Source organism: Thalassococcus halodurans (assembly GCF_900108225.1).
Classification (GTDB): Bacteria; Pseudomonadota; Alphaproteobacteria; order Rhodobacterales; family Rhodobacteraceae; genus Thalassococcus; species Thalassococcus halodurans.
Window position 1 is genome coordinate 281,051 of record NZ_FNUZ01000004.1, and the last position, 57,671, is coordinate 338,721.

The window sequence follows — 57,671 nt, forward strand, 5'->3', positions numbered from 1 at the left end:
GGTAAGCATCTGCCAGCCAAACAGCGGGCCTACGGCATCTCGCGCTTGTCAGTGATTGGCTATGCGGGGTTCTTTATGGGGCCGCCCATCATGGGGTTCGTGTCCGAGGCCGCGGGGCTTTCCGCGTCGTTCACCGTCATCGCCGTGTTGATGGTCATCGTGCCGGTGGTTCTGGTGCCTCTGACGGCACGAAACGCGCGCTGAGCGGACCCAGCGCGCGAAGATTGATCAGGCGTCCCAGCCGTCGGAAAAGCCTTTGGGGACGTACAGGATATCGCGGTCGACCTTGGTCACATCGCGGCGGCCACACAGCGCCATGGATGTGTCCAGTTCCTTGTGAATGATCTCAAGTGCTTTGGTCACGCCTTCCTGACCCATCGCGCCCAGACCATAGACATAGGCGCGGCCGATCCATGTGCCTTTCGCGCCCATCGCCAGTGCCTTCAGCACGTCCTGACCCGAACGGATGCCGCTATCGAGATGCACTTCGATCTTATCACCAACGGCGTCCATGATCGGCTCCAGCGCCTTGATCGATGAAATCGCGCCGTCCAACTGGCGGCCACCGTGGTTCGACACAACGATAGCATCCGCGCCCACATTGCAAGCCTCAAGCGCGTCGCGCGGGTCGATGATGCCTTTGATGATCAGCGGGCCGTCCCACATTTTGCGGAACTCGCGTATGCGATCCCAATCCAGCGACTGGTCAAAGGCCTGCGCGGTCCACGACGACAGCGAGGACGGATCGGTCACACCGCTGGCATGGCCCACGATGTTGCCAAAGAAGCGGCGTTTGGTTTGCAACATGCCTAGACCCCAGCGAACCTTGGTCATCATGTTGGCGACGGATTTCGGCGTCAGTTTGGGCGGGGCGGACAGGCCGTTTTTCAGGTCTTTGTGACGCTGGCCCAAAAGCTGAAGGTCGACGGTGATCACCGCCGCCGAACATTTCGCATCCTTTGCGCGGTCGAACAGACGCTGCATGAAGTCGTCGTCTTTCAGCGTGTAGACCTGCATCCAGAACGGGGCTGATGTGTTTTCGGCCACATCCTCGATCGAACAGATCGACATGGTGGACAGGCAGTAGGGCACGCCGAAATCCGCAGCAGCCTGGGCCGCTTTGATTTCGCCGTCAAAGTGCTGCATGCCGGTCAGGCCGACGGGGGCCAAGGCCACGGGCATCGATACATCCTGACCGATCAGCTGGCTTTTGGTCGACCGGTTGTCCATGTCGACGGCCACGCGCTGGCGCAGGTAAATTTCGTCAAAGTCCGATGAGTTTTCGCGGAAGGTCTGTTCGGTCCAACTGCCGCTTTCGGCGTAGTCGTAAAACATCTTGGGAACGCGCGCCTGATACATGCGGCGCAGGTCTTCGATATTGGTGATTACGGCCATCGGTCTCTCCCATCCCTTCGACGGGTTAGGCGTAGCCGCAGGACCGGCGCAGTGCAATAACCAGTAGTTGGTATACCGAACAGGTTTCAGTGCAATTTCAGGCGCGGTTTGAAGGCGCGGCTGAAGAAGGACGTGATGATCTGGACCGTGCCACGGAAAGGCCCGTGTACCTGCAGGATATGCATCCGGTAGAGCGATTGGTACGCCAGCCGCGCGACGCGCCCCTCAATCGCCAGTCTGCCGCCGACCAGATTGCCCATCAGGCTGCCGACCGTGGCAAAGTGCGATAGCGATACAAGCGACCCGTGGTCTTTGTATTCGAACTGCGGGGCGGGTTTGCCTGACTCAAGCGCTGTGATCGCGCGGGCGACGTGATCGGCCATCTGATGCGCTGATTGTGCGCGTGGCGGAACGGGCCGCTGTTCACCGGGCAGGACGCAATGGGCGCAGTCGCCGATGGCAAAGATTTTCGGGTCGGTTACGGATTGTAGCGTGGGTTCGGTCACGAACTTATCCAGATTGGATAGCTCAAGATCGGACAGGGAAGGCACATCCGGTTCACCCCTGACACCAGCGGCCCAAAGCACCATGCTGGCGGGGATGAACCCGTCATCGGCAGTATCCACACCATCCTTGAGCACTTCAGTAACGCGCGTTCCAGTATGAAGTTGCACGCCCAGATCGGTCAGTTCGTCGCTGACCTTTTGCACCAGCTTTTCGTCCAGTGCAGGCAGCAGGCGGGGTCCAGCCTCGATCAGATGCAGGCGCAGGGCGTCGGCGTCAAAGTTGGTCAGGCCGTAAGACCGCAGGGCGCGGGCGGATTGTTCCAGTTCCGCCGACAGCTCAACCCCCGTCGCGCCGCCGCCTACGATGGCGATGTCGACAGTCGCATCCGTTTCGCCGCGCTGGCGGCGGTCATTGACGCGCAAACATTCGTTCAGCAGCTTTTTGCGGAACTCGTCGGCCTGCGCACGGTGTTCAAGGAAAAGCGCATGTTCACGGACGCCGGGCGTGCCGAAATCGTTGGACACGCCGCCGAACGCCAGCACGAGGTAATCGTAGTCCAGCGTCTGGGCGTCCAGAATGACCTCGCCCTCGTCATCCAGCAGGGGGCGTGTTGTGATGGTTTGTGCGGTGCGGTCGATCCGGTCCAATTCGCCTTGGTAAAAGCGATATCCCCAGCGCGCGGCGTGGCCGCCGTAGCCGACTTCTTCAAGGTTGGGATCAAGCGCGCCTGCGGCGACTTCGTGTAACAGCGGTTTCCAGAAATGTGTCCGGTTGCGATCGACCAATGTGACAATATGGTCTTTGTTGCGGGCAAGTTTGCGGGCCAATCCAAGACCTGCGGCGCCACCGCCGATAATCACGATACGTGTTTTGCTGTTGGGCATAATAGGCCCTCCGACTGAGCGATCACTGTCTAGCTGAGTCGTGGGTCATGGTCACGCGCAAAGCGTGTGGCTGCCCCTGTGCGGGGCAGCCGATAGGCTTATTCGTTCCAGGCTTTGTCTTCGCCGCCAATACCACCAACCTGAACGCGGGTCGGCAGGCCGATGCGGTCGAGGATGGTGAAGAACGGCTTCGGGTCCAGCTCTTCGACGTTTTTCATTGTCTTGGCATCCCATTCACCGGTCGCGACCAGCATGGCTGCGGCCACGGGCGGCACTCCAGCGGTGTAGGAAATGCCCTGCGAGCCGACCTCGTTATAGGCGTCTTTGTGGTCCGCCACGTTGTAGAGGAAGACCTCGGTTTCCTTGCCGTCTTTGATGCCTTTGACCAGATCGCCGATGCAGGTTTTGCCGGTGTAGTTCGGCGCAAGGCTGGCGGGGTCGGGCAGTACGGCCTTAACCACTTTCAGCGGCACGACCTCAAGGCCCTCGGCTGTGGTCACGGGCTGTTCAGACAGCAGGCCCAGCGACTTCAGAACGGTGAAGACGTTGATGTAGTGATCGCCGAAACCCATCCAGAACCGCACATCCGCGTGGGGATAGTTCGTTGCCAGCGAATGCACTTCGTCATGGCCGGACATGTAGGATTGCGACGGGCCGACAACGGGCAGATCCCAAACCTGACCGACCTCGAACATCTTGTTTTCTTTCCACTCGCCTTCCTGCCACGAATAGACCGTGCCAGTGAATTCACGGAAGTTGATCTCGGGGTCGAAGTTGGTGGCAAAATATTTGCCGTGGTTGCCCGCGTTGATGTCGATGATGTCGATGGATTTGACCTCGTCCATATACTCATCAATCGCGAAACGCGCGAAGGCGTTTACCACGCCCGGGTCAAAGCCCGCACCAAGGATCGCTGTTACGCCTTTTTCAGCGCACAGATCGCGTTTCTTCCATTCGTAGTTGGCATACCACGGCGGTGTTTCGCAGATTTTGTCGGGTTCTTCGTGAATGGCTGTGTCGATATAGGCGGCACCGGTTTCGATGCAGGCATCCATGACGGACATGTTCACAAAAGCAGTGCCCACGTTGATCACGATCTGGACGCCGGTCTTGTTGATCAGAGCGACCAAGGCCGGAACGTCCAGCGCGTTGACCTCATGCGCTTCAAGAACGCCCTCTTGCTTCATCGCGCCTTTTTCGCGGACGGACTCAAGGATCGCTTCACATTTATCAAGCGTCCGGCTGGCGATATGGATATCCCCAAGCACATCGTTGTTTTGCGCACATTTATGCGCCACGACCTGAGCGACGCCACCTGCGCCGATGATGAGAACGTTCTGTTTCAACTCTCAAGACCCCCTTTGGTGTCAGGTTTCCCAATTGCGCCCAGTGCGGGACGCGCGCATTCACGACAGGGCTGCCGAGAAATCCTCATACCCGAAATCACGGACCAGACGTTCGGTGCCGTCCAGTTCACGGATCGCGATAGCGGGCATCTTAACGCCGTTAAACCAGTTCTTTTTGACCATTGTGTAACCAGCAGCGTCTTGCATCGACAAACGGTCACCGGCCTTGATTGGTTCCGGAAAACGGAATTCGCCAAAGATATCACCGGCCAGACAGGACTTGCCGCAGATCATCCATTCTTCCGGTCCTTCGTTGGGGGCCATCTTGGCGCTTTCGCGGTAAATCAGCAAATCCAGCATATGCGCTTCGATGGAACTGTCGACGATTGCCAGGTTTTTGCCGTTGTGCAGCGTGTCCAGAACCGTGACTTCCAGCGTGGTCGAGTTGGTGATCGCCGCCTCGCCGGGTTCCAGATAGACCTGCACCTCGTTTTCGCCCGCAAAGCGTTTCAGGCGTTCGGCCAGCTTGTCGATTGGGTATCCTTCGCCCGTGAAATGGATGCCGCCACCAAGGCTGATCCATTTCATCTGTCGGATCAGATGACCAAAGCGCTGCTCGATTGAGCCCAGCATCGCGTCGAACCGGTCGAAATCATCGTTCTCACAGTTGTTGTGGAACATAAAGCCGCTGACCAGATCGAGTACGGGTTCAATATCTTCGGGCGCATGTTCGCCAAGACGCGAAAACGGGCGGGCAGGGTCGGCCAGATCAAATTCTGACGTGGACACACCGGGATTTACACGCAGACCACGGGTGTGGCTGCGCGACACTTCTTCGAAACGGCGCAACTGGTTGGCCGTGTTGAAGATGATCTTGTCCGAGTTCGCCAGTGTTTCTTCGATCTCGTGATCGGCCCACGCGACAGAATAAGCGTGCGTTTCACCGGGGAACTTTTCGCGGCCCAATTTGACCTCGAACAGCGACGACGACGTGGTGCCGTCCATATATTCGCTCATCATGTCGAAGACCGACCATGTGGCGAAACATTTCAAAGCCAAAAGCGCCTTGGCGCCCGACTGCTCACGTAGCCATGCGATCTTTTCCATGTTGGGAAGCAGCCGCGACTTGTCGATAAGGTAATACGGCGTCTGGATCATTCCGGTGCCCTGCCTATGAGAATCCGAAAGGTTGAACGCGCCAAGTAGGGCGATTCACCCTTTGGGGCAAGAAAAAGCATGGATCAGGTCGGTCGCGGCCCTTAGGCGCGGTGCGCACCATCCGCCAGCGTTTTGACGTAAGCCGCTATATCTTCGACGGACTGGCCTTCTGCGATTTTGTTCACGATGGCAGAGCCGACAACCGTGCCATCCGCGATGGCGGCGATCTCTTCGGCCTTTTCAGGGGTTTTTACGCCAAAGCCTACGATGATCGGCAGATCTGTCTGGGATTTGATACGTGCCACTTCCGGTGCCACATCAGCGCCCGATGCCTCGGCCGCGCCCGTGATGCCGGTGATCGACACGTAGTAGACAAAACCGGAGGTGTTCTGCAGAACCTTCGGCAGACGTTCGTCATCTGTGGTCGGTGTCGCCAAACGGATAAAGTTCAGACCGGCCTTCTGCGCCGGAATGCACAGTTCTTCGTCTTCTTCGGGCGGCAGGTCGACGATGATCAGACCGTCGATGCCAGCCTCTTTCGCCTGCACCAGAAACTTGTCCACGCCACGGCTGTAAATCGGGTTGTAGTAGCCCATCAGAACGATCGGGGTCGTTTCATCTTCTTCACGGAAGGCACGTGCAATGCCCAGTGTCTTGTCCAGCGTCATGTGCTGATCCAGCGCGCGCTGACCGGCCAGCTGGATGGTCGGGCCGTCAGCCATGGGATCGGTAAAGGGCAGACCCAGTTCGATGATGTCCACGCCAGCGCCCGGAAGCGCCTTAACGATTTCCAGCGATTTCGCCTCGTCCGGATCGCCCGCCATCACGTAGGCCACAAAAGCCTTGCGGTTCTCAGCCTTCAGCGCGGCGAATTTTGCGTCGATGCGAGTCATGGGCGTCCCTTCCTGTGTTCAGCTTCCTCAACTGCCTGACGGGGGCAGGAAAATCAATGCCACTCTTTTCATTCCTGTGCGCTATGTGTTTGTGTCGCGGAATATGAACCACGGAGGATGACATGCGTATTTTGTTCACAGGCGGTAGCGGCAAAGCGGGACGGCACGTTCTGCCCTATCTGGTCGCGCAGGGCCATCACGTGGTCAACGCCGATCTGGTCCCGCTTGAGGCCGAGGGCGTCGATAACCTGATCGTCGATCTGACGGACAGCGGACAGGTGTTCAACGCCCTGACCAGCTATGCCAATTTCGACGAACTGGAGCCGGGCACCGGTGTGCCCAAATTCGATGCGGTCGTGCATTTCGCCGCTGTGCCGCGCATCCTGATCAAGCCGGATAATGAGACATACCGCACCAACGTCATGTCGACGTACAACGTGATCGAAGCAGCGGTGAAGCTGGGCATCAAGAAGATCATCTATGCCTCGTCCGAGACGACCTATGGCATCTGCTTCTATGATGGTGAGCTGAAGCCCGACTACATCCCCGTGGACGAAGATCATCCGACGATCCCGCAGGACAGCTATGCCATGTCCAAAGTCGTGAACGAGGCCACAGGCCGCAGCTTTCAGGCGCGCAGCGGCTATGACATCTACGGGCTGCGCATCAACAACGTGATCGAACCGCACGAGTACGCCGAAAACTTCCCCGCCTTTGTTCAGGACCCCGACCTGCGCCGTCGCAACATCTTTGCTTACATCGACGCGCGCGATCTGGGGCATATGGTGGATTGCTGCCTGAAAACCGATGGACTGGGGCACGAGGTGTTCAACGTCGCTAACCCCGATATGTCCGTTTCGATCCCGATCGACGAGGTCCGCGCACGCTATTACGAAGGCGTCGAACTGCGTCGCCCCATGGCGCAGGACGAAACGGTCTATTCTATCGAGAAAGCCCAACGCCTGCTCGGTTTCGCGCCGAAACACACATGGCGTGAGGAATTGGGATTGCCTGCGGCTGTTTTAGGATAGGGGCGGGCAACAGGCCTCTGCCTTCTTCGGGGGGCAGGGGATATTCTTGGTCTTATCCCCGTTTATCCGCCCCAGTTTATGTCGGTCTGGTAGGCGCGGATTTTTCCGATCGGGTATTGATAGATCACAGTGTCCTACGGTCTGTTTTGCACCTAACCAAATCCTTGATTGCTCCACACAAGTTTTGAAGAAACATTGATATAAAGCGGCCAGAGCGATGGGTGGATGGCAACATTGAATGTACAGAATTACTATTTGATCAGACAAACCGACGCTGGGTCTGCATCCGACGGAAGGCATGTGTTCGACTTGCCCCCCGTGCAACTTTTGGATGGCGATCACCGATCACCGTTTGTGCGGGATCTTTCACAATCGCGATACAGCGGACAACCCGTTTTCATCAAATATGTAAAGGCCCCGAACCCGGAGCCGCAGGACGTCGATCTTTGCCGTGGGGTTGGGCTTGTCGAACATATTTGCGATCCGGAAGACCATTTTATGGCGTTGTCCAAAAAGCATTACACTCGGTTTGAGGAAGAACTGGATGGCTCTTTCGAAGAATTGCACCCAGTAAACTTATATCGTTACCCCGGTAAACGTTCCGGTAAAATCAAACCGAGTGACTATAGGATCGGAACAATTAAATGGCGCGACACCATTGTTGATTGGTGCGATTTTGCCAATTCAATTTTCGATTTGGTGGACTATACGGATTTCCACCGGCACGGTACCAGAGCTATGAGAGGTGAAGCTGAGTACGGTACGCTTTATCCATTGGTGAAGACTGACTGTCGCTTTGAGAATCTGAACGATTTCAAGGATAAGTCACGAACGGCAGTTGGCAATTTTCGATGCTATGTGCTAAGAAGGTTGTCATTGAAACCTGCGGAACTTCCAGCTCTTTTTCAGTTCGATTTTGGTCAGACCCTTGTTCGTGAAGACATTGCTGAAGAGCTTCGAAAATACAGAAAGCCCGGGTCACTTTGCCCCTATCCGCCTATCCCGATCATTCGGGCAGCCGCCTAAACCGCGTATAACCCAGAGCCCCTATGGCAAATGCCAAAGCACGTGCGCTTTTGGATGTTCAGACAGCCATGAACGCTTTTGCCTAGAGAGAATACTTCACGATAGTTCCGGACCAAAGGCTTGAATAAGAGTGCGGTCTTGGTCACTTTCTTACGATGACATTGTTTTTACGTTTTATTGGAATTTCCGGCGTCATTCTTTTCGGCGCATTGTTGGCATTCATTGTCACGAAGCCAGGCAGCTTTGAGCATACTTCGCTTTCGTTTATCAAAGGCGAGGTGATCAGTGAGGTATTGCAGAGGTATCCCGATCTCGCGGAGGGTCCGTTGGATAGTGTTCTGCAAGAAGGGCTCGGGCGTTTATCTGACCGTATTGGCATCAAACAAAATGATTTGAGCGCGCTGGCAGCATCGGAGTTTTCCGATTTGCTGGGTCACATTATTGAAAGCTTCTGCACCTGTGGGCCGGTAGACGCTGAAGATGCGAAAACTCGTTCTTTGATGTTCCGAGAAGGGCTAGAGGTCCGCGCAGCCGAGCTTGGGTTGAATCAGGTTAAACTCATTGACTTCATGAAGGGGCAGTATGCGCAAACCCTGAATGCGTTGAGGGGCGACCTGATTGTTTTCCTGTCGGTAGACACGCTCTCATTCGCTTTGGTGGTAGCGGCGACTTTTGTTCGGCGCAGCCGGAGGCATGCGGTGGTTGTGCCTGCTATGTTGCTGATCTTTGCAACACTGGTGAGCGCGGCAATTTATGTCATGGGGACCGATTGGTTCTATGCGATTATTTTTCAGGATTATGCGGGCGTTTGGTACGCTATCGGCTTGTCGGTCATTTACGCGTTTCTTGCCGATATCGTGCTTAACCGTGCGAAGCTAACCTTGAGACTTTTAAGTCAACTTCCGGCAGCGATCCCTGTACCCGTTTGCTAGGAACAAGGGCTCGGGCGCTGCGTTTTAGGTGCTGGTGTCATTCCATCGATATCCTGATGGTGAAGGCTATGTGACACACTGCTCATTGACGAAGCGGCGGGCAATTGCTCAAGCTTTTTGGATTGCTTGTCGAACAGTCTTGTTCTTCGTAAAGGGAATATATGATCAGAACCGCCGCCTTCCTGCTTGCCCTTCCGACGCTCGGTTTCGCGCATCCGCATATTTTTGTGGATACGGATATGATTTTGCGCGTCGACGAAGAGGGTGCGCTGTATGAGGTTGAACTGGCCTTTGCCTATGACGAATTCTTTTCGCTTCTGATCATCGAGGATATGGGCGTTGATCCGGATGGTGACGGGATCCTGACCGAGGCGGAAAAGGCCAAGCTGTTCGGCTTTGATGTGGCTAATTGGCCGGACGGGTTCGAAGGCGATTTCTATGTTGGTGTGAACGGCGAAAACGTCAGCATGCAGCGTTCGATGGCTATCGGGTTGGATGTGGTTGACGGCAAGCTGGTCGCAACCCAGACCCGACCGATCCCGTTTGTCGACGCGTCTTTGGCCGTGATCCGCCAGTATGATCCGACGTTCTATGTCCACTACACATTGCAAAATGTTTCGGTCGAGGGGCCATGTGAAAGCAATGTCGATGCACATGATCCGTCGGCAGGGGATCGCGCGGTTGAAGAGGCGTTGAAAACCGTTTCCGATGACGTGATCGATACGCTGGAACTGGGCATCTATTATGCCGATACAATCCGACTGACATGCAGCGCTGGGTCCTAAGCCTTTCCATCATTGCGGCATTGGTCATTGCGGCGCTGGCTGCGTGGCTTTGGCTGGGCAATGGGTCTGATCAGCTTGCGCGCTGGGCGGCGGATGGACAACGCGAGGCGCAGACGGCTTTGGCCCGCGGGCTGCGGGCGCTTAGGGCAGGGGAGCCGGGCGCATTGATAGCCTTGCTGTCCATGTGCTTCGCCTATGGCTTTTTCCACGCGGTGGGGCCGGGGCACGGCAAAATCCTGATTGGCGGCTACGGCGTTGCGCGGCAGGTCAGCATGGTGCGGCTTTCGGTTTTGGCGCTGGTGTCCTCGCTCGCGCAGGCAGCGACGGCTGTGATCCTCGTGTATTCCGGTGTCTTGTTGTTCAACTGGTCCCGCGAACGGATGGAGGGGCTGGCCGATACGCTGCTTGCCGCGCTTAGTTATGGCGCCATCGCTTTGATCGGGGCTTGGTTGGCCTTTCGTGGGTTGCGCACCTTGTGGCGCAGTTTCCGTCCCACGCACGATCACCATCATACGCATGATCACGACCATATTGGTCATGGCCATGTCTGCGATACATGCGGTCACAGCCATGGTCCGAGCATCGAAGAAGTTGCCAAGGTGTCGTCCTTGCGGGACGCTTTGGTGCTGATCGGGGCCATTGCGATCCGGCCATGTACGGGGGCTTTGTTCCTGCTGATCCTGACGTGGCGCATGGATATTCAGGTGGCAGGTATCCTTGGCGCCTTCGCTATGGGGTTGGGCACAGCGAGTGTGACCGTGGTGGTGGCTTTGATGGCTGTCGTGTTCCGCTCAGGCGCGCTTGAGGCGCTGTCCGAAGGGCAGACGGCGCGGCGGGCTTTGGGGACAGTCGAACTGATTGCTGGTGTCGTAATTGCAATGCTGGCCTTGCAACTGCTGATGCGGGCACTTTGACGCTTGTCGAAACGACAAACGGCACCTATCCCTCATCCATGAACACCACGCAGATGACATACCCCCAGCACATCCGCGCAATCCTTGTACTGGGATTGCCGCTTGTCGGTGGGCATCTGGCGCAGTTCCTGATCGGTCTGACCGATACGATCATGGTGGGGCGTTATGGCGCCGAATATTTGGCCGCTTTGACGCTGTCGCACACGGTTTTCTTTACATTCTTCCTGTTGGGGTCGGGGTTTGCGTGGGCGGTGATGCCCATGGTCGCAAATGCCGTGGCCGCCGAAGATACGACGCGCATTCGTCGCGTGACGCGAATGGGACTGTGGTTGTCGATCTTGTTCGTGCTGCTGATCCTGCCATTTCTGTTCTTTTCCAAACCCTTGTTACTGCTATTGGGGCAGGAGCCGATTGTGGCAGACTACGCCCAGACTTACCTGCGCATCGCAGGTATCGGTATGTTGCCCGCACTTTTGGTGATGGTTCTGAAAAGCTATCTGGCGGCGATGGAGCATACCCGCGCAGTGTTTCTGGTGACGGCTTTTGCGGCGGCGTTGAACGTGCCGTTCAATTACGCGCTGATCTTTGGCAACTGGGGATTTCCCGAACTCGGCATCGCAGGTGCTGCCATCGCATCGCTGCTGACGAACTTTGTCGCCTTGGGCGGATCCATGGCCTATGCGGTTTGGAAAACCCCGGAGCATCACCTGTTCCAAAGGTTCTGGAAGCCGGACTGGCCTATGTTTTCCGAGGTCTTCAAGCTGGGTTTGCCGATCGGCCTGACCAGCCTGTCCGAAGTCGGTTTGTTTGCGGCTACATCGGTCTTTATGGGCTGGCTCGGGACGATCCCGCTGGCGGCCCATGGTATCGTGCTGCAAATCGCGACGGCTGCCTTCATGGTGCAGGTTGGCCTGTCAAACGCCGCAACTGTACGCGCCGGGAACGCCATGGGGCGCAAGGATCTGGCGCATCTGAAACGCGGGGCCAAGGCCGTGCAGGGGATGTCATTGCTTATTGCCAGTCTGGCGATGATCCCGATGCTGGTGATACCCGCGCCGCTGATCGACCTGTTCTTGTCTGCAAACGAACCCGATCGTCTGGAAATCATCCGCATCGGCAGTCTGCTGTTAATCTGCACCGCGCTGTTCCAACTTGTTGACGCCACGCAGGTCGTCGTTCTTGGCCTGCTACGTGGGCTTCAGGATACGCGTATCCCGATGTTTCTGGCCGCCATCGCCTATTGGCTTCTGGGCCTTCCGGCCGCTTACCTTTTAGGCTTTGTCGCCGATTGGAAGGGCACTGGCGTCTGGCTGGGATTGGTCGCAGGGCTGGCCATTGCGGCCGTGTTGTTGCTGATCCGCTTCTGGGGCTACGTGCGCCATCTTGAACAGGATGTGGCGCAAGAGGTTGCGCAGACCCCTGCCAACCCCTAGAAGCGCCCAGACACCTGATATTATGAGGCACCAATGGGCTTTCGGATGGGAATCGTGGGTCTGCCCAATGTGGGCAAATCGACCCTGTTTAACGCGCTGACAAAAACGGCTGCTGCTCAGGCGGCGAACTTTCCGTTCTGTACAATCGAGCCGAACGTCGGCGACGTGGCTGTACCGGATGCGCGTCTGGACAAGCTGGCGGAAATCGCCAAATCCAAACAGATCATCCCGACACGCATGACATTCGTCGACATCGCCGGTCTGGTCAAAGGCGCGTCCAAGGGCGAAGGTCTGGGCAACCAGTTTCTTGCCAACATCCGCGAAGTCGATGCCATCGCTCATGTGCTGCGCTGTTTCGAGGACGGCGACGTGACTCACGTCGAAGGCCGCGTTGATCCCGTTGCGGATGCGGAAACCATCGACACCGAACTGATGATCGCCGACATCGAATCCATCGAAAAGCGTCTGCAAAACATTGTCCGCAAGGTACGCGGTGGCGACAAAGAAGCCGTTCAGCAGGAACGCCTGATGAAGGCCGCTCTGGAAGCGCTGGAAGCCGGTCAGCCCGCCCGCACCGTCGAGGTCGCCGAGGAAGACGCCAAGCAGTGGCGCATGCTGCAATTGCTGACCACCAAGCCGATCCTGTACGTCTGCAACGTGTCCGAAGAAGAGGCCGCCACCGGCAACGCTCACTCTGAGGCGGTTGCGAAGATGGCAGCAGAACAGGGCAACAGCCACGTCGTTATCTCGGCCAAGATCGAAGAAGAGATCAGCCAGTTGGAAGAAGACGAAGCCGAGATGTTCCTTGGCGAGTTGGGTCTGGACGAAGCGGGTCTCGACCGCCTGATCCGTGCTGGCTATGACCTGCTGCATCTGGAAACCTACTTCACCGTCGGCCCGAAAGAGGCCCGCGCATGGACGATCAAGTCCGGCACAGCCGCTCCGCAAGCTGCGGGCGTCATCCACGGTGATTTCGAAAAGGGCTTCATCCGCGCCGAAACCATCGCGTTTGACGACTACGTCGCACTGAACGGCGAACAGGGCGCCAAAGACGCCGGTAAGATGCGCGCCGAAGGCAAGGCCTACATCGTTAAAGATGGTGACGTGCTGCACTTCCTGCACAGCAACTGAACTAGAGGGCAGGGCCCTATAAACTCGGATTTACAGATGGCCGTCGGCGCAGGTGCTGGCGGCCATTTTTCGTTGGCATTGAGTGTCTGGAATTAAAAATCTTCATCCCGAAAATTTTTGACAAAACAGCCTTGTTCCCGCCCGCAGCAATCATTACACGGGTCGACGGAGACGTGGCCGAGTGGTCGAAGGCGCTCCCCTGCTAAGGGAGTAGGCGGGAAACCGTCTCGAGGGTTCGAATCCCTTCGTCTCCGCCATCATTTATTGTTTTTATTGGATGAAATCGAACGTTGGCCAATCCGCCCACGAACTATCCACAGCCTGAAAGGGCCTAGGAATGGCCGAAAACTTCGATTTAGACGACTTCGACAACCCGCCCCCGCCGCCGCAGTATTTGTACAAATACCTCTCTGCGGAGCGTGTCGGCAACGTCTTGGAGGGTGGAATGGTGCGCTTCACGCCTCTTATGAACACCAACGATCCCTTTGAGGTACGTTCGACGTTCGAAAAGTTGGTAGGCCCTAAGTTCATTGCGATGCTATCGGAGCAGATGGACACTGTAGTATCCGAGGAAAACGTGCGCGAGATGATCGCGTCGGAACTAAAGAACTATGGGCTTGGTTTCCTGCCCATAGATGTTGAGCAACAGACGGGGCAGAATCTTCTTACGGCGCTGCGCTCTCGGATGCAGTCTGCCGTTGATACTATGCTTGTCCCAACCTTCAACGACCCCAAGAACATTGAACGTCTACTCGAAACGTTGGGCCGTGAGTTGCTTTGTTTTTCGCTGTCTGAGCGTATGGACGTGGCCCCGATGTGGGCAAACTACGCGGACAACAATGGTGGTTTCGTGGTCGCTTTTGACACCGAACATGAATGGTTCCAGAACCTAAATGACGGAAAGAAGACGCGTCTTCAAAAGGTGACGTACTTCGATGGAAAAGTTGAGGAACCGTTGGCCAACGTTCAGGCTGCGTTGATTTCTAAGACTACGGATTGGGAACATGAGCGCGAGTGGCGGCTCTATGTGAAGGAAGATCGGGTAGATAAAATCGTCGGTCATCCCGCTGACCCAATTCATCTGCTGGACTTTCCGCCCGACGCCGTTAATCGCGTGATTTTGGGGCCGAAAACGCGCCCTGAAATCGCGAACCGTATTCGTGACGCTGTAGCTGACCGGTATCCACATGCACCCGTAATGCGTGCCGTGCCAAATCGGCGATCGCATACCTACGACGAAGTGTCAGAATGAAAAGAAACCCCACTTGCGACAGTGAGGACAAACTGGTGTCAGTTTCCCTTAGCACTTAGAAAAGCTTTGTCAGGCGGCGACGGTTTAGGACGTGCGGCAAACCTCTTGCGCACGGAAGCGGCCCTGGGGCGTGAGCGAATAGAGGGCCGGACAAGACGTTCGTGTAGGCCAGGTTCAGCAATGAGCCTCCGGCGGCAAAGGTTTTCGTCACGCGTTGCGACCGCGGCGTGATGCCCACAGCAAAGGCAAAGAAAACAAACAAAGTTCTGTTGGTGGTGGTAATGAGCCGATCAGCGTATTGGCGATTTCGACCTGATATGCGGGTCGTGTCATTTTTCAACCGTTCCGCGGCGCTGTGCCGGATGCCTCGTGGCTTAGCTTGCCGCCGTTTGCCAACCACTCTTTGGCGATTTAGTCCGTGGTGTTCAGCCAGCCGATATAGCCGACGATGGCGTCGTTGCGCGATGCAATCAAATGCGTGCCATTGTTGATTTGATGCAGTAGGGTGCTGATTGATGGCCCGAATTCGAAAGTGTCAAAGGGCGGATGTTTCGACAGGTAGTGCGCCAGCAGGCCCAACGAATAGGGGTTCTTGGGAAGCTGCGACATTTCGGTCATATTCTGGTCTTTCAAATCGGTCTTTTCAAACAAACCACGTGGGGTCGCAATAGATTGAACATTCCGCTACGTATCTGTCCAGCGGAATGCAAGAAGACTATTTTGAACGGCAACCGGCGTTGCAAATTCGTGGCGGGATGCCTGCCGTTTGCGCAAGGAAACGCAGATTTCTTGAGGTTGAGATACATATTTGGCTTTCTTGAAAAGCGAGGCTGCACAAGCCTGAATATTTGTGTCAATGAAGCTTCGGTGCGCAGATATCTCTGTAGCAAGCTGGTTTTGGATAAGGTGTTTGGAGGGCGCTGTCTTTGAACGATCGGCCAGAAATGATTGTTTTCCTGGATCGCCTCGGCTTGGGGCATCTTGTGGATGTCTTTTTGGCTGAAGACGTCGATGACGACGTGTTCTGGACACTGGGTGAAGCTGAATTTCAGGAACTAGGGCTGAGCCTTGGTCACCGCAAGAAACTGATCGGCGCGATGGAGCAGGTGGGGCTGGTCACCGAACGCTTTGTCCAGGAAGAGCCACGCGACGGGTTCGAGCTTCGCAGGCTCAGCGTGATGTTCATCGACATGGTCGGATCGACGCAATTGGCCGAGCGGCTGTCTGCCGATGATATGCATGATCTGCTGCAATCTTTCTTTGTGACCTGCAGCGACGTGGCGCGGCGGTTTGGCGGATATGTCGCGTCGCTTCACGGGGATGGAGCGCTGGTTCTGTTCGGCTACCCGCGCACGCGCGTTGGTGATGCAGAGCGGGCCGTGAATGCAGCCATGACCATGCAGACCGACCTGAACGCGCGGAACTACCGTGTGCCCTCGGGTGAAAAGGTCGAGGTCGGGTTCAGGATTGGTGTGGCCACAGGTCCTGCCATCATCGGCAAATCCGATCAGATCAAAGTCGGTGACGGCCTGCGTATGGTGGGCAACGTGATGAACCGTGCGGCGCGGCTTCAGAATGCAAGCCCGCCTGGTGGGGTCATGGTCGATGTGGAAACCCAAGGCGACCTGAACAGCCTGTTCGACTTTGACTTCAAGCCAGACGTTGAAATGAAAGGCATTGAACGCGCGGGGGCCTACCTTCTTGTCGGTCGTCGCCAGAATGCCCGTGCTGCGGGGGCCGATCCCCGTTTGGGCGGCGATGTTCTGGGCCGCGAGGATGAAACCGAAGCGGTTCAGACGTTCTGGCATGGTGCGGTTTCCGGCAAGCCTGTCCAACTTCTTGTCAGCGGCGATCCGGGCTTGGGTAAATCCACCTTCCTCGGGCCGCTTGTGACGATGTTTGCGGCGAATAGTGCGCGTATTCATTGGCTGGGTGCCAAACCCGGAGCCGAGAACGCGGCTTTTGGCCCGGTAAAGGATTATCTGAACGGTCTGATTTCGGCTGAGACAACCCTGTCGGGCAAACCCGAAGCCGCGTTAAAGGCTCTTTTCCCGAAATTCGGTGAACAAGACCTTGCGCTGGTGACGGGGTTGGTTGGTGTTTCGGACGGAGCTACCGTGCCGCCACAAACCGCCGCGCAGAACCGTGCGAAATTGATTTCGCTTCTTGCTGACTGGTTTGTCGCGGGCGACGCGCCTGTCGTGATCGTTCTGGAAGACGCCCATTGGTGCGATCCCACAACCCGTGACTTGTTGGCGCTATGCGCAGAGCGTGCCCAGCAGCGGCGCGTTATGATGATTGCCACGTCGCGGAATGCACACGACGATATCTGGGCGGACTGCCATAATCCGGCATCCTTGCCACTCAAACCCCTTGATCGCGAAGCAAGCGAAGCGCTGCTGCTTCGGTCGACAGGCGGTCGTGTGTTGCCCGACACCGTGCGCGAAAAGCTGATTGAACAATGTGGCGGCAACCCTTTGATGCTGGAAAGCCTTGCGCGTCCCTTGGCTGAATCCGATCTGGACGGGTTGCATGACGATGTGATCGTACCGCAGACGATCTATGCCAGTGTGGCCGAGCGCTTGGATCGGCTTGAGGATGGTCGCAAATTTGCCTCGGCTTTGGCGGTCATCGGAATGAATTGCGATTGCGAAGCAATTGCTGCGATGCTCGATTGGCCGCTGGCCAAGACCGACGCGGCCTTGGACGAACTTCTGCGCGCAGGGCTGGTTTCCTGCAGTGACAGCAGGGACGATATCGGGTTCTACCATCAGATTTACCGCGAGGTCGTCTATGAAAGGGTGGTCGGGACCGAACGCAAAAACCTGCACCAAAAGGCGCTTTCGCTGATCGAGGATTTCCACCCGGACATTGCCGAAAAGCAGCCGCACGTTTTGGCGGACCATGCCATTGCGGCAGGTGATCCTGTCGTTGCGGTTCCGCTGACCATCGAAGCCGGAGAAAAGTTTCTGGCTGGCTCATCGCTTTTGGAAGCGGATTACTATCTGGAAAAGGCAATCGCGGGGCTGGACGATCTGCCATCGACCAGCGCGAATAAAATCACACGACTTAAGGCTTTGGCGGCGATTGCGTCTGTCAAACGCAGCCGTCTGGGAATTTCCGCGAAAGAAGTGGGTGTCTTGGGCAGGGAGATGCTGTCGCTTGCAAAAGACGTGGGCGACATGCAGGCAGTGCTTTTGGCATTGAACGGTCTTTATGCGCATTCGCTTGTCGCGGCGGACTACCGTAGTGCGGCTGACTGGGGCGCGGAATTGTCCGAGGTGTCGCAGCAAACACAGGACCGCCGGTTTTCGATGGTCGGTCGGCGTGCGGTGGGGGTGGTTGCCCTGCACACCGCGCGGTTTGATGAGGCCGAGGCAGAGCTGCGCGCAGCTTTGGACGCCTACGATGCCAGCAAGGACCTGCATCTGGCGATCGCGCATGGCTATGACCATGCTGAAATCTGTGGCGTCTTCCTGTCCTTTACGCTGTGGATGCGCGGCGATTTGCAGGGTGCGCGGGAGTTAAGCCGGTTCTCGGTGGATCATTCGCGCCAGATCGATCATGCGCATTCGCTGGCGCAGGCGCTGTCGTTCAGGGCCATGCTTGCCGCTATTGCCGCAGAGGGCGGCGAGATGGCCGAAGCCGGCACCGAGGCCATTGATCTTGGTACGCGGTTTGACCTGAAGGTCATGCGCGAAGCTGGCTGGTACTTCCGTGAATCCGCGTGGTTCCTTGCGCGGGGCGAGGCGCTGACGCCGGAACAGATGGCAGGTTTACGCGAAGCCGAGGCCGCATTTCTGAAGGTCAATCCGGACAACTATGGCCCTGTGGCCAAATCGTTCATGGCGCGCATCCTGATCAGTTCTGGCAAATATGACGAGGCTGCCAGTGAGCTGGACAAGGCCGTCGAGAAAGAGGCACAGACCGGCGAAATCTGGATCACACCAGAGCTGACGCGGATCCGAGCGCTGGTGGCGCAGGCCAAAGGTGACAGTGCCGGCGCACGCGAACTGCGGCAAACCGCGTTTGATCGTGCGATCGAAACAGGGGCCAAAACATTTGCCCTAAGGATCGCCTGCGACATGGTCGAGGCGGACCCCTCGGACGAAACCCGCAACATCCTTTTCGATGCTGCAAACAATATGGTGTCGCTGGATGAAGGCTGGGATGTGCGGCGTTACGAACGGCTTCGTCTGGCGTCTTGAACGACGGGCTGCGCTGGGGCCAATGCGCCGATCGAAATCAGATGGTTGATCACGCCTGGCGCTAAATGCGCGGGGCCGAATTGTGTCAGGCGATGCGCCAAGGTATCCACGTCAGCCGGTTCTGACAGAGCGTGACGTAAGGCATTGGCGTTGAACGGGCCGCAGTGGCCAAATCGTGTTTCGGTGTTCCTGACCCTTAATCCGTTGGCCCAAAAGATTTTCTGTGCTGTCAGATGAGGCACCTGCTCGGCGATGCAATCCAGTTGAAGGGGCGTGCCTTTTTCGATCATCGGCGGTGTCGGTGCGTCCGGCACAACATCCGATTTCCAGAACGGAGTCTGATGCCTGCTTTGATCTGCATAGGCCTTGGCGGTTGCATTGATCGCGGCCTCACGGTCCATTTCATGGCGCTGCATCAGATAGCATCGTGCGGCAGCTGCGTCGTCCACGGATGATAGAAAGCTTGATGCAGCAGCGACCGCCTGAGCGGCGCTTCTGAATGCGTAGACCAGCCCATGGGACGATATCGGATCACGCGCCAATGCGGCGTCACCGATGCAGATCGTGCGCGGTTGCGGCTGTATCTGGTCAATAGCGCTTAGTTCAGCGGGCTGGGGCGGGGCCACACTGTCGATGTTCGAGGTGGCAAGTCGGGACATCGCCAGCAGGTCGTGCAAAAGGGTCAGGCGAGATTGGTCGTTCAGTCCGCCCAAATCCTGTGGTGGCATGAAAACCGCGCCTTGGATCTGGCCTTGGGCGTTCGACGCTGCCCAAACCCATGCGCTTGGCAGTGCTTCGATCAACATCGTCGCTGGGGGCAGAGTTCGGTTCATTGCCTTGAATGGCAACGCAATGCGGGGTTCGGAAAGGCGGGTTCTGGGTTGGGCAGCGCGGCCTCTTGCATCAAGAATGACCGAGGCTTGGACAGACGTCTGACCACGATCGGACCGGATGCCAAGGCACCCATCGCCGAGGTCTGTTACTCGTCCTGTCCGGATCGACACGCCAGAGGCCAGTGCATGGGTTTTCAGGCTGGCACGCAGTCGCGCACGATCCAGCAGGATCGGTGCTGTCGCGCCGAAATCCCGACGCTCATCTTCGGCGCGCCAGATCATTCCCACCGCTTGTGCAGGGGTGATGAAGGCGGGCTGCAACGCTGGCAGTAGACCCAGATCGGCCAAGAGCGTCTGGCCGTTTTCCGGAAGGCTTTCGATACGGCCTGCGATGGGCAGAAACGGATCGATCAGAACAACGCTATACCCGCGTCGTGCCAGAAGCGTGGCAGCCACACAGCCCGAAGGCCCCGCGCCAGCAATGGCTATGTCGTAGTGGTCAGGCATCGAACCAATCGGGCTTTTCCGCCATCATGCGGGCATAGGCCCCCAGCGCGAAATGCAGCCAACCGCGCACGAAATCGCAGGCGGGACGGCCCGCGTGAAGCACCTCGTGGTGGCATCCGCCGCCGCACAGCTTGCGCGCCCAGCAAGTTTGGCAGCTATCCTGCGCTGTGACCGTCCGCTGTCGCAGAAAGGTATCGCGTGCTTTGTGATCAATGCCGCTGTCCAGATCGCCCATTTCGCCTAGCGGGTCGTTCACGAACCGATGGCAGGCCGAATAGGCGCCTTGGGCGTCCACGGCCAGATAGTCGCGCACCGCCCCGCAGGAATGATCGCGCGCCTTTCCACGGTGGATTTCCTGTAAGGCAGTGGCAAGGTTTGCAAAGGCGTTTGGTCGCCCCGCCAAAGTATCGGCCAGCCAGTTCTCGCCCGCATCAATCATTGCCCGCAATAACAGCGGCAGATCATCGGCCTGAAGAGCGCCCTTTCCGGTGGGGGACGTCAGCATGGGCGACACGCCGACCGAGGAGAACCCGAGTTCCGACAGGGCCGCCACTGTTCGTGGGATGTCCAGATTGTTGGGCGTCGCCGTGACGCGGGTAGACAGGGATAGGCGGTCTTTCAGATCGAACAGGGGGGCAAGCCGTTTTGCGATCCGGTCAAAGCTGCCTTGGCCTCCGTTCATCGGGCGCAACCGGTCGTTGGTTTCGCGGTCACCGTCCAAGCTGACGGTCACGGCAAAGCGCTGTTCCGCCAGAAAGGCCGCATCCTCTGGCCGCAGCAACGTGCCGTTGGTTGTCATGGAAAAACCAATCGATATCGCACGCGCGGCGGCCCGTTCGCGGGCGTGTCGGACCGAACCCATGATCAGGTCACGCGCCAGCATCGGCTCGCCGCCCATAAAGGCGATCTTAACCGCACCGCCGGGGGGCGTGCTGTCGATCAGTTGGTCGATCGCCCGTTGGGCGACCTCGGGCGTCATGCGCGTGTCAGGACCACCAAAGGAACCGCCCGCCGCATAGCAATAGCCGCAGGCCATATTGCAGGACTGCGACACGGTCAGCGCCAAGGCGCGGACCGGTTGCAGCGTGGTGTCTGGCATAGGCGCAGGCACGCTATCCAAGCCCAGTCGTGCCAGTTCCGCCTGCGTCGCGCCGTCACCCTTGGCCAAGGCGCGTGACATGCGCAGGGCGTCCTCCGGTGACAGGCCAAAGACCGCCGCCTGATCCGCCAACAATAACAGGTCACCCGCCAAATGCGCATGGGCGCTGCGGGGGCGGGACGGGGCAATCAGGTCAGGGATCGCACCATCAGCCATGACGATCTTTCCAGAGCGGCGTTTTGTATTTGTCCGCATTGGCAAAGAACGGCACGCCCAGCCCGTGATCCCGCGCCAGTGCCTCGGCCATGTCATGCAGCGCGTGCATGTCGTCGCGGGCCTGAATGATATCGTCCCGCGCGGTTTCGGCGGCATCCAGATCGTTCAGGCTGGCGGCTTCGGCCAGATAGCCTTCGCGCAGGGCGTCGATGATCCGGTCAAGGCACTCCAACGCAGGCTTTACCAGCGGATCATCTGCTGCGGCCTCTTTCACAGGGCGCAGATAGAGGTCTGGGTTCTGTGCATAAGGCGTCAGCATGCGTTTGGTGTCGCGGAACTTCTGGAAGTGGCTCAGGCCATCGGTATCGATCCGGACCGCCAGTTCATCGAGGCCCACGGGGTAGAAATCAGGCCGTTCACGCAGATGGGCGACTAGCGCGGCGTATTCGGTATCGACCGCGCCGCCGGGGCGCTCGACCTCGACGAATTCCTGAATGACATCTTGTGTGGCTGGCCGCAGGGAAGGGGGACGGGTGATTTCTTCGTCCGGATTGTCGGGGTCGGGCGCAGGCACGTCACCTATAACCGAAACGACCGGTTTGTAGGGGCCAGTGTGATCGGTAAAGGCATCACAAAGGATCCACAGCGTCTGGTTGACCCAGCGCAGGTGGGTCATTTCGCTGATCGCTACGCCAAGGATCAACTGCCGCGCGGCGCGCAGGTCGTTGGCCAGACCGGGCCAATTGCGGGCCTGTTCCTCGGTCACCTCGTCCGGTGCGCGGAGCGAGAAATAGGCGTAGAGATATTCAAACGCCAAGGTCAGTTCCAAACGCGCCAGCGTGTTCGCCAGATCGTCGATCATCTGATCCAGATCTTCGTAGGGTTCATTCACCTGACGGTGGCCAAAGCGCGGCTCGGGCGTGGATTTGGTTTCCTGCCCGTGCAGGACAAAGTCCAGCTCTTCCCAATGCAGGTTGATTTCATAGGGATCATAGCGCGACGGGCGGGCCAGTTCGATTGTCGGCTGGGCCGAGATATCGCGGCTGGGTGATTTGCGGCGGCGCATCCAATCAAGAAAGTTCAGCGCCTGTGCGGGATCGTCGTCAGATGTGCCGTCGGGAATGGCGTGGTTCGGATCGTCGACCTCGCCCAAGGCCACATCGGGATGGTTGGATGCCCAGTACTGGCAGGCGCAATCGCGGAAGTCGTGGGTCCAAGGGCTGCACATCGATGACGTCAGTTCGCCGGGGCGATAGACGTCGGGGATCATGCCTTCGTCATCCAGATAGGCGCGGCGTTTGCCTTTCAGCACAACAGGGTTGCCCATCGGCTGACCGTCTTCGTCGCGCTGGGTCAGGGCGATGGTCAGGTCGGCCACACTTTGATCGGGGTCCAGTTCGATCAGTCGGATGATCCACCAAGCGGTTTCGCCCTCATAAGGGACACGGAAGACGCCATTCTGCCAGACGGTGAAGTCATAAAGCTCAATCCGTTTGCCGTATTGTTCGACCCAATGCAGATACCACTGCCCACTGCCAAGGGCCGCGCCCTCGGGGCCGTTCAGTTGGGTCTTCAGGTCCGCCAACCACTGGTGTTTTTCATTGAAGATCGGATCGGCTTCGGTATCGGCGATCACCAGTTGTGCGCCCTGGGTGCCGTCAGGGCCAGCAGGCGTGATGCCGGGAAAGGCAAAAACCAGACCGGGGAAGAACCGGACATCCAACTGGCGCAGGTCAAATTCCAATCCCGGAAAACAGTTGCCGACGCCGCTTTCCATCAGGGTGGCGGCAGAGTTCCCGAGGATCGGTTCGGGATAACTTGGGTTGCCCTGACGCGCGGCCTTGGCGGATTGGTTCATCGGGCGGATGCGGTAGTTCGGAGCGTCAGTCATGCGTGATCTCCTGTCGGTTCGGGCATGACGGGTTTGCGCCACTCCGGATCTGTTTCAAGCTTGTCTAGATAGGCCAGCAGCAGCGTATACTGCCGCCGTGTGATGGTCAGTGGAACCCCCATGGAATGGCGCATGTAGGGCGGCATCCGCATGTCATAGGTCTGGTCCATCACCTCGCGCGGGTCGCGATAGCGCAGGGGGGGCTTGTCTGATGGCTCATCCGGCATCACGCCGGTCACGCGCCATTTGCCGACGGGAACTTCTGCAGGTTTCTGAATGCCCACGCGCTTTGGCAGATCGGACAGCTTGGCAAAGGGCGGGCGCACCAGTTCGCGCACGCGATCCGGCCTGCGGGTCAGGAAGGCGCGAAGAACAGGGCTGTCGGCCATGCGGGCGTGCACCTGTTGAACGACCTGCGTGTATGGCAGGCGGTCATCATCGCCGGATACAGGCACACGGGTTTCGCCCTGACCGGGCGTGTAGTCCGGCACCAGATCGGCATAGGGTTTGTCCCGTCTGCGCATACTGGCAGGCCCGAGTTTTGGCGAAATGCCATCATCCCAGTGCGGATTATCAGGGCTTTCCGAACTGATCAGGGATGCATTGCCCCCCGTCGCCCACGCGCGGCGTTGGTCAAGGTTGACCAGACTGGCGGTTTCGAAAATCCGGCGGAACAGATCAAGGATTTCGTCCGGCGTCGTGTCCAGATCGGGTTCCTGCAAGGGCAGTTCGCGATCTTCCAACTCGTCCTGAATGGAATACATCGGGCGTTTGTCAGGCGCGAAGTCAGGCGGGCCTGCAAAGCTGCGGGCCTGCGCGGTCAGCAGATGCCCGTTCACCGCCAGTCGCGCGGTGATGATCAGGTCGCAGGTGTCATCAATCAGGCCCCAGCTATGGCCCGGCCCGACACGGGCGCCATCGTAGCTGTCCATCGGCGTCGGCCATTTGGGCGTGTCATCATGGCCAAAGCTGTAGCCGAGCCAAGGCGTGTCACTGGACAGAATGCGGTTTTCCGGCTTCGTCATCTTATGGATGCGGCCGTATTCGGTGATCTCCGGTTCGAAATCGCCGGGCTGGCGGGGGGATGCGATGGCCTGAGACGCCTCGGGCGGGCCGAAACTGTCGCCCTTGCCCGGCGTGAACCGCAGGCGGATTTGATCAAGCCGTGTCTTGCAACTCCAGTCATCGAAATTGGGCATAAAGGTCTGGACCTTGCCCAACGGGACCGGCGCGTCGGGGCGGGCCATAGGCACCTGACCTTCGGTATGCGGGCTGATGGCATCCAGATGGTGGGATTTGTAGCTATCGGCGTGGAATACCTTATGGGCGATCACAGCGCAGGCCGCGTCTTTGACCCGTGCCTCGGCCTTGCGGTTGCCTGCGGACACAGTGAACTCCAACGACCGCAGATCAGCATGGTACCGTTTCAGCAGGTCTTCGGTGACAGGAACGGCATAGACCTGACCGTCCAAATCCTGAAGCCGTGCCCAAAGTTCGAAAAACGGGGCAACGGGTTTGATACGGCCTTTGTGATCCTTGAAGTGGATGACCGGCTCTTGCGTGACCTTCAGCTTGTAGGGGTGATGGCCGTTTCCGTGGATCGACTCGCGCGTCAGGGACGGGGCGGGGACGATCATGGTTTGCATGCCGTGATGGGGATCTTCGTCCATCTTCCAGCGATAGGCAGGCATCGGTTCTTTGGCACTGCCGACACGGGCGATGGCCATGGGCGGATCAAAAAAGATCGACAGCACACGCGCCTTGCGTAGGTCTTTTCCGCACCATGGGGCGCATGTGGACGGGTCGGGGTTGTTGCACTTGTGAAATGTCATGCCGATGTCTCCGCGCAGGGCATCTTGGTGGGAATGCTTTGTTCGTACTCAAACAGGTTGTGCGGATCGTATTTGGCTTTTGTCTCGATCAGACGTTCAAGGTTGTCGCCAAAGTAGTTCTGCAAGAAATCCTTGTTTCCGCGGATCGGGTAGTTCTGATAGCGGTTGCCGTTACTCATGGCTTCGCCAATCTCGCCGAACTTTTTCAGCCAGTTCAAAGACGCCTCGCGATGCGTGTCGAAGGTCCAGAACACCCAAGTGAACATGTCCAAGCTGGCGTTCCGATGGAAATAGGCCATGTCGTCGGACTTGGGTTCGTTGATGGCCCCGCCATACAGTTCCAACGCGATAAAGATCGTCTTGTCCGGCGCTGTTAGGAAATGATCCACCATTTCGCGCCAGCGTTCGGCAGAGTGGCATTCGGCGATGATCCGGCTGTCGACCATGGGTTTGGTGTTCATCGACACCGCAGGCATTTCCATATGCGGCTCTGTTGCCGTCATCAACAGCTGTTCGTTGACCTTCAGGTAATGGCCGTGGTTCCAGATATCGACCTGTGTCTTGCGATCTTTCACGTGATCCAGAAGCGGGCCAAGGGCCGCTTCGCATTCCGCCTCGGTCCCGTCATAGAGCCCGCGCAAAGAAATGCAGGGTTCTTGCCCATCGGGCTTTTCTGGCGTCGGAAGATACATCAACAGCGCCTGCATGCCCATCTTGGGGGGGCCGTCATAGGTGTATTGTGCCTGAACGGTTTCCAGCACGCGACAGGCGGTCTGGATGTCGTCTTCGTGCTTTAACGGGAAGCGCAGGCCAAAGGCCCAGACCTTTTTCAACGGCACAAGATCATATTCGATCTCGGTCAGGATACCGAACTGATTGCCTGTGCCGCCGCGCACGGCCCAGAACAGATCGGCGTTCTCGTCCTTATTGGCGCGCAGCAACGTGCCATCGGCGGTGACCATACGGATACCAACCACGTGATCGCAGTTCATCCCGAAGAGACGCGAGGTGAAACCATAGCCGCCGCCCTGCATGTAGCCCGCAATGCAAACCGTTTCACACCCACCGCCGGGGACGTGCAGTTTGTAGTGGTGCAGCATACGGTTCAAAGTGCGGAAATTCGTGCCGGGACCAACCTTGGCGCGGCGTGTATCCGGATCGATCAGAACATGACCCATGCGGCTGGTGTCGATGACGATCTGGTCGTTCACGCTATAGCCAGCGGTTGAGTGCCCGCCGGACCGCGTCGTTACTTTCAGCCGCTGTTTGCGGGCGAATTTCAGTCCTGCGATCACGTCGGTTTCGCAGGTCGCGTGGATGATCAGTTGTGGGTAGTTCTGGTAGGTGTGCATAAAGACCATACGGTCATCATTGTACCCGGGATAGCCCGGTTGCTGCACATCTCCGGCAAGCTTTTCTTGCAGTTCTCCAAGAGCTTCGCCTGTATATGACAGCAGTCCTGTTTCACGATGCTTGTCTTCGATCCACGGACCGGACTTGTGGTGTTTCTTCCGGAATGTCGTCATCTGAGCCCCCACTCATCAACTGTTTCCTTACCCGCCCCAACGCTAGTTGGGATATTTTGATCTGTAACTATCTAATTTGCGTGATGTGAATTTCTGCACGCAATGGTAATGCCGTGGCCTGAAAAAGAATGGGTCGGGTGCCCCTGGCGTGACACCCGACCCTTGGCTTGCCTGCCTAATGACAAGCCCGCACCAAAAGGTGCATTTCGTCATGAAAAAAATGGAGGAAATTTTTTCGTCATGAAAGTCGGTGTTCTTAACTGCGCGACGGGAAAATGCCCTGAAGCGCGATGATGTAATTTGTGACCAGAGACGGCTGCACGTTGGTGTGAGACTGGCTGCCGCCGACCGACGTGACCGACGCTGCATTCATGTCCGCAAGCGGGCTTGCGCCGGTCTGGTAAGACTGCGAACCGGCCAGAACATTACCGTCACCCGAGCTGGCATTTGCGGGAAGCGGGTTGGCCTTCAGCGTGTGGGTATGGTTCGGCATCTGTGCTGCCGTCAACGTAACGTCTTCGACGCCAACTTTTTGCCCGATCGCCCGCGGCGTAAGCCCGGGACCTGACCCTGCATGCATCGGAACGCGGCCCCGTAGATCCGGCAGGCCAAATGTTGTCCGCCCGTCGCCGCCGTAGGTGGTGCCCAGGATCGAGAACAAAGCAGAGTTGCTGGAGATAGGCAGCAATTGCCCATCGCAAAATGCCCAGCCGCGCGGCGCGAAATTGCCGCCGAAAAGAATGATTTGGCCGATTAAGGGTTCCACTTGGAAGCCTCCTGTTCATGTCGTGCAGAGCTATTCTCTGCGTCTCATGTCAGGACATTGCCCCATTCCCGCCAGGGGCTCTGTGTCAAAGGTCACAGACCGCAAAATTATTTTTAATCAAATTGAATAACGGGGGCGTTTGTATTTATGCCCAGAAATTTTCTTTCGAAAGTTGGATGCATGTTTTTGAAAAATAATGGCTTTCGGGCGCTGGCCGTTGGGGCTGTGGCCTGTTTTGCGACATTGATCGCCTCGCCGTCGCAGGCATTGGAGGCAATACCTGCACAGCTGGTTGAGCCTGAAGGGGCTACCGGAGCTTGCCGTTTCAAAATCGGGGCCGACGGTGGAATTGTTGGGGTCGTGCTTGAAGACTTACCCTTCGGCAACAACATTTATAAGTACACGGGTGACTCGCTTTATTTTGGCAATGATGGATTTGACGCGGGCCAAGGGGCACTTACCGAGGCCGAAATCGAGTCTTGGTGCGCCATGACAGATGTTACGATCATCACGTTGGATGGTGCGACGGTGGGCACCGGTACCTTTGCGAGCGACGCTTATATGGGGATCGTGTTCCAAGGTACATCTAACGCAGACAGCATCCGTCGTCAGTATGAATTCGCTTTGTCCGGAGCCACCGGCACAACTATCGTAAGCACTGCAACGGTTATTGCTGTTAACAATGCGCCAACAGCCGATGCAGGGACAGACCAGACTGTTGCATCCGGCGCGACGGTGACATTGGCGGGGTCCGGCACCGACCCTGATAGTGATCCGCTGACCTATTCATGGACGCAAACGGCAGGAACAACGGTTTCCCTCTCAAGCACATCGGCTGCAGGCCCGACCTTTACCGCGCCGACGCTTGTGCCGGGGGCTTCCAACGAAACTCTGACGTTCAGCCTGATTGTGAATGACGGCACGGACGACAGTGTTGCCGACACGGTCGACATTACCGTCACACCGCCCGCAAACGTTTTGCCAACGGCTGATGCGGGGCTGGATCAAACCGTTCAAGCGCCGACAACGGTGACACTTGATGGCTCTGCGTCGAGCTCGAACAACGTGGGTCAAAGCCTGACCCATGATTGGCTCCAAACCAGCGGCACAGCCGTGACGTTGTCCAGTTCTTCCGCGGTGTCACCGACATTCAGTACACCCACCCTTGCGATTGGCGACCCGGATGCGATCCTTGTGTTCGAACTGACGGTATCAGAAGCCACCGGAGACGAAGATACGGACACGGTTCAGATCACTGTTCAGGCGCCTGCGAACACGCCACCTGTCGCAAACGCTGGCCTTGATCAAAGTGTTAACAGCGCGGAAAGCGTGACCCTGTCGGGTTCCGGCACGGATGCAGACGCACATCCCTTCAGTTTCCAATGGACACAGGTGTCCGGCACCACGGTTACGTTGTCCGACACCTCAGCCGCGTCTCCGACGTTCACAGCCCCGACGCTTGCTGTGGGCGCCCCGTCTGAAGATCTGGTTTTCCAACTGGTGTTGAACGACGGCTTTGATGACAGTGATCCGGACCAAGTGACGATCACCGTGAATCCGCCAGCCAACACGGTGCCGATTGCGAATGCAGGGCCCGATCAAGCTGTTGATGGAGGGGCCACGGTTGCGCTTTCTGGTTCTGCCACCGATCCAGATGGCCAAACCATTACCTATGAGTGGAGCCAAACAGGTGGCTCGGCTGTGACGCTGTCCAGTACGACAGCCGCAAGTCCGACGTTCACAGCGCCCGCCGTGGCAATTGGCGATCCTGATGTCATCCTGACGTTCAGCCTGATTGTGAACGATGGCGTGGCATCCAGCAGTGCGGATTCCGTCACGATCACGGTTTCGGCACCAACAAACTCTGCACCGGTTGCCGATGCGGGCGTTGATCAAGTCGTCGCGTCTGGCGCTTCGGTCACTTTGTCCGGTGGGGCGACAGATGGGGATGCGGATGAACTGACTTATGTCTGGTCCCAGCTCTCGGGAACGACCGTTTCTCTAAGCAGTACGACCGCAACGCAACCGACGTTCACCGCGCCGACATTGGCTTTCAACGGGGCGAATGAGGTTTTGGAATTCCAGTTGATCGCCAATGACGGAACCGTGGACAGCGCCCCCGATACCGTTTTGGTTACCGTGGTTGCCCCGCAGGACACCACGCGACCGACCGTCACCATGACCGCGAGCGGATCAAACTTCCAATTGGGCGAGAACATCACTGTTCAAGTTACGTTCAGCGAACCCGTGTCGGGCGTGTCGGAAGAGGATTTTCTGATCGAAAATGCCACGATCGTGGACCTCTTCGGGGGGACGACCACCAAAGTGTCCGGCAACCCGACGGCGCTGATCCCCGGCTTTGTCAGTTCGGCAACGCTGGTTGTGAGCCCGACAAAGGCCACCAGTCCAGTGACGGTTCAAATGCTGGCAGACGCCGTGTCTGATGATGCGGGGAATACGAACTTGGCATCCGCCGTTTTTGCAATTTCGCCGAACGCTTTCAAACTTGCGGAAGAGGGCAACGCCGAAGGCATGGGCGCACGAGCACGCGCATTGATGCTGGCACAGCCTGATTTGCGAAGCCTGATGCATGATCGCAGTGGCAAATGCTTTGCTCTGCGGGTGCGCGAGGACTCGGGCAGTGCCTGTGTTTCGACGATGGGCGACGCGCCGTTCTGGACATCTTTCCAAGGTGTCTGGTCGCGCAACAGCGGCAATGATCAACGCTATGTGAACCTGACATTCGGCGCACATCTGATGCAGAGCGATTCACTGATTGTGGGCGCGATGGTTCAGCTTGATGACACCAAAGCCGACGTGACCGAGGGCACCTTCGAAGGCCAAGGCTGGTTGGCAGGCCCTTATGTTGTCGGGCGCATCAACGGAACCGAACTGATCTACAGCGCATCGCTGCTTCATGGTCGTGCCGAGAACCGGCTTGAGATCGCGGATGTATCGGAGGGTGATTTCACATCCCGACGGACGTTGGCGACGCTTGGTCTGGAAGGGCGCTATGACGTCAAAGACGGCCTGACGCTGATCCCTGCTCTGGATGTTGCCTATGTGGAAGATGTTCAAGAGGCCTATACGGACGACCAGGGAAACAAGGTCGGATCGCAGGTCGTATCCCTGAGCGAGTCCAGCTTTGGCATCGGGTTCGAACAGACGATTGCACAGTCCTCAAGCGTTACAGTGCTGACCGGTGAGCTAAGCGGCGTCCATTCGATGTACCGTTCGGCCGTCGAGACCACGGAAACAACGCGCGGTCGAATTGATGCAGGGGTTCGAATCAAATTCGACAACATGACCGAGATCAGCCTGTCGGCGTTCTATGACGGTCTTGGTGTGGATGATTACGAAGCGACTGGCGCGAATTTCCTGTTCCAGAAAAAATTCTGACCGGAAATCGGCCTTGGTTTTTGCAAAAGAGGGACGTTTGAAACTTCGTTGAAAAACCAGAGCCTTGAGTGCGCATTTTAGAAAAGTAGGACGCGACCCCGCCAGTGATCTGCGCGGGGTCGGTTGCATTTTGTGGAATTAATTCGCGCAAAGGTGTGCTTCGACACATTCGTTCGAATTTTGATTTCGTAATGTGTTGGCACAGAGACAACCGCACTTGAGCTCACCGGCTCTCTGTCTTGAAGGCAATTTCAATCCTCAGATTTTCTCAAGGAGAAAGCCAATGCTTGCTAAACAACTTTCCCCCGACCAACAGGCTTTTGTGAATTCCATTACTGGTGAGGTTAACACCTTGCTCGGTACCCAGCTGCCCGGCAAGTTCGAGATGGTCAGCTATCCGCCGGGCTTCCACCCGACCGTACAGTATGGCGCATCCGCTTACTTCAACTCGACCATGCTGGACGCGTTCAACGGTGCGCTGGAAATCGGCAGCAACGGGATGCTTACGCTGGGCAACCATCAGTTCAGCACGCTTTACAACAGCATCCTGACCAACGCCCAGTATCAGTATTCGACTGAAGACCAGAAGACCGTCAATGATCCGCTGATCAATGCCGCGCAGGTCAATGTTGTGAACGCCGGCACGTCAAGCGGTTTTGTCGCCGCCTACAGCGTGACACCGGTAACCTACGGTACGATTATTTCTGCTGTTCTGAAAAACTTCAGCGCGAAGGCGACGGACTGGTCCACAGGTAACATCGCAGCTGCTGCGCAAAGCCTGCCGAATGCGGGTTACGCATCGCTTGGGTCTGCGATCACCACCGCGTTGCAAAAGCTTTCGCCGCTGAACACCATTCTGGGTGCCCAGGCGCTTGCCAACGATCAGCTGACCGCTGCGATGGACCACACCAAGAACCCGTCTGCGGCGAACGGTGGCCTGCAAATCGATGCGAACGATTTCTATGTCGGATGGACACCGATGCCCGACAGCACAAAGCTGCTGAGCGAACTGGCCAACGAAGGCAGCTCGGTTTCGGTCAACATCAAAGCGTCGAACTTTAGCTCGTCGTCTGCGACGTTCCACATTTCCGGCAGCGCAGGCTTTACCATTCCGGTCTTCGATGTCTTTGACATCGGCCTGAGCGGCGGGTCCAGCTATGACTGGTCGAAAAACACGTCGTCGTCTTCGTCGCTGGACGTGACCATGGAATACAAAGGCGTTACAAAAGTTCAGATTGATCCGGAGCCCCTGAGCGCGGACATGAAGACGGGCTGGTACGACGAGATGCTTTTGCAAAGCATCAAAGACGGATCGGGCAACCCGGACGTGTCGGGCTTCAAGATCGACAGCTCGAACCAGTATGCGCCTGACAAGATGTTCGGTCAGGGTAAGCCGTTCTCGCGCTTCCGGACACTTGTTGTGTCGCAGGCACCGACCATCTCGATGACGTTCTCTGCCGATCAGGCCAGCGAAGTCACCTCGCAGTTCAAAGAAAACTCCTCGGTCGATATTAAGCTGTTCGGCCTGTTCAAGGTGGGCTCTATGAACCAGAGCTATTCCATCACCAAAGTCGACAAATCTTCGGCGTCCGGCACTGTCACTGTCACGATGTCTCCGCCGGAAATCAAAGGCAACATCCCGCCCGAAAAGCAGGTCTGCTTTGTTCTGGGTGGTGTGGCCCAATATCCGATCTCCTGATCGGGTTGCATCACAATCCCCGAAGGTCGCCCCACGGGGCGGCCTTTTTCGGATTATGGTGGCGCTATGACAACCAACGTCAATCAACAGGTCAGCGAAGCCATCCGCCAACAGATTTCGGCGGCACTGAGCGCGAAAATCGATCCGGGTTTTACTGTCATCCGGTATCCGTCCGGTTTTGCCTATGTGCTGCAGTACGGTGCTTCGGCCTACTACAATCCGGCGACTTTGGAATTGATTGACCAGTTGGTGGTGTCGAATGGGGATGGCACTGCGGACATCGCCGGTAGTCGCTTTAGCAGCCGGTATTGCGATATCCTGAATGCGAGCACCTTCAATGTGTCGACAGCAGATGCCAAAGCGCAAGATGCTGCGAACAGGGAATTTTCCAAAGCCTCGGACGATCTGGTCAAGCAATTCGAAAAGGATCTGGGGCGCATCCGCAAACAGCAGCTTCAAGGCAAGGACGGCAGGACGATCGATAAGATCTTGTTCGTCGAGCAATATATTGAAGAGCATTATGTCGGCGCGGGCAAATCGTGGCCTATTTCGCTGACGGGGCTCGAGACCAAATTCTCGGGCTGGTCGCTGAAAGCACAGAACATGCGGCGCAGTATGAAGCTTCAGCAAGACGCGATGAACCTGCTGTCGCAAGCCAGCCAGAATGTGAAAGCGCCGGATCAACAAAACGGCGGGATGCAGACGGGCCCGACGGATTGGGTGCCAGCCTATAAGGGATTGCCCGATGTGACGGATCTGGCGACCAGCATCACGTCTGGAACACCGCAAATGAACGTGACGCTTGAGTTCGACAATACTGGAAACAACACGATGAAGATGCAGGTCGACAACCAGTCGATCGGACCGATCACGCCTTCGATGCTTCAGTTTTCGATCAGCGCGCAAGATGGCAGTCAGCAACGATCTGCCGAAGATCTCTGGACGGCTGCCAGCCGCGTCATCATGGATATCGATTACTGTGGCGTGACCCTTGTTTCGTCACACCCACAGGACATTGCCGATGATCTGAGCACGGGGTGGTACAGCCAAAACGTCATTTCCCAGCTTGCGCAGAAGACAGGTCAGGACGTGACGGGTTTTCAGCTTCAGAGTAGTTTGTTCGATGCCGGGACGTTGTTCGGAAAGGGAAAAACGTTCGCGCGGGTGAAGACTTTTGTCATTTCGGATGATCCCACAATCACCCTGTGGTTTTACGGGATAAACAAATCTGACGTGGACCAGAAGTTTTCCGTTCAATCAAAAGCCGAGTTGACTGTCGGTGGAATTGCGGCTTTTGGTACCAAAACAACGCAGTATCAGGTCAACAGCGTTCAGGACGATGGGGCGGCTGTGAAGGTGGTGATTATGCCGGATACGTCGCAGTCTGCCGCGCTTCCTGAAAAGCAAAGGGCGCATGTGATTGGGGGCGTTTTGGACTTTCCGTCGTGAGGAAAGGCACATACGCGGTACGTTTTTTGCGGTATGTGGCAGGTCCATTCGTATTTAATAATGTAAGGGGCTGAACGGGGGCTAGGGATGATAACCGTCGATGACCTAAAAAGTGCAAATGTTCCGCTGTTTGCGGAGTTGTCGGCTGACGACCTGAATGGAATGACGCTGGATATTCAGGAAAAGTCATTTGCGCCTTGGGAAATCCTGTTCAACCAGCAGGACACCAGCAACGATGTATATATCCTGCTGGAAGGCAAACTTCTGGCGCTTTACTGGACCGAGGCAGGACGCGAGATCATCTTTACGCGTTTCTCGGAAGGCGACTTGTTCGGTGAAATGGCGGCGCTGGATGGCGGTGAGCGTTCACTGGCTATCGTAGCACGCAGCGACGTCCGCGTGTTGGTGATGCCTCAGGCAACCTTTCTGGAGTTGTTCAACAAGGTGCCTGCGATCCGGACCTTTGTGGTGAACAGTCTTGTCGCGCGGGTGCGCCATTTGACGGCTAAAAACCTTGAGCTGACGACATTCTCGGTCGGGCAGCGCGTGGCGTCGTTCTTGATCAGCATGGCGCTGGAGCGGGATGTTCTGGAAAAGGGCGGGGTGATCAATGATGCCCCCACGCATGCTGAAATCGCCGCCAGCATCGGCGCGAACCGCGAAATGGTCAGCCGTGCGGTGACGCAACTGGTGAAGAAAAAGGCAATTCGATCCGCCCGTCAGCGGATCGAACTGGTTGATCCCGACATCCTGTCAGACGTCCTGTGATCCTAAAGGCGGTTCAGACCGCCTCTAGAAGTTTGGTGATGTGGTCGGGGCCGACAGGTCGGATACCGTTCGGGTTCAGCGCCTTGATCGAATAGTAGCCCCGCGTGATGTGATCCATATCGACCGTATCACGCACACCCGGCAGGCGCAGGATACGTTCCATATAGGCGGACAGGCGCGGATAATCTGCGATCTGGCGACGGTTGGTTTTGAAGATGCCGTAGTAGGCCGCATCAAACCGGATCAGCGTCACAAAGATACGGATATCGGTTTCTGTCAGTTGGTCGCCAAAGATGTAGTCGCCCGTCAACTTGTCTTCGAGCATGTCCAGCGTTTCAAACACTTCCGACACCGCTTCGTCATAGGCCTTCTGCGACGAGGCAAAGCCGGATTTGTAGACGCCGTTGTTCAGCTTGTCATAGACGCGCTTGTTCAGGGTTTCGATCTGATCGCCAATGGCTTCGGGGAACAGGCGCACATCCGACGGCACCAATTCTTCGAACGCGGTGTCCAGCATGCGCAGTATGTCGGCGCTTTCGTTGTTGACCATGACGTTCTGCTTCATGTCCCACAGGACAGGCACGGTGGCCCGTCCGGTGAATTCAGGATCGGCGCGGGTATAAAGTTCGTGCATATAGGTCGACCCGAACAGGGGATCTTCGTCAGCACCGGGGTAGCCGCCGAACTGCCAGCCCTGATCTGTCAGCGTCGGGTTGACGATCGTCACGGGGATCACATCCTCAAGCCCTTTCAGAGCGCGAGCGATCAGAGTGCGCGAGGCCCAAGGGCAGATCAGCGCCACATACAGACGATAGCGACCAGCCTCGGCTTTGAAGCCGCCTTCTCCGGTCGGGCCCGCGGACCCGTCCGGAGTGATCCAGTTGCGAAAGCTGGAAACCTGACGCACGAAGCGTCCGTCTTTGTCGGCCTTCTGCACCGGTTGCCAGTTTTCCTGCCATTTGCCGTCTACAAGCATGTCTTTTCCTTATCGTGCGTGGAACACGAACGACCGCATCGAAATCGACGCCAGATCAATTGTGTCCGTCATAAATGTCAGGTCATCGCCATCATCTGCCGCGCCCGACACGGTCAGTGCGGGCAGATAGTGATCGACCGTCGGATGAGCCATCCGCAGAAGCGTGCCAAGGCCGTTGCGATCTGCCAGAGCGGCAAAGTCGCGATCCTCAAGCTTATCTGCAAACAGCGTGTCGAATTCCTGCGCAAAGTCGTGGGGTTTACGGTTTTTGCCCCATTGGACCGCACCGAGGTTATGAACCACGTTGCCGGACCCGAGGATCAACACACCCCGATCCCGAAGCTCGGACAGTTTGCGCCCGATCTCAAGCTGGTAGTCCAGTCCACGGGTCATATCGATGGACACTTGGAACACCGGCACATCCGCATCGGGATAGAGGAACTTCAGAACCGTCCATGCGCCATGGTCCAGACCCCAGGTATCGTCTTCCTCGGCATGGTGGCTGGCCAACAGGCTGACCACATCCCGCGCCAATTCAGGCGCACCGTGGGCCGGATACTGTTGGGCAAACAGCGCATCGGGGAAGCCATAGAAATCGTGGATCGTCTTGGGCATTTCCGACACATCGACCAGTGTGGTGCCACGTGTCATCCAGTGGGCCGAGACAACAAGAATGGCCTGCGGACGGGGCAGGGTGCGCCCGAGTTCGGTCCACGTGCGGCTGTATTCCGTATCTTCGATTGCGTTCATCGGGCTGCCATGACCCAAAAAGACCAGAGGCATCCGGTCAGAGGGCTTCAGGCGGTCCTGCAATTGGCTCAGGTTTGTCGGAGTGATCATCTTTTTCCTCCTGCGAAGGGGTGGGGCCGCATATCAGCGACCCCATCGTATTCAGGCGAATTTGCCAAGCGCGTTGTTCAGCGCGGGGATGCGGACGGCGAAGGCGCCTGCACCCAGAAGGGCGATGCTGGTTTGGGCGGCTGCCCAGAACAGCGGGAATTCCCAGCCGCCACCTTCATTCGAGAAGGTCCAGCCGTTCCCCCAGTGAACCCAGGTTGCGCCAAGCAGCACAGGGATCAGGGCCAGCGATACCAGACGTGTCGCAACGCCAAGGATCAGCGCCAGACCGCCGCCGATTTCGGCGATAATGGTCAGGTAGGCCAGAAAGCCGGGCAGGCCGAGGCTTTCGAAAAAGCCGACAGTGCCAGCGACGGTGAACACATTCACCTTCATCAGACCGTGGGCCAGAAACAGAGCGCCGCTGGATACGCGAAGTAGGGCGGCGGCGTAGTCGGTATTTGTTGCAGTGGACATTTTCAGTCTCCTCGTGATCGGCCCCGTCATCTGGTTTCGGTTGGGGGCGTTTATGTTCTGACCTCAAATTAGGGCTTGCATCCCTTCCATGAAATGGAGAATTCATGGAATAACTATCAACGAAATGTTCCAAATAGGTCGCAGATGGATATCACCGACGAACTCAAGGCATTCGTGGCAACCGCCCAGACGGGGTCGTTCACGGCCGCAGCGGATCAACTGGGTGTCTCGAACCGGCTGACATCGAAATACGTGGCTGAACTAGAGGCACGGTTAGGTGTGCGCCTGCTTCAGCGCACCACGCGCCGTGTGGGGCTGACACCTGCGGGCGAAGACCTTCTGGCGCGCGCACCTGCCATTCTGGATGATCTGGATGACCTGTTGGCCGAAGTGGCCGAAGGGTCGCGCGGTTTCACGGGCGTGATCCGCGTGTCTGCTCCGGTGACTTTCGGTGAATCCTATGTCGTAGGGATGTTGGCGCGGTTCGCAACGGCGAACCCCGGCGTCAGTTTCGATCTGCGCCTGAGCGACAGCTATGTTGATCTGGCCCGCGATGGCATTGATCTGGCCTTTCGCATCGGACGGTCCGAGATGCTGTCACTGAAATCGCGCAAGTTAGGCGAGCTGAGTTCAATCACCGTCGTAAGCCCTGATTTTTTGGCTGAGAACGGCCCCATCAATCATCCCGATCAACTTGAAACCCTGCCGTGCATCGTGGACACAAACCGCAAGGTGCCGCGCCGCTGGGTGTATCGCGGACAAGGGCAGGATCATACCGTCACCGTTCAGGGGCGGTTTCATGTCAATTCTGCCCGTGCGGCGGCCGAACTGGCGTCAAAGGGCTTGGGCGTCGCCCATTTGCCCAGATTTGCGCTGGGCGAATTAGAGCGGGACGGATCGGTCCAATGCGTTCTGGACGACTTTCAGGGCGAAACGATCCCGCTAAGCGCGGTCTATCTGGAGGGGCGGACCTTGCCCCGCAAAATCCGCGCGTTGATTGATTTCGCATTGGAAGACATCCGCAAGTCAGACGTGATCTGACAGACGGATGACCGGCTTAGGATGCGGATTTCTTGCCCTGTTCCTTCAACGAACGGCCCTTTTCTGCCATCGCCATCACGCGTTCGGCTAATGTGACCGGATCAAAGGGTTTGGCAATCACGTCCATTGCCCCTTGTTCCAGAAACGCCTGAATTTCATTGCGCTGAACACGGGCGGTCATGAACACGGCAGGCACCTGCCGCAGATGGGGGCGGCTGCGAAGTTCGGCCAACAACTCGGGCCCGCTCATGCCCGGCATCATGACGTCCAGCAGAAACAGATCGGGCACAAGGTTCGCTGTGGCCTCAAGCGCCTCTTCGCTTGTGACGCATTGGATCAGCTCGATATCCGGGCTCAGTGCCAGAGAAAGCTGGGTAATCTCGCGAATGTCCTGATCGTCTTCAACATGCAGAATCTTGATCATGAGGCTTGCTCCAAATCATTTTGGTCTGGCGTAATGTTCGAGGCCTGCAGCTTGGGGAAGCTGACGGTAAAGGTTGATCCCTGCCCAAGTTCACTGGTGACGGACACAGTGCCACCCTGTTCTTCGGCAATGGCTTTGACAATCGCGAGGCCAAGACCGGTGCTTCGGACGGGCCCGTCCTTGTGGCGTTCAACCTGTGCGAATTTATCGAAAATCTTACCGATCATATCGGCGGGAATACCGGGGCCACTGTCGGCAACGGTGATCTCAAAGGCCTGCGCGGTTTCGCGGCCGCCCACTTTTACAGCCCCACCCGGAGGCGAGAATTTGGACGCGTTCGACAGCAGGTTGTTCATGACCTGAAGACTGCGATCAAAATCGATGAACACCATGCCTTTCAGATTTTCATCCCTTTCGATGGACACATCAAACCGTTTCGAGAAGTTCTCGTTCGCCAGTACAGCTTCGTCCAGCAGGGCGGAAATTTCATAGGCACCGCAATCGAAGGACATTTTCCCAGCCGCGATCTTTTCGATGTCCAGTAGGTCGTTGATAATGTTGATCAATCGGTCCGAGTTTCGGTGGGCGATTTCAAGGATATCACGCACCTTGCTATCCAGCGGACCGGCAGATCCCGCTAGCAAAAGGCCCATTGCTCCTTTGACCGATGTCATGGGCGACCGCAGTTCATGGCTAACGATCGAGATAAACTCGCCCCGTTGCTTTTCGGCTTCGACCCGTTCGGAAACATCATGGAAGCTGGCCAGAACATCGTTCGAACCACTCTCAGATTCCAGAAGTTGCAGTCGCGCGGCGTAGTGCCTGCCGTTCTTTTCAACTTCGCAATTCACCACGTTGTTTTTGGCGCTTCGCAGGGTGTCCAAGGCGTGCTCAAAACATTCGGTCGCGTAGATGGGGTGCACATCGCGCATGGAGGTGTCGGGATCAGCAGTATGTTCCAATCCGTGTGCGGCCTCGGCTGCGCTGTTTGCGTACTTCAGGCGAAGTGTATCCAGTTCAAAGATAAACACTTCGTCCACAAGGTAGTTCAGCGTTTTGAAAACTTCTTGAGTGACGCGCATGTTTTTGATTTCGGTAATGTCCGTCCGTACCGAGATCGCGCCGCATTGTTTGCCGAAACGATCATAGCCGGGCAGGATGGTCAGACTGGTCCAGAGCGTGCTGCCGTCTTTTTTGCGGATACGGGTTTCACCCTGCCAGCAGCCGCCAGCATCAACGGTTGCCTTCAACTCCATCCGCTGTTGGATATCTTGCACGTAATACAACATATCCACGTGCTGCTGGATGATGTCGTCGTAGTCGTATCCTGTTGTTTTCAGGAAGTTTTCATTAGCGTGGGTAATGATGCCGTTGCTGTCGGTCACGAGAACAAGGCCGTGGGTGTTCAGCGCCAAGGACTCTTGGCTGAGTTGCAGGCTTTTGGCGCGGATTTTCTTTTCGGAGCGGGCGAATTTGCGGTAGCCGATCCAAAGCGCGATCAGGCCGATGGCGGATACCAGCGGCAGATAGACGGCAATGCCATCATAGCTAATCAGTTGATGCTGCACGTCGAACAGCGCAACCAATTGCATGGCCGCAATGCCGAACACCGCAGTGTTGATGAAATTTCTGACACTCAACAACTTCATTACGATTACCCTTTCCGATCCGCTGGAAACCAGCATCGGACCTTGGGTTGACCGTACGGATCGTGGTAGTCGAATTGATGACAACAATAGGGCCATCCTGCGTCTTTGTGTGCTCAGTTTGCCTTACTGAACAAGACGAAGCGCCTGTTTTTCCGAAGAAAATGACTCTGGCATCGTCAAGCTGACCCAGAATTCGGTCATATTGTCGTCGGTTTTGCGATAGCCAATCTGACCGCTCATGCGTTCGATGATTTCCCGGGCGATACACAGGCCTAGCCCTGTGCCGCTTTTTTCGCGTGTGTCGGAATTGTCCGCCTGCGAGAAGGGCTTGAACAGCGATGGTACAAAGCTTTTGGGAACACCCGGGCCTGCATCGCGCACGTAGATGCGCACTTGCGACCCAACAGTTTCCGCACCGACCTGAATGGTTGTTCCTGCGGGGGCGAACTTACAGGCGTTCGACAGAAGGTTCGCCATGATTTGCAGCATACGGCTGCGGTCCATCGGCAATACCGGATCGTTGTCGGCTGGCTGAATGTCCACGTCGATGTTTGCGGTCTTGGCGATGGGCAGAATTTGTTCGCGGGCATCGCGCAACAGCGTATTCACGGCGATGTCTTTGTATTCAAGTCGCATATGCCCGGCTTGAACCCGTTCAAGATCGAGGATGTCGTTCACCAGTTCCGTCAGGCGATCCACGTTGGTTTGCGCAATGTCCAGAAGACGGGCAGAGGGCGCGGGTAGCGACAAATCCGGCGATGCCTTAAGCAAACCAATCGCGCCTTTCACCGCGGTGATTGGTGTGCGGAGTTCGTGGCTGACTGTGGCAATGAATTCGTTTTTTACACGGTCCATTTCACGTGACGCGGTGATGTCGATTTGCGTTCCGACCAATTTCAAGGCCCTGCCATTTGCGTCGCGGCTGGACACAAATGCATCCGACCGCATCCAGCGTGTGCCGTTGTCCAGATGGACGCGGAATTCGGTGGTGGTCCGCTCTTCCTTGCCTTGGATACAAGCAGAGTCATTGGCCTGAAGCATGCGGTAATCATCGGGATCTACACATGCTTCGAAGTATGCTTGGGCATCAAAGTCTTTCGTGCAGTCAGGGACATTCATGATGTGCATCCACATGTCCGAAACGATCGATTCCCCTGTTGCCAGATCGATTTCGAAGACCCCGATTTCAGAGGCTTGCAGCGCGAGATCCAAACGCTTTTCTGCGTTGATCGCGGCAGCCGAAGTTGCCTCGGCAATTGTGATGTCGCGCAAAAAGTAGGTGGACCGTTTTTCGCCATGGGGCGTGGTCCAGTCGTTCTTTTTCACAGAAAGGATTTTGACGCTGTCTTTGCCTTGGAACTCCAAGCGCGTCCGTGTACCGCCCTCCATTCCGGTCAGTTCAGGCACGACTGTCAGCAGGTTGGGCACATAATCGTGGCCGATTTCGAGGATCTGGTTCGACGCATCGTTCCGACGCAGGATTTTGCCATGCGCGTCGGTGATCATGATTGCCAGAAGAGGGTTGTTCAGAATGGATTCATTTTGGATCTTCTGCGCTTCCAGATCGAGCGTCTTGCGGCGGACAATCTGTTCAACGGTTTTCTGTCGTTGGGACAGGTTCTGAAGCAACGCATATAGCAGACCGGTCAGCAACAGGCCGAACACCATTACGAAAATGTAGCCGTTGCTGCGTTTGGCGGCTTCGAATTCAGGCAGGCTTTCCCATTTGATCGTCCACGTGCGTCCGTAAATCTCTAGCTGGGACTGCGTTGTGAAAAACGACGTGTGCGCCGTCTGTTCGCCTGCCGAACTGTCAAAAATCAGCATATCAGGCTCGGTCGCCTCGCCGTCATAAACGGAAAAGCTGTAGGCTTGGTTCTGCGATGGCGTCAGGTTTTCCAGCGTGCGGGCGCCGATAAAGGGTGCATAGACCCAGCCTTTGAACGCCGCGCGGCGTTGTTCTACCGTTTCGATTTCGGCATCGGGCGCATAGTACGGACGAAGCAGCAAGAAGCCGGGTGTTTTGCTGTCATCCTGAACCAGCAAGATGCGGGGCGTCAGGTGGGGTAGGCCGGTGTCGCGTGCGGCCAAAGCCGCAGTTCGGCGGCCTTCTTCGAACGAAATGTCCAGACCCAGCGCCTCTTCATTGCCGACATATGGTTCGATGTATTTGATGACAAAGCGGACATCGCGATCAGATGGGGGGTACACCCTGATGTCTTCGATGCCCAATTGGGCGGACTCATCAAGAAAGCGGTCAAGCTGATCGGCAGGGACGTATTCGATAAACCCGATGCCGTTGATGCCAGGAAGCAGTTCATCCAGCTGAAGCGAGGCCACGTAGGTTTCAACCGTTTTACGATCCGGTGTGCCTGTGACGTCAAACAACCCGCCCAGACCTTCCAACCCGACCATGTACTGGTGCAATCTGGCATCCAAAGCGTCGGTGCCTTCGGTTGCCAGAACTTCGAAATCTTTCAGCGCGTTTTCGTTTTCGATGTCACGAAAGTACAGCGACACAACAGCCGTCGTCAGCAACGCCAACAACACGGCCAGAGTCTGTAGTTTTCCACCTGCGAACTGCCCCAACGTTTCGCCCCTCATTCTTGAGTTTTTATTCTTTGGAAAACGTCTTCTTACTCGTTCCTAGATGACACAACCCGAAATCATCTGATTTTCACTATGTGACACAAATAAGTGGTCACGTATCAAATTTATACGCGCTTTGGTTGTCTGTCGATTTCTTACGCAGAGGCATCCAAAATTTCTTGGGAGGTGAGATAAACAACACGCACTGCATCAACCGAAATGTCCGAAGGGTAGGCGTACTTCGTCAAATCTTCACGCAAAATCTCTTCTGCTTGCTTGGACTGCATGCCCAATTCCGAAAAGCCGAGAGTTGCGGCTGATCCGGATATTTTGTGTAGCGCGAACAACGCGCTATCGACGGTTTCGATGCTGGATGGCGCCGCCAGAAACGCCAACAGATCAACCGAATAGCCCGACAGTCTGGTTACAAAGCTTTGCCTGATGCGCGACAGCCCTTCTTCCAGTGTGCTTTGCCCTGACATCATGCTGTCCGTCCATAAAACCACATGTTGTCAAAGTCGCGGTCCATGTCTGCTGCGGTTTGTTCGGCCTGTGTGCGTGCCACAACCAGTGCATTTTCGATCAGATCGCGACGATACCCAAGCAACCGCACCATATCACCACAACACACCCGCACAGGCAGGCCACGCGGGGTCGGAACCTGCATTTCGAGGCGGTTGATTGCGATGTTGATGTTGTCGGTCAACGACTTGCGGTTCGGAATTTTGTTTTCTTCCAGAACGCAAAGAAAGGTGCCGTTTCCCGCGTAGGACATCAGATACTGATAGGGCCGCAAATGATCGGAAATGGTTTCTGCCACATCGGCAATCAGACCGCGGAACTGAAGGCTGGTCGCAAGTTCGTGGATTTTCTCGATGTGACGGATTTGAAACCCGAACACGACAGACCCGAACAGGGACCGGCGCGACAAAAGCGGTACGTAGTTTTCCAGCGCGAAGTAATCGATCACGTTGTCGACGTCGTAGATGTGGATCTGCTCAAGAAGCCCGGGCTTGCGCGCCATGTCTTCTTCGGACGTGATATCCTCAATCTGGGCTTCAAGCGCCGCTGCACGCTTTTCTGCCTGACGGATGCGGGTCTGTAGTTCGAACACTTCGAACGGCTTGACCACATAGTCATTCGCGCCCGCGGCAAAGGCTGCATCAATGTGGCCCTTGTCCGACATGGCGGTCAGCATAACGATTGGAGTTCGTGGAAAGGCACCACTTGTGCGCAAGGCATTGCACAGGGTGATACCATCCATGCCCGGCATCTGGATGTCCAACAGGAAACAGTCAACTTTGACGTCCGGGTTCTCGGCAAGAAATTCAATTGCTTCAGCGCCGCTACCAACGCCTTTAATCGTGTGATCACCCATCGCGCGAACAACTTCGACAACAAGCTCTAAAATGATGGGATCATCGTCTACTGCTAAAATATACACTTCAATGCCCCTTATGGTTTTTCTTACAGGTTACACCAAAAAGTAGAAATGAGGCGCAAAAATGAAATCAAAACGGAAAATGTGCCGAATTTCGATTGGTGACGATTTTACAACAGTTAAAAATTAGGCGGCTGATTGTTCACGAAGCGCGCCTTGGCGGCATTCGCGCGACGAAGACGATCAAAGTGCGCGCAGCCAAATGCGATGCGGTTCTACCCCGAGTCCGTTCGTTTAAGCAGTCTTCGATTTAAGGAAGTGGTGCCCCCACACGGACTCGAACCGCGGACCTACTGATTACAAATCAGTTGCTCTACCAGCTGAGCTATAGGGGCACTGGAGGCTCTATTAGATAAAAGTTTTGGCAGGCTCAAGACCCTTTGAACAAAGAAAATGCAAGTTTTTACATTTTTTTTAATCAGCGGTCCTGACAAAGAAAAAAGCCGCAGCGATTTTTGCGCTGCGGCTTGTTTTGTTCAACGAAATCAACCGATTTCCTGAAGTCGCGTCAGGGCTGATTTTAGGATTGCTTCCTCTTCTTCCCGAGCAGTCAGGTTGTCCCGGGTTTCTTCAACCACCTCGGCGGGGGCGCTTTCTGCGAACTTGGGATTCGACAGGCGTCCCTTCAGGCCACCGATTTCCTTACCCAATTTGCCAAGCGTCTTTTCAAGGCGGGCAATTTCTTCGGCCACGTCGATGATGTCGGCCAATGGCAGACCAAAGGTTGCGCCATCCGCAGGGATCGTCACGCAGCCTTTGGGCATATCGCTGACCTTCTCAAGGCTTTCGATGCGGGCCAGACGTTTGATCAGCGTCTCGTTGTTGGCCCATGCGGCGTCGCCTGCCGCGTCGATTTCGGTCACGACCATCGGCACATATAGGCCAGCAGGCACGTGCATCTGTGCGCGAGCAGAGCGAACGCCTTCGATCAGGTTGATCACCCAGTTCATTTCGCGGTCCGCGTCGGCATCCAGCAGTTCGGCAGACGTGTAGGTCGGCCAATCGCCGTGAACCAGCATCTTCTGGCGTTCGCCCAGCGTGCCCCACAGCTCTTCTGTGATGAAGGGCATGATCGGGTGCAGCAGGATCAGACACTGGTCGATGACCCACGCCATGGTCTGGCGGGTTTCGGCCTTTTGCGCGTCTGTGCCATTCATCAGAAGAGGCTTGGACAGTTCGACATACCAGTCGCAGACCTTTCCCCAGACAAAGGCATAAAGCGCGTTGGCAGCATCGTTGAAGCGGTAACCTGTCAGCGCGTCGTCAACCGTTTCGCGAACCTTGGCGGTTTCGCCGAGGATCCACTTGTTCACAGTTTCAGAGGGCTGGGGCAGGGTGCCGTCCGATCCGATGGCTTCGTTCATTTCGGCAAAACGTGCCGCGTTCCACAACTTGGTGCCGAAGTTCCGGTAGCCTGCGATGCGGTCCTTGGACAGCTTCAGCACGCCACCGATCGACGCCATAGACGCGTTGGTAAAGCGCAGGGCGTCTGCGCCGTATTCGTCGACGATATCCAGCGGGTCGATGACGTTGCCGGTGGTTTTCGACATCTTCTTGCCCTTCTCGTCACGGACGAGCTGGTGCAGGTAGACGGTGTCGAACGGGATCTGATCCACCACGGCCAGTTGCATCATGATCATGCGGGCCACCCAGAAGAACAGGATGTCAAAGCCGGTGATCAGAACGTTGGTCGGGAAGAAGCGTTTCAGCTCATCCGTTTGCTCGGGCCAGCCGAGCGTACCGATAGGCCAGAGACCCGAGCTGAACCATGTGTCCAGAACATCGGGGTCGCGGGTCAGCTTAACGCCTTCGCCGGCTTTCTTCTGCGCTTCCTCCTCGGATGGGGCGCAATATTCATTGCCGTTTTCATCGAACCAAACAGGGATCTGGTGACCCCACCACAGCTGGCGCGAGATACACCAGGGTTCGATGTTTTCCAGCCAGTGATAATAGGTCTTTTCACCGGATTCCGGCATGATCTTGATGTCGCCATTGCGGACAGCATCCAGCGCAGGGCCGACGATTTTCGATGTCTCGACAAACCACTGGTCGGTCAGCATCGGTTCGATAACCACTTTGGAACGGTCGCCGAAGGGCTGCATGATCTTCTTGGCTTCGACCAGCGGAACCTCGACGACCTCGGGGGCTTCTTCACCCTTTTTCAGCTTGGGCTTGGGGCCAAGGCGTTCGTCGTCGGACATGGTCATGACGGCAAGGCCTTCGGCTGTGATCGCCTCGACCACCTTTTGGCGGGCCTCGAACCGGTCCAGGCCGCGATATTCGTCGGGGACAAGGTTGATCGCGTCGATTTCCTGAACGGTGAACTCTTTGCCGCCCGCATATTCAGCCGCTTTGGCCGCTTCTTCCGCATAAGGCGCACCATCGGCACGCATTGCGCCGCGTGTGTCCATCAGGCGGTACTGCGGGATGTTGCCGCGTTTTGCGACCTCGTGGTCGTTGAAGTCATGCGCGCCGGTGATTTTCACCGCGCCTGACCCAAAGGTCATGTCGGGGTATTCATCGGTGATGATCGGGATCAGGCGGCGCTGTTCTTTGGGACCAACGGGGATTTCGCAGAGCTTGCCAACGATGGGCGCATAGCGTTCGTCATCGGGGTGCACCGCAACCGCGCCATCGCCCAGCATGGTTTCTGGGCGGGTTGTCGCGATGCTGATATAGTCACGCTCTTCCGACAGGATGACGTTCCCGTCCTCGTCTTTCTCGACATAGGTGTAGGTTTCACCACCGGCGAGCGGGTATTTGAAGTGCCACATGTGGCCGTCGACTTCGATGTTCTCGACCTCAAGATCGGAAATCGCGGTTTCAAAGTGTGGGTCCCAGTTGACCAGACGCTTGCCGCGATAGATCAGGCCCTTTTCGTACATCTCGACGAAAACCTTGATGACGGCATCGTGGAAGTTGGGCGAATTTTCGTGGCCTGTGCGCGGATCGCCCGGTGCACCTGCCATGGTAAAGGCGTTGCGATCCCAGTCGCAGGAACAGCCAAGGCGTTTCAGCTGGCTGATGATCGTGCCGCCGTATTCGCCTTTCCATTCCCAGACCTTGTCCAGAAATGCCTCGCGGCCCAGATCACGACGGCCGGGCTGGTTTGTGGCCGCCAGCATCTTTTCGACCTGCAACTGCGTCGCGATACCCGCGTGGTCCTGACCGGGCTGCCAGAGCGTGTCGAACCCGCGCATACGATGCCAGCGGACAAGAATATCCTGCAGCGTGTTGTTGAACGCGTGGCCCACGTGCAAAGCGCCAGTCACGTTCGGCGGCGGGATCATGATGCAGAACGAGTCATCCCGGCTTTTGTTTGCGCCTGCCTTGAAGGCACCGGATGTTTCCCAAGCCTCGGAAATGCGCGGCTCGGCTGTTTTTGCGTCAAAGGTTTTTTCCATCGCCATCGGGCCGGAGCTCCTGTTGCGTCGGGCCGTCGGGGCCCGCAGTTGTCAGTTGGTATGTCCTCTACCGAATGGCAGCGGGAAGGAAAAGCACACCGTCAGAAAAAGCAGGGCCAAAACGCAAAAACGGCCTGAACATCATGTGTTCAGGCCGCTTCATGTCTGGCTTTCGCCGAATTCGGGTGCGGCAAGGTCAGGGAGGAGGAGAGACCTTGCCGCGAAGTCCGAAGGTCTCAAAGGGAGGAGGAGGGACCTTCAAGCTCGGTAGGAAAGAACAGCGCTTTGCGCCGATTTCCCTATGTTCGGGTGCGGCAAGGTCAGGGAGGAGGAGAGACCTTGCCGCGAAGTCCGAAGGTCTCAAAGGGAGGAGGAGAGGACCTTCAGCTCGGTTGGGATGAGCAGCGCTTTGCGCCGATTTCCCTATGTTCGGGTGCGGCAAGGTCAGGGAGGAGGAGAGACCTTGCCGCGAAGTCCGAAGGTCTCAAAGGGAGGAGGAGAGGACCTTCAGCTCGGTTGGGATGAGCAGCGCCTTGCGCCGATGTCCCTATGTTAGGTGCGACAGGATCAAAGGGAGGAGGAGATCCCGTCGCTATAAAATGAAGACCAAGGGAGGGAGGAGATAGGTCTTCAAATTTGTGGAAACAAGTTGCTTCCGAATTCTTTCCGGTGCCTTTTCGCCCCGAACGCGTCGTTTACTTCGCGTTAGCAGCTTCCAGAGCGATAGAGCGGATCATGGAGCGGTTGATGCCCAGGTCCGCCAGTTCGCGGTTGGAAAGCGACTGCAGCTCGTTGAAGGTCTGCTTGAAGACACGGCGGCGTGCCGCTGCTTCTTTGACCGATGCAACAACGTTTGCTGCGATTGCGGAGAGGCCGTTGCCCCGTGCGGAAGAGATGTTTGCTGCGAATGCCATTTTGACGTCCTCGCGATGTGTGTGTCGTTTCGTTGAGTTGAAAATGGGGGATTTGCTGCGCTTGCACAATGGACAGTACGGCAATGCTGCTATGCAGAAAATGCATGGAGGAAATCGTTTGTTTTCAATGCTGTATCTTGGTGGTGGAATGTGACGTGGGGTCACTTCTCTCTCAAAGGAGTGGCTTTTGCGCGATCGATACCGCGCAAATTGATCGTTGAATCAATTTTGCGCGCGTAAAAGCGTCGACTCATCTGATTGAGGGCGGGCTGATTCACAAAGTGTGGCTCGATAAGGTTCTAAAGGGCGCCGATAGGCAGCTGCAAAAGGGCGGATGACCTGAATGCATTATATATACGTCAGACTGCTGTGCTCTATACGCTCAGAATCTGCCTTCGCTAAGCTGCGCGGCTGACTTTATTATAAGGCTTGGTTTTAGATCCCGCCGGCTGGCGTGGAGTGGGGTGGCCTTTGTCTTCTGTAAAAACGAGATGCGTGGCGCTTGAATATGATCGCTGTGACCGGTCATGGGAATGCATGGGCGACCCTCATGGGAATGTATGGTCTGATTTGGGTTTCGGGGTGATTTGGCCATGGTCCCGTATGGGACGCGGCGCGATTCTTCGAAAAATAGGGCCGATTTTGCGCCAGAAGGCAGGGAAATCCTGACCTGTGGAAATTTTTTTGGGAAATCGTGGGTAGGGTGGTTCGGCTTTGCGTAGCACTACATATAGTATCGCGAATTCACGTTTCCGCGAAATAAGTGCGATTGAAATGTGAATCTCGTGCCTTTATTTAGTTATCCACAGGTGTGGAAAACAAGATGTAGAGCTTTCCCCTGAAAATTTTTGTTGCTTCCCATGAAATCCCGTGGCATCCCTAGTAACACGATGAGGGTCGAGTGAAGCGGATAAAAACAAAAACCGCGAAACAAAATCCCGAATAAAAACAATAAGCAGGTTTCATACAGGCCTCGCCCTTCATCGAAAAAACGGAATTCCGGCGTGCGAGCGAGCAGACATCCCCCCAGGTGGCGCGCGCGATCGGGATCCTCCCGCCCAAGCGGGACCAGGCGGCGGGTTGATCATTGGCAGCAGATCAACCCGCCGTTTTTCGTTCAGGGGGACAGGTAGAAGGGGCCGGGCACGTGGGCCGCAGGCTGAGGTTCAGAGGCGAAAGTCGGCATAAGGTCGACACTAAGGGGCGGGTGTCTATCCCAGCCTCTTTTCGTCGTGTCCTCGAAGCGGGCGATCCCGGTTGGGTTGACGGCAAGAACCCCGAGTTCGTCATCGTCTATGGTGATAGCCGCCGCAAATACCTTGAGTGCTACACGATCAACGCCATCGAAGAGGTGGACGAAAAGATCGAGGCGCTGCCACGCGGGTCCAAAGAGCGTAAGATGCTTGAGCGTCTCTTCTCGGGTCAGTCGGTTGATACATCCGTAGACGAGACAGGTCGCATCGTTCTGAGCGCGAAGCTGCGCGAAAAAATCGGTTTGTCCGGCGAGGCGTTCTTTATTGCCTCGGGCGACACGTTCCAGATCTGGAACCCCGAGACTTATGACACCGAAGAAAAAGCTATTGAAGAAGAATGGCTGGACGATCTTCCCGAAGATGTCGATCCGCTGATCTTCCTAGATCAGGTGCAGGGGGGCTAAGGAGATGGCCGCTGCCGCGTCCGCCAAGCCTGATGCACCTCATATCCCCGTCCTTTTGCGTCCGCTGATCGAGGCGGTTTCGCCCGTTTCCGGCATATGGATCGACGGAACCTTTGGCGCAGGCGGCTATTCCCGCGCGTTGGTCGAAGCGGGCGCCGATCAGGTGATCGGGATCGACCGCGATCCCTTGGCCCACCAGATGGCTGAGCCGTGGCTGGCTGAGTTCGGCGGCAAGATCAAACTCGTTCAGGCTAATTTCGCAGATATGGATCAGGTCGCGTCCGACGTTGATGGCGTTGTTCTGGATCTTGGCGTCAGTTCGATGCAGTTGGATTTGGCTGATCGCGGCTTTTCCTTCATGAAGGAGGGCCCCTTGGACATGCGCATGTCGCAAGATGGTCCAAGCGCGGCTGATCTGGTCAACGAATTGGATGAGGTCGAACTGGCCGAAATCCTGTTTATCTACGGCGAAGAACGTGCCTCGCGCCGGATTGCGAAGGCGATTGTCAAAGCGCGCGCTGAAGAGCCGATCACGACAACTCTGCGTCTGGCCGAGATTGTCGAGGGCTGCTTGCCGCGTCCGAAACCCAATCAGTCCCATCCCGCGACACGCAGCTTTCAGGCGCTGCGGATTGCTGTGAACGACGAATACGACGCGCTGTATGAGGGCCTGATGGCCGCAGAACGCGCCTTGAAACCTGGCGGTTTGCTGGCCGTTGTGACGTTCCATTCGGTCGAAGACCGGATGGTGAAACGTTTCATGCAGTTGCGTGGCGGGAAAACTGGGCGGGCCAACCGCTATCAGCCGATGCAGGAAGAAGTTCCGGCGCAGTTCGAGATTCTGACGAATAAGGCCGTCGGACCGGACAAGACCGAACTGCAAGAAAATCCGCGGTCCCGTTCGGCCAAGCTGCGCGTAGCGCGGCGCACCGACGTGCCGACCGGTGACATCAACCCCAAAGACATCGCAATGCCACAGCTTAAGAAGGGCAAACACTGATGCGTACGCTGATTTATGTCATGACCTTTCTGTCGGTGATTGGCCTCGCGTTTTGGGCCTATCACGAGAATTACAAAACTCAGGCCGCGATTTCCGAGGTCGAGCGTTTGCAGCGCGACATCGGTCTGGCGCGGGAACGTCTGGCGGTTTTGCGGGCTGAATGGGCCTATCTGAACCGTCCCGACCGTCTGCGCGATCTGGCCGAGCTGAACTTTGACCGTCTGGGTCTGCTGCCGTTCCGCCCCGATCAGTTCGGACGTGCGGATCAGGTGGCTTATCCGGCACCACCCAGCCTTGATTTGTCGCAACCCGTTGATGTGACCAGCGCAGGAGCAGAGCAGCAGCCATGATCCGCACACCGCTTCGTCCGCTAGCCCGCATTCTGGACGCCCGTAAAAAGGGCGAAAATCCGGACGCCATCGAACGGGAAAACCTGCGCATCCGTCATGAACAGATGCGCGACAGCGCACGCACCCGCGCCGAAGGGCGTTTGCTGGTTCTCGGCGTCATGTTCTTTTGTGCCTTTTCGGTGGTCGGCGCGCGTATGGGGATGCTGTCTGCGTCCGAGCCGTCTGAGCCGCGCGCGCAGACGCAGGGCGCGTCTATCGTTGCTGCGCGTTCGGACATCGTGGACCGCAAGGGCCGTATCCTTGCGACCAACATGGAAACCCATTCGCTTTACGCCCATCCCCAGCAGATGATCGAACCCGAGCGGACGGCCAAAGCCTTGGTTCAGATTTTCCCCGAACTGGAAGAAGAACGTCTGATCAAGGACTTTTCCGGCAATCGCAAATTCGTCTGGGTCCGCAAGAAAATCTCGCCCGAACAAAAGCAAGCGGTGCACGATATCGGTGAACCTGGCCTGCTGTTCGGCCCGCGCGAAATGCGTCTTTATCCCAACGGTGCGCTGGCAGCCCACGTTCTGGGTGGCACCCGTTTCGGTCAGGAAGGCGTGCACTCTGCCGAGGTCGTTGGTACCGCCGGTCTTGAACGTTTCCTTGACGACGACCTGCGTGATCCCGCACGTGAAGGGCGCCCTGTGCAGTTGTCGCTGGACCTGACAGTTCAGTCGGCGGTCGAACGTGTTCTTGCAGGCGGCATGATGCTGATGAACGCCAAGGGCGCGACAGCGGTCCTTATGGATGTTCACACAGGCGAGGTCGTCTCGATCGCCTCGCTTCCCGATTTCGACCCCAACGATCGTCCTGCACCGCCTGTCGAAGGATCGCCCTCGGACAGTCCGCTGTTCAACCGAGCAGTTCAGGGTGTTTATGAACTGGGATCGACATTCAAAATTTTCACCACGGCACAAGCGATGGAATTAGGTCTGGTCAACGCGGAAACGATGATCGACACCAAGGGCCCGCTGCGCTGGGGTAAACACAAGATCCGCGACTTCCATGACTACGGCAAAGAGCTTTCGGTTACCAAGATCATCGTAAAGTCGTCCAACATCGGCACCGCGCGTATCGCGCAGATGATCGGTGTGGATCGTCAGAAGGATTTTCTAGGCAAGCTTGGCTTCTTTGAACCCACCAAGCTTGAGATCACCGAAGCCAAGGGCGGCAAACCCTTGCTGCCGCCAAACTGGTCTGAACTGTCGACGATGACGATCAGCTATGGCCACGGCCTATCCGCATCTCCGCTGCATTTGGCACAGGCTTATGCGACCATCGCGAACGGCGGCTATCAGGTGACGCCGACGTTGCTGAAGCAATCCGGCCCGCGCTACGGCGAACGCATCATGCGTCCTGACACAGCGGCTGCGGCGCGAACCATGCTGCGCAAGGTTGTGACCGAAGGTACAGCCAGCTTTGGTGAAGTGCCCGGCTACTACGTGGGTGGCAAAACCGGTACTGCCGACAAGCCCAAGGAACGCGGGGGCGGCTATTACAAAGACAAGGTCATCGCGACTTTCGCGTCGATGTTCCCTGCACATGATCCGAAATATGTGCTGGTCGTGACGCTGGACGAGCCGTCGGAAAACAGCGGTGACAAGCCGCGTCGTACCGCGGGTTGGACGGCTGTGCCTGTGGCCGCAGAAATGATCGGACGTATCGCGCCTTTGCTGGGCTTGCGTCCTGAATATGAACAAAACTCACCCGTGGTGATGACCTCGAACTAAGCCTTGATCATGGCAGGTCTTGCAGGTGGCAGCCGATTACGGGCATGAGGGGCAGGAACAATCGTTCGTGTCACGACATGTGGGGGCTGCTTTGAGCCAGAAGAAGACGTTAAGCGAATTGGGTTTGACAGCGCGCGGCGGACGCGAGGCCGTTGTGACCGGTTTGGTCGTAGACAGCCGGGAGGTGACAGAGGGCGTTCTGTTTGCCGCGCTGCCGGGGACCAATGTTCATGGCGCGCGTTTCATCCCCAATGCCTTGGCCGCAGGTGCAAACGTGATCCTGACCGACAGCGAAGGCGCAGAAGCCGCAGCCGAGGCCATCGCGGAATATGATCCGGCGATGGTTGTCGTATCTGATCCGCGTCAGACGTTGGCCTTTACGGCGGCGCTTTGGTTTGGCGCCCAGCCTGCGAACATGATTGCGGTCACCGGCACGAACGGCAAAACCAGTGTCGCCAGCTTTGCGCGCCGCATCTGGCAGGAACTGGGGCTTCAGGCGATCAATCTGGGCACAACGGGTGTCGAAGGCGACTGGCACGCGCCGTTGCATCACACAACACCCGAACCGATCACCCTGCACCGCGCTCTGGCCAGTGCCGCGCAGGCGGGGATCACCCACGCCGCGATGGAGGCCTCGAGCCACGGGCTGGAACAGCGCAGGCTGGATGGCGTGACGCTGAAGGCGGCGGGTTTCACGAATTTCACGCAGGACCATCTGGATTACCACGCCACTTTCGAGGACTACTTTGCCGCCAAGGCAGGGTTGTTCGCACGCGTTCTGCCCGAAGATGCGGCCGCGGTGATCAATATCGATGATCCCCGTGGGGTGGATATGGCGGCGATTGCGCAGGCGCGCGGGCAGGCGCTTTATACCGTTGGTCGTGCCGAAGGTGCCGATATTTGTCTGATGGGTCAGCGCTTTAACTCGACCGGTCAGGACATTCGCGTGCGGATGGACGGGACGGTGCGCCAGATGCACCTGAACCTGATCGGTGGGTTCCAAGGCGAAAACGTTTTGTTGGCGGCGGGTCTGGTTATTGCCTGTGGTGCCGACGCGGATGAGGTGTTCAACGTTCTGCCGCGTCTGGAAACCGTCCGTGGCCGGATGCAGCTGGCCGCGACGCGCGACAACGGGGCGTCTGTGTTTGTGGACTATGCTCATACCCCTGACGCCGTCGAAACCGCGATCACAGCGCTGCGCCCGCATGTGATGGGGCGTTTGGTGGCTATTATTGGCGCTGGTGGGGATCGTGATCCGGGAAAACGCCCGCTGATGGGCGCGGCGGCGGCAGAACATGCCGATCTGGTCATCGTGACCGACGACAACCCCCGAAGCGAAGACCCCGCAACGATCCGCGCCGCCGTGATGGAAGGCGCACCGGACGCGCTGGAAATCGGTGATCGGGCCGAGGCGATCCTGCGCGGGATTGATGCGCTTGAGGCCGGTGATGTTCTGCTGATCTGCGGCAAGGGGCATGAGACCGGACAAACCATTGGCGACACGGTCTATCCGTTCGATGACGCCGAACAGGCCAGCGTGGCCGTAGCAGCACTTGACGGGAAACTTGCATGACACTCTGGACCGCAACCGAGGCCGCAGCGGCAACCAAGGGCAAAGCCATCGGCGACTGGACCGTGAATGGTGTTTCCATCGACACGCGTACCATTCAAAAGGGCGATTTGTTTGTGGCCTTGAAGGCCGCACGTGACGGGCACGATTTTGTTGCGCAAGCCTTGGAAAACGGCGCTGGCGCTGCACTGGTCAGCCGCATTCCCGAAGGCGTCGCTGACGATGCACCGCTTTTGCTGGTGGATGATGTTCTGACAGGGCTTGAGGATCTGGGCCGTGCCGCCCGTGCGCGGACAACGGCCAAGGTCGTGGCGATCACCGGGTCTGTCGGCAAAACCTCGACCAAGGAAATGTTGCGCACTGTTCTGTCAGGGCAGGGCAAGACCCACGCAGCCGAGGCCAGCTATAACAACCATTGGGGCGTGCCCCTGACACTGGCCCGCATGCCCGCCGACACCGATTTCGCGGTGATCGAGATCGGCATGAACCATCCCGGTGAAATCGCACCCTTGGCCAAAATGGCCCGCCCGCATATCGCTGTTGTGACCATCGTCGCGCCGGCCCATCTGGCTGCATTCGAAAGCATCGAAGGCATTGCCCGCGAAAAGGCGTCGATCTTTGAGGGGCTAGAGGCAGGCGGCACCGCGATCCTGAACGGCGATCTGCCGACGACGCCGATCCTGATCGAAACGGCCGAGAAATATGCCGAACGCGTCGTGACGTTTGGCGAAGGCGCGGACAACCATCACCGCGCCACCGACATTCGCATCAAGGACACCACGACCGTGGCCCAAGGGCGCGGATGGCGCACGCCGCTGCTGTACAAGGTGCAGGCGCAAGGGCGTCATTTCGCGATCAACGGTTTGGCCGTTCTTGCTGTCGCGCAAACCCTTGGGCTGGATCGGGCCAAAAGCTATGCGGATTTGGGCCAATGGTTGCCCGGCGCGGGCCGTGGCCAACGCGAGGTTATTCCGCTGGACGCCGTCTATCCTGAAATGTCGATCGAGCTGATCGACGATTCCTACAACGCCAACCCCACATCCGTTGGTGCCGCGCTCGAGGTGTTGGCGGCTTCTGATGTGACCGATGGTTTGGGCCGCGTCGCCCGTGGCCGTCGTATCGCCTATCTGGGCGATATGCGTGAATTGGGCAAAGGCGAAAAGGAACTGCACGCGGCACTGGCGCAGCACCCGTCGATGGCCAAAATCGATCTGGTCCATTGCGTTGGCCCGCTGATGCGCGAATTGTGGAAGGCCTTGCCTGCGGAAAAACGCGGGCATTGGGCTGAAGACGTCGAAGCGATGCAGACGCGCCTTAGCAAAGACCTTGATGCAGGCGATGTTGTGCTTGTCAAAGCGTCGCTGTCCATGCGCTTGGGGCGTCTGGTTGACGCGATACGAAAAATGCGTCAAGGCCCCGCGCAATCTGAGTTATAAGACGATTACCGGTCCCGTTTGGACCCAAAAGACCGAGCAGAGATAAGGGGAAACACCATGCTGTACTGGCTGACCGAGCTTTCGGACGGGGGAGGGGTGTTCAACCTGTTCCGCTATATCACGTTCCGTGCCGGTGGTGCGTTTCTGACCGCTTTGTTGTTCGGTTTCCTGTTCGGTCCGCCGCTGATCAACGTGCTGCGCCGCAAGCAGGGCAAAGGCCAGCCGATCCGGAGCGATGGCCCCGAAAGCCACTTTGTAAAAGCAGGCACGCCGACCATGGGTGGTTTGCTGATTATTGGTGCTGTTATCACCTCGACCTTGCTGTGGGCGCGACTGGATAACCCCTTTGTCTGGTTGGTTCTTTTCGTCACGCTCAGCTATGCCGCCATCGGGTTTGCCGACGACTATGCCAAGGTGAAAAAGCAAAACACGGCAGGCGTTTCCGGCAAGGTGCGTCTGCTTTTGGGCTTCCTGATCGCCGCTGTTGCGGGCTTTTGGGCGACGCAATATCACCCCGATGCTCTGGCCAATCAACTGGCCTTCCCAATCTTTAAAGACACTCTGCTGAACCTCGGGTTCTTCTTTATCCCCTTCGCGGTGATCGTCATCGTGGGTTCTGCCAACGCGGTGAACCTGACCGATGGTTTGGACGGTCTGGCGATCATGCCGGTGATGATTGCGGCTGGTACGCTGGGCATCATTGCCTACGCCGTTGGTCGCGTGGACGTGACCGAATATCTGGACGTGCATTATGTGCCGGGTACGGGTGAAATCCTTGTCTTTACCGCAGGTATCTTTGGCGGTGGATTGGGCTTTCTTTGGTACAACGCCCCGCCTGCAGCTGTGTTCATGGGGGACACAGGTTCGCTGGCCTTGGGCGGCGCGCTGGGTGCTATTGCCGTTTCGACCAAGCACGAGATCGTTCTGGCCATTGTTGGCGGCCTGTTCGTAGTCGAGGCGCTGTCCGTGATCATTCAGGTTCTGTACTTCAAACGTACAGGCAAGCGCGTGTTCCTGATGGCGCCGATCCATCACCACTATGAGAAAAAGGGTTGGGCCGAGCCGCAGATCGTGATCCGCTTCTGGATCATCTCGCTGATCTTGGCGCTGATCGGTCTGGCGACGCTGAAGGTTCGCTAATCCCATATTTGTCCGAAGGAGTTGGGCGATGATACCGGTTCGGGGCTATGAAGGCCGTCAGGTGGCTGTTCTGGGTCTGGGGCGTAGCGGCCTGTCCGCTGCGCGCGCGCT

At 57.1% G+C, this 57,671-nt stretch carries 45 protein-coding genes and 2 tRNA genes (2 of these 47 running past the window's edge); 24 read left to right on the forward strand and 23 right to left on the reverse strand.

Annotated elements, in window-relative coordinates:
* Positions 1–204: the final stretch of an MFS transporter gene (locus C4S59_RS13900; RefSeq protein ID WP_103911124.1), read on the forward strand. The gene continues 936 nt to the left of window position 1, outside the view; 204 of the gene's 1,140 nt are visible here — the last part of the coding sequence; the start codon falls outside the window, past its left edge; the stop codon is at positions 202–204.
* A gap of 24 nt (positions 205–228) precedes the next feature.
* On the opposite strand, the gene C4S59_RS13905 is transcribed toward C4S59_RS13900, so the two are convergent.
* The 5 genes from C4S59_RS13905 to trpA form a co-directional block, all read right to left on the reverse strand.
* The gene (locus C4S59_RS13905; protein WP_103911125.1) at positions 229–1,395 is read right to left on the reverse strand and encodes an alpha-hydroxy acid oxidase; all 1,167 of its coding nucleotides are present in this window, start codon (positions 1,393–1,395) and stop codon (positions 229–231) included.
* 86 nt (positions 1,396–1,481) lie between these two features.
* Positions 1,482–2,786 (reverse strand): NAD(P)/FAD-dependent oxidoreductase, encoded by a 1,305-nt coding sequence (locus C4S59_RS13910; protein ID WP_200813223.1) that lies wholly within the window; start codon positions 2,784–2,786, stop codon positions 1,482–1,484.
* A 98-nt stretch (positions 2,787–2,884) separates the two neighbouring features.
* Positions 2,885–4,132: a saccharopine dehydrogenase family protein gene (locus C4S59_RS13915; RefSeq protein ID WP_103911127.1), complete on the reverse strand. Its 1,248-nt coding sequence runs from the start codon at positions 4,130–4,132 to the stop codon at positions 2,885–2,887.
* 60 nt (positions 4,133–4,192) lie between these two features.
* Positions 4,193–5,287 carry a carboxynorspermidine decarboxylase gene (locus tag C4S59_RS13920; RefSeq protein WP_103911247.1) on the reverse strand — a complete coding sequence of 365 codons (1,095 nt, stop codon included), beginning with the start codon at positions 5,285–5,287 and terminating at the stop codon, positions 4,193–4,195.
* A gap of 104 nt (positions 5,288–5,391) precedes the next feature.
* Positions 5,392–6,183 (reverse strand): tryptophan synthase subunit alpha, encoded by a 792-nt coding sequence (trpA, locus tag C4S59_RS13925; protein WP_103911128.1) that lies wholly within the window; start codon positions 6,181–6,183, stop codon positions 5,392–5,394.
* Between the two features lie 122 nt (positions 6,184–6,305).
* On the opposite strand from trpA, the gene C4S59_RS13930 reads away from it, so the two are divergent.
* The 9 genes from C4S59_RS13930 to C4S59_RS13970 all read left to right on the forward strand — a co-directional run bounded on the left by C4S59_RS13930 (position 6,306) and on the right by C4S59_RS13970 (position 14,687).
* A complete protein-coding gene (locus C4S59_RS13930) occupies positions 6,306–7,214 on the forward strand; it encodes an NAD-dependent epimerase/dehydratase family protein (protein ID WP_103911129.1) in 909 nt (302 codons plus the stop codon).
* A gap of 225 nt (positions 7,215–7,439) precedes the next feature.
* Positions 7,440–8,240: a hypothetical protein gene (locus tag C4S59_RS13935; RefSeq protein WP_103911130.1), complete on the forward strand. Its 801-nt coding sequence runs from the start codon at positions 7,440–7,442 to the stop codon at positions 8,238–8,240.
* Positions 8,241–8,395: 155 nt separating this feature from the next.
* The gene (locus tag C4S59_RS13940; RefSeq protein WP_103911131.1) at positions 8,396–9,172 is read left to right on the forward strand and encodes a hypothetical protein; all 777 of its coding nucleotides are present in this window, start codon (positions 8,396–8,398) and stop codon (positions 9,170–9,172) included.
* A gap of 161 nt (positions 9,173–9,333) precedes the next feature.
* Complete coding sequence (locus C4S59_RS13945) at positions 9,334–9,957, forward strand: DUF1007 family protein (protein WP_103911132.1); 624 nt, start codon at positions 9,334–9,336, stop codon at positions 9,955–9,957.
* A complete protein-coding gene (locus C4S59_RS13950) occupies positions 9,939–10,871 on the forward strand; it encodes a nickel/cobalt transporter (RefSeq protein WP_103911133.1) in 933 nt (310 codons plus the stop codon). The genes C4S59_RS13945 and C4S59_RS13950 overlap by 19 nt, the downstream gene beginning before the upstream one ends.
* Before the next feature lie 38 nt (positions 10,872–10,909).
* Positions 10,910–12,304, forward strand: coding sequence for an MATE family efflux transporter (locus tag C4S59_RS13955; protein WP_103911248.1), 1,395 nt, complete (start codon positions 10,910–10,912; stop codon positions 12,302–12,304).
* 33 nt (positions 12,305–12,337) lie between these two features.
* On the forward strand, positions 12,338–13,435 hold the full coding sequence (ychF, locus tag C4S59_RS13960) for a redox-regulated ATPase YchF (protein ID WP_103911134.1): 1,098 nt from the start codon (positions 12,338–12,340) through the stop codon (positions 13,433–13,435).
* A 167-nt stretch (positions 13,436–13,602) separates the two neighbouring features.
* Positions 13,603–13,692, forward strand: a tRNA-Ser gene (locus C4S59_RS13965).
* A gap of 80 nt (positions 13,693–13,772) precedes the next feature.
* Complete coding sequence (locus C4S59_RS13970) at positions 13,773–14,687, forward strand: DUF2971 domain-containing protein (RefSeq protein WP_103911135.1); 915 nt, start codon at positions 13,773–13,775, stop codon at positions 14,685–14,687.
* 411 nt (positions 14,688–15,098) lie between these two features.
* Here C4S59_RS13970 and C4S59_RS13975 read toward each other — a convergent pair whose 3' ends face one another.
* Entirely contained in the window at positions 15,099–15,305 is a 207-nt protein-coding gene (locus C4S59_RS13975) for a hypothetical protein (protein WP_146064545.1), read from the reverse strand.
* Positions 15,306–15,613: 308 nt separating this feature from the next.
* On the opposite strand from C4S59_RS13975, the gene C4S59_RS13980 reads away from it, so the two are divergent.
* Complete coding sequence (locus C4S59_RS13980) at positions 15,614–18,895, forward strand: AAA family ATPase (RefSeq protein ID WP_146064546.1); 3,282 nt, start codon at positions 15,614–15,616, stop codon at positions 18,893–18,895.
* Here C4S59_RS13980 and qhpG read toward each other — a convergent pair.
* The 6 genes from qhpG to C4S59_RS14010 form a co-directional block, all read right to left on the reverse strand.
* Entirely contained in the window at positions 18,868–20,235 is a 1,368-nt protein-coding gene (gene qhpG, locus C4S59_RS13985; protein WP_103911138.1) for a flavin-dependent monooxygenase QhpG, read from the reverse strand. The two genes, C4S59_RS13980 and qhpG, sit on opposite strands and share 28 nt — an antisense overlap.
* Positions 20,228–21,550 carry a radical SAM/SPASM domain-containing protein gene (locus tag C4S59_RS13990; protein ID WP_103911139.1) on the reverse strand — a complete coding sequence of 441 codons (1,323 nt, stop codon included), beginning with the start codon at positions 21,548–21,550 and terminating at the stop codon, positions 20,228–20,230. The genes qhpG and C4S59_RS13990 overlap by 8 nt, the downstream gene beginning before the upstream one ends.
* The gene (locus C4S59_RS13995) at positions 21,543–23,441 is read right to left on the reverse strand and encodes a ferritin-like domain-containing protein (RefSeq protein ID WP_103911140.1); all 1,899 of its coding nucleotides are present in this window, start codon (positions 23,439–23,441) and stop codon (positions 21,543–21,545) included. The genes C4S59_RS13990 and C4S59_RS13995 overlap by 8 nt, the downstream gene beginning before the upstream one ends.
* On the reverse strand, positions 23,438–25,273 hold the full coding sequence (locus C4S59_RS14000) for a hypothetical protein (protein WP_103911141.1): 1,836 nt from the start codon (positions 25,271–25,273) through the stop codon (positions 23,438–23,440). The genes C4S59_RS13995 and C4S59_RS14000 overlap by 4 nt, the downstream gene beginning before the upstream one ends.
* Entirely contained in the window at positions 25,270–26,799 is a 1,530-nt protein-coding gene (locus C4S59_RS14005) for an FAD-binding oxidoreductase (RefSeq protein ID WP_103911142.1), read from the reverse strand. The genes C4S59_RS14000 and C4S59_RS14005 overlap by 4 nt, the downstream gene beginning before the upstream one ends.
* Before the next feature lie 256 nt (positions 26,800–27,055).
* On the reverse strand, positions 27,056–27,565 hold the full coding sequence (locus tag C4S59_RS14010; RefSeq protein WP_103911143.1) for a phage tail protein: 510 nt from the start codon (positions 27,563–27,565) through the stop codon (positions 27,056–27,058).
* Between the two features lie 180 nt (positions 27,566–27,745).
* Here C4S59_RS14010 and C4S59_RS14015 point away from each other — a divergent pair, with 180 nt between their 5' ends.
* From C4S59_RS14015 to C4S59_RS14030, 4 genes are all read left to right on the forward strand, one after another.
* Complete coding sequence (locus tag C4S59_RS14015; protein WP_103911144.1) at positions 27,746–30,964, forward strand: PKD domain-containing protein; 3,219 nt, start codon at positions 27,746–27,748, stop codon at positions 30,962–30,964.
* Positions 30,965–31,247: 283 nt separating this feature from the next.
* Positions 31,248–32,663, forward strand: a complete 1,416-nt coding sequence (locus C4S59_RS14020) for a hypothetical protein (protein WP_103911145.1) — start codon at positions 31,248–31,250, stop codon at positions 32,661–32,663.
* Between the two features lie 66 nt (positions 32,664–32,729).
* Positions 32,730–34,112, forward strand: coding sequence for a hypothetical protein (locus C4S59_RS14025; protein ID WP_103911146.1), 1,383 nt, complete (start codon positions 32,730–32,732; stop codon positions 34,110–34,112).
* An 87-nt stretch (positions 34,113–34,199) separates the two neighbouring features.
* Complete coding sequence (locus tag C4S59_RS14030; protein WP_103911147.1) at positions 34,200–34,880, forward strand: Crp/Fnr family transcriptional regulator; 681 nt, start codon at positions 34,200–34,202, stop codon at positions 34,878–34,880.
* Between the two features lie 13 nt (positions 34,881–34,893).
* Here C4S59_RS14030 and C4S59_RS14035 read toward each other — a convergent pair whose 3' ends face one another.
* The 3 genes from C4S59_RS14035 to C4S59_RS14045 are packed head-to-tail and all read right to left on the reverse strand — an operon-like array spanning position 34,894 to position 37,170.
* Positions 34,894–35,856, reverse strand: a complete 963-nt coding sequence (locus tag C4S59_RS14035) for a glutathione S-transferase family protein (RefSeq protein ID WP_103911148.1) — start codon at positions 35,854–35,856, stop codon at positions 34,894–34,896.
* 9 nt (positions 35,857–35,865) lie between these two features.
* Positions 35,866–36,696, reverse strand: coding sequence for a 4,5-DOPA-extradiol-dioxygenase (ygiD, locus tag C4S59_RS14040; RefSeq protein ID WP_103911149.1), 831 nt, complete (start codon positions 36,694–36,696; stop codon positions 35,866–35,868).
* 51 nt (positions 36,697–36,747) lie between these two features.
* Positions 36,748–37,170 carry a DoxX family protein gene (locus C4S59_RS14045; RefSeq protein ID WP_103911150.1) on the reverse strand — a complete coding sequence of 141 codons (423 nt, stop codon included), beginning with the start codon at positions 37,168–37,170 and terminating at the stop codon, positions 36,748–36,750.
* 144 nt (positions 37,171–37,314) lie between these two features.
* Between C4S59_RS14045 and C4S59_RS14050 the strand changes: the two genes are divergently transcribed.
* On the forward strand, positions 37,315–38,211 hold the full coding sequence (locus tag C4S59_RS14050) for a LysR family transcriptional regulator (protein WP_103911151.1): 897 nt from the start codon (positions 37,315–37,317) through the stop codon (positions 38,209–38,211).
* A gap of 16 nt (positions 38,212–38,227) precedes the next feature.
* On the opposite strand, the gene C4S59_RS14055 is transcribed toward C4S59_RS14050, so the two are convergent.
* The 8 genes from C4S59_RS14055 to C4S59_RS14090 all read right to left on the reverse strand — a co-directional run bounded on the left by C4S59_RS14055 (position 38,228) and on the right by C4S59_RS14090 (position 48,632).
* Positions 38,228–38,635, reverse strand: coding sequence for a response regulator (locus tag C4S59_RS14055; RefSeq protein WP_103911152.1), 408 nt, complete (start codon positions 38,633–38,635; stop codon positions 38,228–38,230).
* Positions 38,632–40,284: a sensor histidine kinase gene (locus C4S59_RS14060; RefSeq protein ID WP_160006886.1), complete on the reverse strand. Its 1,653-nt coding sequence runs from the start codon at positions 40,282–40,284 to the stop codon at positions 38,632–38,634. Before C4S59_RS14060 ends, C4S59_RS14055 begins: the two co-directional genes overlap by 4 nt.
* 123 nt (positions 40,285–40,407) lie before the next feature.
* Positions 40,408–42,888: a CHASE domain-containing protein gene (locus C4S59_RS14065; protein WP_103911154.1), complete on the reverse strand. Its 2,481-nt coding sequence runs from the start codon at positions 42,886–42,888 to the stop codon at positions 40,408–40,410.
* 140 nt (positions 42,889–43,028) lie between these two features.
* Complete coding sequence (locus C4S59_RS14070; protein WP_103911155.1) at positions 43,029–43,358, reverse strand: Hpt domain-containing protein; 330 nt, start codon at positions 43,356–43,358, stop codon at positions 43,029–43,031.
* Positions 43,355–44,317 (reverse strand): response regulator, encoded by a 963-nt coding sequence (locus tag C4S59_RS14075; protein WP_160006889.1) that lies wholly within the window; start codon positions 44,315–44,317, stop codon positions 43,355–43,357. Before C4S59_RS14075 ends, C4S59_RS14070 begins: the two co-directional genes overlap by 4 nt.
* A gap of 256 nt (positions 44,318–44,573) precedes the next feature.
* A tRNA-Thr gene (locus C4S59_RS14080) sits at positions 44,574–44,649 on the reverse strand.
* A 150-nt stretch (positions 44,650–44,799) separates the two neighbouring features.
* The gene (locus C4S59_RS14085) at positions 44,800–47,724 is read right to left on the reverse strand and encodes a valine--tRNA ligase (RefSeq protein ID WP_103911157.1); all 2,925 of its coding nucleotides are present in this window, start codon (positions 47,722–47,724) and stop codon (positions 44,800–44,802) included.
* A 689-nt stretch (positions 47,725–48,413) separates the two neighbouring features.
* A complete protein-coding gene (locus tag C4S59_RS14090; RefSeq protein WP_103911158.1) occupies positions 48,414–48,632 on the reverse strand; it encodes a DUF1127 domain-containing protein in 219 nt (72 codons plus the stop codon).
* A 1,147-nt stretch (positions 48,633–49,779) separates the two neighbouring features.
* Here C4S59_RS14090 and mraZ point away from each other — a divergent pair.
* From mraZ to murD, 8 genes are all read left to right on the forward strand, one after another.
* Positions 49,780–50,289, forward strand: a complete 510-nt coding sequence (mraZ, locus tag C4S59_RS14095; protein WP_103911159.1) for a division/cell wall cluster transcriptional repressor MraZ — start codon at positions 49,780–49,782, stop codon at positions 50,287–50,289.
* Positions 50,290–50,293: 4 nt separating this feature from the next.
* Positions 50,294–51,289 (forward strand): 16S rRNA (cytosine(1402)-N(4))-methyltransferase RsmH, encoded by a 996-nt coding sequence (rsmH, locus tag C4S59_RS14100; protein WP_103911160.1) that lies wholly within the window; start codon positions 50,294–50,296, stop codon positions 51,287–51,289.
* Entirely contained in the window at positions 51,289–51,639 is a 351-nt protein-coding gene (gene ftsL, locus C4S59_RS14105) for a cell division protein FtsL (RefSeq protein WP_103911161.1), read from the forward strand. Before rsmH ends, ftsL begins: the two co-directional genes overlap by 1 nt.
* Complete coding sequence (locus tag C4S59_RS14110; protein WP_103911162.1) at positions 51,636–53,414, forward strand: peptidoglycan D,D-transpeptidase FtsI family protein; 1,779 nt, start codon at positions 51,636–51,638, stop codon at positions 53,412–53,414. The genes ftsL and C4S59_RS14110 overlap by 4 nt, the downstream gene beginning before the upstream one ends.
* 91 nt (positions 53,415–53,505) lie before the next feature.
* Positions 53,506–54,987 carry a UDP-N-acetylmuramoyl-L-alanyl-D-glutamate--2,6-diaminopimelate ligase gene (locus tag C4S59_RS14115; protein ID WP_103911163.1) on the forward strand — a complete coding sequence of 494 codons (1,482 nt, stop codon included), beginning with the start codon at positions 53,506–53,508 and terminating at the stop codon, positions 54,985–54,987.
* Entirely contained in the window at positions 54,984–56,420 is a 1,437-nt protein-coding gene (locus tag C4S59_RS14120) for a UDP-N-acetylmuramoyl-tripeptide--D-alanyl-D-alanine ligase (protein WP_103911164.1), read from the forward strand. The genes C4S59_RS14115 and C4S59_RS14120 overlap by 4 nt, the downstream gene beginning before the upstream one ends.
* Before the next feature lie 57 nt (positions 56,421–56,477).
* Entirely contained in the window at positions 56,478–57,560 is a 1,083-nt protein-coding gene (mraY, locus tag C4S59_RS14125) for a phospho-N-acetylmuramoyl-pentapeptide-transferase (RefSeq protein WP_103911165.1), read from the forward strand.
* A gap of 28 nt (positions 57,561–57,588) precedes the next feature.
* Positions 57,589–57,671, forward strand: partial view of a UDP-N-acetylmuramoyl-L-alanine--D-glutamate ligase gene (gene murD / locus C4S59_RS14130; RefSeq protein ID WP_103911166.1) — the 5' end (the start) only. The gene runs 1,324 nt beyond the window's last position; 83 of the gene's 1,407 nt are visible here — the first part of the coding sequence; the start codon lies at positions 57,589–57,591; its stop codon lies beyond the right edge, outside the window.

What these genes read in the sequence shown, in the direction of transcription:
- C4S59_RS14090 (WP_103911158.1), bottom strand. Translation starts at nt 48,632, where the DNA reads ATGGCATTCGCAGCAAACATCTCTTCCGCACGGGGCAACGGCCTCTCC.
- C4S59_RS14065 (WP_103911154.1), bottom strand. Translation starts at nt 42,888, where the DNA reads ATGAGGGGCGAAACGTTGGGGCAGTTCGCAGGTGGAAAACTACAGACT.
- C4S59_RS14035 (WP_103911148.1), bottom strand. Translation starts at nt 35,856, where the DNA reads ATGCTTGTAGACGGCAAATGGCAGGAAAACTGGCAACCGGTGCAGAAG.
- ychF (WP_103911134.1), top strand. Translation starts at nt 12,338, where the DNA reads ATGGGCTTTCGGATGGGAATCGTGGGTCTGCCCAATGTGGGCAAATCG.
- C4S59_RS13945 (WP_103911132.1), top strand. Translation starts at nt 9,334, where the DNA reads ATGATCAGAACCGCCGCCTTCCTGCTTGCCCTTCCGACGCTCGGTTTC.
- C4S59_RS13935 (WP_103911130.1), top strand. Translation starts at nt 7,440, where the DNA reads ATGGCAACATTGAATGTACAGAATTACTATTTGATCAGACAAACCGAC.
- C4S59_RS13995 (WP_103911140.1), bottom strand. Translation starts at nt 23,441, where the DNA reads ATGACTGACGCTCCGAACTACCGCATCCGCCCGATGAACCAATCCGCC.
- C4S59_RS14085 (WP_103911157.1), bottom strand. Translation starts at nt 47,724, where the DNA reads ATGGCGATGGAAAAAACCTTTGACGCAAAAACAGCCGAGCCGCGCATT.
- C4S59_RS13940 (WP_103911131.1), top strand. Translation starts at nt 8,396, where the DNA reads ATGACATTGTTTTTACGTTTTATTGGAATTTCCGGCGTCATTCTTTTC.
- C4S59_RS14030 (WP_103911147.1), top strand. Translation starts at nt 34,200, where the DNA reads ATGATAACCGTCGATGACCTAAAAAGTGCAAATGTTCCGCTGTTTGCG.
- C4S59_RS13930 (WP_103911129.1), top strand. Translation starts at nt 6,306, where the DNA reads ATGCGTATTTTGTTCACAGGCGGTAGCGGCAAAGCGGGACGGCACGTT.
- C4S59_RS14120 (WP_103911164.1), top strand. Translation starts at nt 54,984, where the DNA reads ATGACACTCTGGACCGCAACCGAGGCCGCAGCGGCAACCAAGGGCAAA.
- C4S59_RS14005 (WP_103911142.1), bottom strand. Translation starts at nt 26,799, where the DNA reads ATGACGACATTCCGGAAGAAACACCACAAGTCCGGTCCGTGGATCGAA.
- C4S59_RS14055 (WP_103911152.1), bottom strand. Translation starts at nt 38,635, where the DNA reads ATGATCAAGATTCTGCATGTTGAAGACGATCAGGACATTCGCGAGATT.
- C4S59_RS14060 (WP_160006886.1), bottom strand. Translation starts at nt 40,284, where the DNA reads ATGAAGTTGTTGAGTGTCAGAAATTTCATCAACACTGCGGTGTTCGGC.
- C4S59_RS13955 (WP_103911248.1), top strand. Translation starts at nt 10,910, where the DNA reads ATGAACACCACGCAGATGACATACCCCCAGCACATCCGCGCAATCCTT.
- C4S59_RS14000 (WP_103911141.1), bottom strand. Translation starts at nt 25,273, where the DNA reads ATGACATTTCACAAGTGCAACAACCCCGACCCGTCCACATGCGCCCCA.
- trpA (WP_103911128.1), bottom strand. Translation starts at nt 6,183, where the DNA reads ATGACTCGCATCGACGCAAAATTCGCCGCGCTGAAGGCTGAGAACCGC.
- C4S59_RS14070 (WP_103911155.1), bottom strand. Translation starts at nt 43,358, where the DNA reads ATGATGTCAGGGCAAAGCACACTGGAAGAAGGGCTGTCGCGCATCAGG.
- C4S59_RS13905 (WP_103911125.1), bottom strand. Translation starts at nt 1,395, where the DNA reads ATGGCCGTAATCACCAATATCGAAGACCTGCGCCGCATGTATCAGGCG.
- C4S59_RS14025 (WP_103911146.1), top strand. Translation starts at nt 32,730, where the DNA reads ATGACAACCAACGTCAATCAACAGGTCAGCGAAGCCATCCGCCAACAG.
- C4S59_RS14045 (WP_103911150.1), bottom strand. Translation starts at nt 37,170, where the DNA reads ATGTCCACTGCAACAAATACCGACTACGCCGCCGCCCTACTTCGCGTA.
- C4S59_RS13910 (WP_200813223.1), bottom strand. Translation starts at nt 2,786, where the DNA reads ATGCCCAACAGCAAAACACGTATCGTGATTATCGGCGGTGGCGCCGCA.
- C4S59_RS14020 (WP_103911145.1), top strand. Translation starts at nt 31,248, where the DNA reads ATGCTTGCTAAACAACTTTCCCCCGACCAACAGGCTTTTGTGAATTCC.
- ygiD (WP_103911149.1), bottom strand. Translation starts at nt 36,696, where the DNA reads ATGATCACTCCGACAAACCTGAGCCAATTGCAGGACCGCCTGAAGCCC.
- C4S59_RS14050 (WP_103911151.1), top strand. Translation starts at nt 37,315, where the DNA reads ATGGATATCACCGACGAACTCAAGGCATTCGTGGCAACCGCCCAGACG.
- rsmH (WP_103911160.1), top strand. Translation starts at nt 50,294, where the DNA reads ATGGCCGCTGCCGCGTCCGCCAAGCCTGATGCACCTCATATCCCCGTC.
- C4S59_RS13990 (WP_103911139.1), bottom strand. Translation starts at nt 21,550, where the DNA reads ATGGCTGATGGTGCGATCCCTGACCTGATTGCCCCGTCCCGCCCCCGC.
- C4S59_RS14015 (WP_103911144.1), top strand. Translation starts at nt 27,746, where the DNA reads ATGTTTTTGAAAAATAATGGCTTTCGGGCGCTGGCCGTTGGGGCTGTG.
- qhpG (WP_103911138.1), bottom strand. Translation starts at nt 20,235, where the DNA reads ATGCCTGACCACTACGACATAGCCATTGCTGGCGCGGGGCCTTCGGGC.
- ftsL (WP_103911161.1), top strand. Translation starts at nt 51,289, where the DNA reads ATGCGTACGCTGATTTATGTCATGACCTTTCTGTCGGTGATTGGCCTC.
- C4S59_RS14110 (WP_103911162.1), top strand. Translation starts at nt 51,636, where the DNA reads ATGATCCGCACACCGCTTCGTCCGCTAGCCCGCATTCTGGACGCCCGT.
- mraY (WP_103911165.1), top strand. Translation starts at nt 56,478, where the DNA reads ATGCTGTACTGGCTGACCGAGCTTTCGGACGGGGGAGGGGTGTTCAAC.
- C4S59_RS13970 (WP_103911135.1), top strand. Translation starts at nt 13,773, where the DNA reads ATGGCCGAAAACTTCGATTTAGACGACTTCGACAACCCGCCCCCGCCG.
- C4S59_RS13950 (WP_103911133.1), top strand. Translation starts at nt 9,939, where the DNA reads ATGCAGCGCTGGGTCCTAAGCCTTTCCATCATTGCGGCATTGGTCATT.
- C4S59_RS13975 (WP_146064545.1), bottom strand. Translation starts at nt 15,305, where the DNA reads ATGACCGAAATGTCGCAGCTTCCCAAGAACCCCTATTCGTTGGGCCTG.